48 protein-coding genes (2 of these 48 only partly in view) are annotated in these 57361 nt (G+C 68.6%); 22 read left to right on the top strand and 26 right to left on the bottom strand.

Features of this window, described 5'->3' with window-relative positions; genetic code table 11:
- A protein-coding gene (locus tag ACIHFB_RS08530) for an FG-GAP-like repeat-containing protein (protein WP_400126003.1) crosses the window boundary here: on the bottom strand, positions 1-855 show its beginning. 3846 nt of this gene lie to the left of the window's left edge; the window shows 855 of its 4701 coding nt (coding positions 1-855); the start codon lies at positions 853-855; its stop codon lies beyond the left edge, outside the window.
- A gap of 813 nt (positions 856-1668) precedes the next feature.
- Here ACIHFB_RS08530 and ACIHFB_RS08535 point away from each other — a divergent pair.
- From ACIHFB_RS08535 to ACIHFB_RS08545, 3 genes are all read left to right on the top strand, one after another.
- Entirely contained in the window at positions 1669-8577 is a 6909-nt protein-coding gene (locus tag ACIHFB_RS08535) for a polymorphic toxin-type HINT domain-containing protein (protein WP_400126005.1), read from the top strand.
- A gap of 37 nt (positions 8578-8614) precedes the next feature.
- A complete protein-coding gene (locus ACIHFB_RS08540) occupies positions 8615-9202 on the top strand; it encodes a DUF6000 family protein (RefSeq protein WP_365278640.1) in 588 nt (195 codons plus the stop codon).
- Positions 9203-9624: 422 nt separating this feature from the next.
- Positions 9625-9960, top strand: a complete 336-nt coding sequence (locus ACIHFB_RS08545) for a hypothetical protein (RefSeq protein WP_365278637.1) — start codon at positions 9625-9627, stop codon at positions 9958-9960.
- 287 nt (positions 9961-10247) lie between these two features.
- Here the strand turns inward: ACIHFB_RS08545 and ACIHFB_RS08550 are convergent, their stop codons facing one another.
- Positions 10248-10493: a hypothetical protein gene (locus ACIHFB_RS08550; RefSeq protein WP_365278634.1), complete on the bottom strand. Its 246-nt coding sequence runs from the start codon at positions 10491-10493 to the stop codon at positions 10248-10250.
- The gene (locus ACIHFB_RS08555; RefSeq protein ID WP_365278631.1) at positions 10481-10723 is read right to left on the bottom strand and encodes a hypothetical protein; all 243 of its coding nucleotides are present in this window, start codon (positions 10721-10723) and stop codon (positions 10481-10483) included. The genes ACIHFB_RS08550 and ACIHFB_RS08555 overlap by 13 nt, the downstream gene beginning before the upstream one ends.
- 281 nt (positions 10724-11004) lie before the next feature.
- On the opposite strand from ACIHFB_RS08555, the gene ACIHFB_RS08560 reads away from it, so the two are divergent.
- From ACIHFB_RS08560 to ACIHFB_RS08570, 3 genes are all read left to right on the top strand, one after another.
- Positions 11005-11724 (top strand): XRE family transcriptional regulator, encoded by a 720-nt coding sequence (locus ACIHFB_RS08560; protein WP_400126755.1) that lies wholly within the window; start codon positions 11005-11007, stop codon positions 11722-11724.
- Positions 11725-11726: 2 nt separating this feature from the next.
- Positions 11727-12197: an NUDIX domain-containing protein gene (locus ACIHFB_RS08565; protein ID WP_365278628.1), complete on the top strand. Its 471-nt coding sequence runs from the start codon at positions 11727-11729 to the stop codon at positions 12195-12197.
- A 619-nt stretch (positions 12198-12816) separates the two neighbouring features.
- The gene (locus ACIHFB_RS08570; RefSeq protein ID WP_400126756.1) at positions 12817-13413 is read left to right on the top strand and encodes a suppressor of fused domain protein; all 597 of its coding nucleotides are present in this window, start codon (positions 12817-12819) and stop codon (positions 13411-13413) included.
- A 110-nt stretch (positions 13414-13523) separates the two neighbouring features.
- Here ACIHFB_RS08570 and ACIHFB_RS08575 read toward each other — a convergent pair whose 3' ends face one another.
- The 10 genes from ACIHFB_RS08575 to ACIHFB_RS08620 all read right to left on the bottom strand — a co-directional run bounded on the left by ACIHFB_RS08575 (position 13524) and on the right by ACIHFB_RS08620 (position 25681).
- Positions 13524-14117 carry a hypothetical protein gene (locus tag ACIHFB_RS08575; RefSeq protein ID WP_400126008.1) on the bottom strand — a complete coding sequence of 198 codons (594 nt, stop codon included), beginning with the start codon at positions 14115-14117 and terminating at the stop codon, positions 13524-13526.
- The gene (locus tag ACIHFB_RS08580) at positions 14005-14940 is read right to left on the bottom strand and encodes an FkbM family methyltransferase (RefSeq protein ID WP_365278622.1); all 936 of its coding nucleotides are present in this window, start codon (positions 14938-14940) and stop codon (positions 14005-14007) included. The genes ACIHFB_RS08575 and ACIHFB_RS08580 overlap by 113 nt, the downstream gene beginning before the upstream one ends.
- Complete coding sequence (locus ACIHFB_RS08585) at positions 14937-15161, bottom strand: Trm112 family protein (protein ID WP_365278618.1); 225 nt, start codon at positions 15159-15161, stop codon at positions 14937-14939. The genes ACIHFB_RS08580 and ACIHFB_RS08585 overlap by 4 nt, the downstream gene beginning before the upstream one ends.
- Entirely contained in the window at positions 15082-16071 is a 990-nt protein-coding gene (locus ACIHFB_RS08590; RefSeq protein ID WP_365279543.1) for a hypothetical protein, read from the bottom strand. Before ACIHFB_RS08590 ends, ACIHFB_RS08585 begins: the two co-directional genes overlap by 80 nt.
- Positions 16072-16086: 15 nt before the next feature.
- Positions 16087-16821 carry a class I SAM-dependent methyltransferase gene (locus ACIHFB_RS08595; RefSeq protein WP_400126757.1) on the bottom strand — a complete coding sequence of 245 codons (735 nt, stop codon included), beginning with the start codon at positions 16819-16821 and terminating at the stop codon, positions 16087-16089.
- 5 nt (positions 16822-16826) lie between these two features.
- Complete coding sequence (locus ACIHFB_RS08600; protein WP_400126011.1) at positions 16827-18287, bottom strand: condensation protein; 1461 nt, start codon at positions 18285-18287, stop codon at positions 16827-16829.
- A complete protein-coding gene (locus ACIHFB_RS08605; protein WP_400126013.1) occupies positions 18284-22444 on the bottom strand; it encodes an alpha-(1->3)-arabinofuranosyltransferase family protein in 4161 nt (1386 codons plus the stop codon). The genes ACIHFB_RS08600 and ACIHFB_RS08605 overlap by 4 nt, the downstream gene beginning before the upstream one ends.
- A complete protein-coding gene (locus ACIHFB_RS08610; RefSeq protein WP_365278609.1) occupies positions 22441-23181 on the bottom strand; it encodes a class I SAM-dependent methyltransferase in 741 nt (246 codons plus the stop codon). The genes ACIHFB_RS08605 and ACIHFB_RS08610 overlap by 4 nt, the downstream gene beginning before the upstream one ends.
- Positions 23182-23270: 89 nt before the next feature.
- The gene (locus tag ACIHFB_RS08615) at positions 23271-24425 is read right to left on the bottom strand and encodes a glycosyltransferase family 4 protein (RefSeq protein WP_365278606.1); all 1155 of its coding nucleotides are present in this window, start codon (positions 24423-24425) and stop codon (positions 23271-23273) included.
- A 266-nt stretch (positions 24426-24691) separates the two neighbouring features.
- Positions 24692-25681 carry a DUF3068 domain-containing protein gene (locus ACIHFB_RS08620; protein ID WP_400126015.1) on the bottom strand — a complete coding sequence of 330 codons (990 nt, stop codon included), beginning with the start codon at positions 25679-25681 and terminating at the stop codon, positions 24692-24694.
- Between the two features lie 192 nt (positions 25682-25873).
- Here ACIHFB_RS08620 and ACIHFB_RS08625 point away from each other — a divergent pair, with 192 nt between their 5' ends.
- From ACIHFB_RS08625 to ACIHFB_RS08640, 4 genes are all read left to right on the top strand, one after another.
- On the top strand, positions 25874-26026 hold the full coding sequence (locus ACIHFB_RS08625) for a hypothetical protein (RefSeq protein WP_210574061.1): 153 nt from the start codon (positions 25874-25876) through the stop codon (positions 26024-26026).
- Positions 26027-26082: 56 nt separating this feature from the next.
- A complete protein-coding gene (locus ACIHFB_RS08630; protein WP_365278599.1) occupies positions 26083-27324 on the top strand; it encodes a helix-turn-helix domain-containing protein in 1242 nt (413 codons plus the stop codon).
- 135 nt (positions 27325-27459) lie between these two features.
- Positions 27460-28233, top strand: a complete 774-nt coding sequence (locus ACIHFB_RS08635) for an IclR family transcriptional regulator (protein ID WP_365278596.1) — start codon at positions 27460-27462, stop codon at positions 28231-28233.
- Positions 28230-29078 (top strand): SMP-30/gluconolactonase/LRE family protein, encoded by an 849-nt coding sequence (locus tag ACIHFB_RS08640; protein ID WP_400126018.1) that lies wholly within the window; start codon positions 28230-28232, stop codon positions 29076-29078. The genes ACIHFB_RS08635 and ACIHFB_RS08640 overlap by 4 nt, the downstream gene beginning before the upstream one ends.
- A gap of 24 nt (positions 29079-29102) precedes the next feature.
- On the opposite strand, the gene ACIHFB_RS08645 is transcribed toward ACIHFB_RS08640, so the two are convergent.
- The 3 genes from ACIHFB_RS08645 to ACIHFB_RS08655 are packed head-to-tail and all read right to left on the bottom strand — an operon-like array spanning position 29103 to position 32339.
- On the bottom strand, positions 29103-30506 hold the full coding sequence (locus tag ACIHFB_RS08645) for an FAD-dependent monooxygenase (RefSeq protein ID WP_400126020.1): 1404 nt from the start codon (positions 30504-30506) through the stop codon (positions 29103-29105).
- Entirely contained in the window at positions 30499-31737 is a 1239-nt protein-coding gene (locus ACIHFB_RS08650; RefSeq protein WP_400126021.1) for an MAB_1171c family putative transporter, read from the bottom strand. The genes ACIHFB_RS08645 and ACIHFB_RS08650 overlap by 8 nt, the downstream gene beginning before the upstream one ends.
- Complete coding sequence (locus ACIHFB_RS08655) at positions 31734-32339, bottom strand: toxin-antitoxin system, toxin component family protein (RefSeq protein ID WP_400126023.1); 606 nt, start codon at positions 32337-32339, stop codon at positions 31734-31736. Before ACIHFB_RS08655 ends, ACIHFB_RS08650 begins: the two co-directional genes overlap by 4 nt.
- 221 nt (positions 32340-32560) lie before the next feature.
- On the opposite strand from ACIHFB_RS08655, the gene ACIHFB_RS08660 reads away from it, so the two are divergent.
- The 8 genes from ACIHFB_RS08660 to ACIHFB_RS08695 all read left to right on the top strand — a co-directional run bounded on the left by ACIHFB_RS08660 (position 32561) and on the right by ACIHFB_RS08695 (position 40978).
- The gene (locus ACIHFB_RS08660) at positions 32561-33916 is read left to right on the top strand and encodes an extracellular solute-binding protein (RefSeq protein ID WP_400126025.1); all 1356 of its coding nucleotides are present in this window, start codon (positions 32561-32563) and stop codon (positions 33914-33916) included.
- Positions 33913-34848: a carbohydrate ABC transporter permease gene (locus ACIHFB_RS08665; protein WP_400126027.1), complete on the top strand. Its 936-nt coding sequence runs from the start codon at positions 33913-33915 to the stop codon at positions 34846-34848. Before ACIHFB_RS08660 ends, ACIHFB_RS08665 begins: the two co-directional genes overlap by 4 nt.
- Complete coding sequence (locus ACIHFB_RS08670) at positions 34845-35699, top strand: carbohydrate ABC transporter permease (protein ID WP_365278575.1); 855 nt, start codon at positions 34845-34847, stop codon at positions 35697-35699. Before ACIHFB_RS08665 ends, ACIHFB_RS08670 begins: the two co-directional genes overlap by 4 nt.
- Before the next feature lie 101 nt (positions 35700-35800).
- Positions 35801-37315 carry an alpha-N-arabinofuranosidase gene (locus tag ACIHFB_RS08675; RefSeq protein WP_400126029.1) on the top strand — a complete coding sequence of 505 codons (1515 nt, stop codon included), beginning with the start codon at positions 35801-35803 and terminating at the stop codon, positions 37313-37315.
- 28 nt (positions 37316-37343) lie between these two features.
- Entirely contained in the window at positions 37344-37802 is a 459-nt protein-coding gene (locus tag ACIHFB_RS08680) for an Rrf2 family transcriptional regulator (RefSeq protein ID WP_365278569.1), read from the top strand.
- Between the two features lie 168 nt (positions 37803-37970).
- Positions 37971-39086, top strand: coding sequence for a hypothetical protein (locus ACIHFB_RS08685; RefSeq protein WP_365278566.1), 1116 nt, complete (start codon positions 37971-37973; stop codon positions 39084-39086).
- Between the two features lie 162 nt (positions 39087-39248).
- Positions 39249-40160, top strand: coding sequence for a sulfite exporter TauE/SafE family protein (locus ACIHFB_RS08690; protein WP_365278564.1), 912 nt, complete (start codon positions 39249-39251; stop codon positions 40158-40160).
- Positions 40161-40321: 161 nt separating this feature from the next.
- The gene (locus tag ACIHFB_RS08695; protein ID WP_365278561.1) at positions 40322-40978 is read left to right on the top strand and encodes a DUF4360 domain-containing protein; all 657 of its coding nucleotides are present in this window, start codon (positions 40322-40324) and stop codon (positions 40976-40978) included.
- A 59-nt stretch (positions 40979-41037) separates the two neighbouring features.
- Here ACIHFB_RS08695 and ACIHFB_RS08700 read toward each other — a convergent pair whose 3' ends face one another.
- Positions 41038-41817 (bottom strand): intradiol ring-cleavage dioxygenase, encoded by a 780-nt coding sequence (locus ACIHFB_RS08700; RefSeq protein WP_365278558.1) that lies wholly within the window; start codon positions 41815-41817, stop codon positions 41038-41040.
- 257 nt (positions 41818-42074) lie between these two features.
- On the opposite strand from ACIHFB_RS08700, the gene ACIHFB_RS08705 reads away from it, so the two are divergent.
- Positions 42075-43049, top strand: a complete 975-nt coding sequence (locus ACIHFB_RS08705) for an arabinan endo-1,5-alpha-L-arabinosidase (protein ID WP_365278555.1) — start codon at positions 42075-42077, stop codon at positions 43047-43049.
- 9 nt (positions 43050-43058) lie between these two features.
- Here ACIHFB_RS08705 and ACIHFB_RS08710 read toward each other — a convergent pair whose 3' ends face one another.
- From ACIHFB_RS08710 to ACIHFB_RS08745, 8 genes are all read right to left on the bottom strand, one after another.
- On the bottom strand, positions 43059-44615 hold the full coding sequence (locus tag ACIHFB_RS08710; RefSeq protein WP_400126032.1) for a pyridoxal phosphate-dependent aminotransferase: 1557 nt from the start codon (positions 44613-44615) through the stop codon (positions 43059-43061).
- 162 nt (positions 44616-44777) lie between these two features.
- Positions 44778-45923: an aldose epimerase family protein gene (locus tag ACIHFB_RS08715; RefSeq protein ID WP_400126034.1), complete on the bottom strand. Its 1146-nt coding sequence runs from the start codon at positions 45921-45923 to the stop codon at positions 44778-44780.
- Positions 45924-46056: 133 nt separating this feature from the next.
- The gene (mmsB, locus tag ACIHFB_RS08720; RefSeq protein ID WP_365278546.1) at positions 46057-47301 is read right to left on the bottom strand and encodes a multiple monosaccharide ABC transporter permease; all 1245 of its coding nucleotides are present in this window, start codon (positions 47299-47301) and stop codon (positions 46057-46059) included.
- Positions 47298-48848 (bottom strand): multiple monosaccharide ABC transporter ATP-binding protein, encoded by a 1551-nt coding sequence (gene mmsA / locus ACIHFB_RS08725; RefSeq protein WP_365278543.1) that lies wholly within the window; start codon positions 48846-48848, stop codon positions 47298-47300. The genes mmsB and mmsA overlap by 4 nt, the downstream gene beginning before the upstream one ends.
- Positions 48849-48884: 36 nt before the next feature.
- Positions 48885-49994 carry a multiple monosaccharide ABC transporter substrate-binding protein gene (gene chvE, locus ACIHFB_RS08730; RefSeq protein WP_400126037.1) on the bottom strand — a complete coding sequence of 370 codons (1110 nt, stop codon included), beginning with the start codon at positions 49992-49994 and terminating at the stop codon, positions 48885-48887.
- 140 nt (positions 49995-50134) lie between these two features.
- Entirely contained in the window at positions 50135-51103 is a 969-nt protein-coding gene (locus ACIHFB_RS08735) for a hypothetical protein (RefSeq protein ID WP_365278537.1), read from the bottom strand.
- Positions 51104-51213: 110 nt separating this feature from the next.
- Positions 51214-52218, bottom strand: coding sequence for a zinc-binding dehydrogenase (locus ACIHFB_RS08740; protein WP_400126039.1), 1005 nt, complete (start codon positions 52216-52218; stop codon positions 51214-51216).
- Positions 52215-53375 carry a mandelate racemase/muconate lactonizing enzyme family protein gene (locus ACIHFB_RS08745; protein WP_400126041.1) on the bottom strand — a complete coding sequence of 387 codons (1161 nt, stop codon included), beginning with the start codon at positions 53373-53375 and terminating at the stop codon, positions 52215-52217. Before ACIHFB_RS08745 ends, ACIHFB_RS08740 begins: the two co-directional genes overlap by 4 nt.
- Before the next feature lie 257 nt (positions 53376-53632).
- Between ACIHFB_RS08745 and ACIHFB_RS08750 the strand changes: the two genes are divergently transcribed.
- Entirely contained in the window at positions 53633-54625 is a 993-nt protein-coding gene (locus tag ACIHFB_RS08750; protein WP_400126043.1) for a hypothetical protein, read from the top strand.
- Positions 54626-54812: 187 nt separating this feature from the next.
- On the opposite strand, the gene ACIHFB_RS08755 is transcribed toward ACIHFB_RS08750, so the two are convergent.
- Complete coding sequence (locus ACIHFB_RS08755; protein WP_365278526.1) at positions 54813-55256, bottom strand: MarR family transcriptional regulator; 444 nt, start codon at positions 55254-55256, stop codon at positions 54813-54815.
- Between the two features lie 101 nt (positions 55257-55357).
- On the opposite strand from ACIHFB_RS08755, the gene ACIHFB_RS08760 reads away from it, so the two are divergent.
- Positions 55358-56356 (top strand): NADP-dependent oxidoreductase, encoded by a 999-nt coding sequence (locus ACIHFB_RS08760; RefSeq protein WP_365278523.1) that lies wholly within the window; start codon positions 55358-55360, stop codon positions 56354-56356.
- 171 nt (positions 56357-56527) lie between these two features.
- On the top strand, positions 56528-57361 hold the 5' end (the start) of the coding sequence (locus tag ACIHFB_RS08765) for an MMPL family transporter (RefSeq protein ID WP_400126045.1). It continues 1428 nt past the right edge of the window; 834 of the gene's 2262 nt are visible here — the first part of the coding sequence; it begins with the start codon at positions 56528-56530; its stop codon lies beyond the right edge, outside the window.

Here is a 57361-nt window from a genome sequence, read left to right on the forward strand (position 1 = left end):
GGCCGTGTGCTTGTATGCGATGGACCAGGCGTTCTTCCAGGAGTCCTTGGCCCAGGCGGGGTCGATGACGACGGGGTAGACGGTCGCGGGGTCGGCGAGCATCTCCAGGTCGGGCTTCAGGGTCAGCGTACGGCCGGTCAGGCTCACGTCCAGATCGGACTGGAGGGAGCTGTCGGCGGCGCCGTCCAGCACATCGCCCAGTGGCCGCAGGCTTCGGCTCTCGGAACCGTCGGCTGTGCGGGAGGCGGCCGTGGACGCACGCGATTCGGTTCCGGCCGAGTCCCACATCCGTGGCTTCGGCGCGGAGAAGATCGGGGTGCCGGTCGGATCGAGGGCGCTGAGTTCTCCGGTCGGTTCCGCCGTGACGTCCAGTCCCTTGCCGGTCAGACCGAAGTCGATCTCGGCGAGCGCCGGGTTCCTGGCTGCCTCGGCGTTCTTGACGACCAGGGCGTGAGAGAACGCGTCCACCGCGGCGGTGACCGTCAGATCGATACCTGGGAGGACCTCGGAGTACGTCGCCGTGTCTCCGGCGAGCGTCGGGCGGGGGAGGCGGCCAGGCCAGGAGAGAACGATCTCGCGGCCGTCCTTGGCCATGGTGGCGAGAGGGCCGTCACCACCGTTGGAGAAGGAGAGCGTGGTTCCTGTCGCCTTGGGAGAGAGCCGGCCGTTGTCGTGTACGGCCAGTGAGGTGTCGACGGGGACGAGTTCGCCCCGCTGCCGGACACGTGTGGGCAGAAGCGAGCGCTCGACGGTGAGAGTGCCGTCCGGGTTGGCGAAGACTTCTTCGGTCTCGGTTCGCTCGGAGATGATTTCGACGCGCTCTCCCGTGGCAGCCGCCTTTCCACGGGCGACCATTCCTTCCTCGTTCTGTCTCTCTTTCAGTGATGGCGCAGAATGGGCTTGTTCGGCTGTTTTTGACGCTGCCGAAGCGTGGGTGAGCGAAAGTGGCGCAAGTCCTGCGTAAATTGCCGCTACGGCAATGAAGGACACCGTTCTCCGCAAGGTTATTCCTGGATATTTCATCCTTGCATTCAAGGTATTCTCCCCGTATCCCGATCAATTTCCTCAGGTGTTTTCCAGAGGGTTTCTGCCTCCTGGACGGCGTAGCTCAGCGGTCTTCAGAGCGTGCCTCAGTCGATTTCTAGCAGGAGTCGCATAGGTCGCGCGAGCGTTCATACGTCTCCAACGACTCGCCCCTGATTGCCACTTGAGGTTGGCTATCCTCCTATTTGCTCCGGCGAGGGCGCGTCGGGTGATTTGTCTGCACTTTGCGCATCCGGGGTGCCCAAAAAGTTATGTGCATGCTGTGTAGATCCGGTGTACGGTCCGAAGTCGACCAAGCTTTTTCTGCTGTGCGGGGGAGTTTTCTGCATGCGCATACGGGGTGGGCGGACTCATGTCCGCAAACAGGTGCGGAGGGCGCTGAGATGGTCGCTTCCTTCGCTTGCCATGACCTTGCTGGTAACGGGACTTCCTGCTCTTCCGGCAGCTGCAGCGGCCGCCGGCGGAAAGCTTCCCGAATCGCAGCAGCTGACGAACGTCCCAGGTGAGCCGGCCAAGCTCTCGGATGGCGGCGGGAGCAGGGAATCCGCCTCACTGAGTTCCATGCGGAAGCATTCCTGGAAGGGGAGCCCGGCCATTTCCTGGCCCAAGGGTGAAACCGCTTCCGTGACACTTCCGCCTGCCCCGGCCGCGCCGAAGAATGCCACCTCGGCCCGCGGCAAGACCGGACCTCGGGTCAAGGCGGGCTCCCTCCCGGTTCGCCTGGCGGCCGGATCGGGCGGCAAGCCCTCGGACATCAAGGTCAGGGCCAAAGTCCAGGTGGAGGATCGTTCCACCGCGACGAAGGCGGGCATCGACGGTCTGCTCCTGAAGGTCGAGCGGACCGACACCGCCGGCCCGGGCACCAGCGTCGCCACCTCCCTCAGCGTCGACCTCGACTACCGCGGCTTCCGCAATGCCTACGGCGGCAACTGGGGCTCCCGGCTGAACTTCGTGGCCCTTCCCGAGTGCGTGCTGACCACCCCCGGGAAGCCGGAGTGCCAGAAGCGGACCCCGGTGCCCACCCGCAACAACGCGGCCACTGGCACCCTGACCGCCACCATCCAGCCGGCACCCCGTACCGCTACCGCCACATCCCAAGCTGTAGTCCTCGCCGCGACCGCCGGCGCTCAGGGCACCAACGGCGACTACCGTGCCACTTCCCTCACCCCGTCCGGCTCCTGGCAGGGCGGCGGAGCCTCCGGTGACTTCTCCTGGTCGTACCCCATGGAGATTCCCGCCTCTCTCGGTGGCCCCGGCCCTTCGCTCGGCCTCAGCTACTCCTCGGCGAGCGTGGACGGCCGGACTTCCGCGACCTCCCAGCAGCCCTCTTGGGTCGGTGACGGCTGGGACCTCAGCTCCAACTTCATCGAGCGCACGTACGTCCCGTGTGCGGAAGATCGCAAAAAAGCCGGCTACAACAACCCGAAGAACCCCACCGGCGACCTCTGCCAGGGCCCGCCCATGGTCACGCTCTCCCTGAACGGCTCCTCCACCCAGCTCGTCCTGGACGACAAGGACAAGAAGACGTGGCGGCCCGCCTCGGACGACGGCTCCCGCGTGGAACTCAAGACCGGCGCCACCGGCAACCTCGACAACGAGAGCGAGTACTGGGTCGTCACCGACACCAAGGGCGTGCAGTACCACTTCGGCCTCAACCGCCTCCCCGGCTGGGATGGCGCCAACGATGCCAAGAAGACGGAGACCAACTCCACCTGGACCGTGCCGGTCTACGGAAACCACGCCGACGAAGACTGCCACAAGGCCGCCTACGCCGACTCCGTCTGCGACCAGGCTTGGCGCTGGAACCTCGACTACGTCGTTGATCCGCGCGGCAACGCGATGACGTACTGGTACGCCAAGGAGCGCAACAAGTACGGCTCCAACGTCAAGGAGGACGGAAAGTCCACCAGCCGCGGCTACGACCGGGGCGGTTGGCTGAAGCAGATCTCCTATGGCCTTCGCTCCGACGACCTCTTCGCCCCCGCTCCCGCCCAGGTCACCTTCACCGTCGCCGAACGCTGCCTCAAGACCACGAGCTTCGACTGCGCGGAGGACAAACTCGCCGACGGAGCCAAGCCGGAAATCGCCCGCAACTGGCCGGACGTACCGGCCGACCAGCTCTGCGCGGCGGCCAATGAGTGCAAGGACCGCTACGCCCCCACCTTCTTCTCCCGCAAGATGCTGGAGTCGGTCAGCACCTGGGTCCTCAAGGCCGGCAAGCCCGAGCCCGTCGACACCTGGACCCTGAAGCAGGACTTCCTCCGCGCCGGTGACGGTGGAGTCAACGGCGAGTACCCGCTCTGGCTCTCCCAGATCCAGCACACCGGAAAGAACGGCAAGGCCATCTCCCTGCCGGCAGTCACCTTCCAGGGCAAGCAGCTGCCCAACCGGGTCGACAACAACACCGACGGCAATCCGCCGTATCTGCGCTGGCGCGTCGAGGCGGTCAAGACGGAGACGGGCGCCCGGATCCTCGTGGAGTACGCCGAGCCCGAGTGCAGCGCCAAGGAACCGAAGAAACTCCCCTCTGCGCCTGAGTCCAACACGCTGCGCTGCTACCCCGTCGTCCTGGAGACCCCGGATCCCACCGATCCGACCGGGATGAAGAAGGTCTACAGCACCGACTATTTCCACAAGCACCGCGTGGATCAGATCCGCGAGGAGGACGCCAAGAACATCTCTCCGACCAAGGAGACGACGTACGAGTACGTCGGTAAGCCCGCCTGGGCGTACGACGACGAGAGCGAGAACGTCAGCGAGAAGGTCCGCACCTGGTCGCAGTGGCGCGGCTACGAGCGCGTCCGCACGCTGGTCGGCGCAGCGCCGGACAAGCGCTCCCTGGTCGAGAACCTCTACTTCCGCGGCCTGGACGGCGACAAGCAGCCCTCCGAGCCCGGCGGCAAGCGGTCCGCGAAGATCAAGGACAGCGAGAACAAGGAGGTCGTCGACCACGAGGAGTTCGCCGGCCAGGTCCGCGAGACCCTCTACTACAACGGCGAAGGCGGTGCCCTGGAGTCCGCCACCCTCTACACCCCGTGGCGGCACGGTCCGACAGCCACCCGAAAGCGTGAAGGCGAAGGGGCCTCGCCCCTGGAAGCCTGGGTGTTCGGGACCACCGAAGTCGCCTCCCGCACCGTGCTGTCGGGTGACCGGGGCCAGCGCCGCACCAAGGTGGAGCACAAGTTCGACGACCGCGGCCGACTGTTGCACACCACCGACCACGGTGACGTAAGCAAGACGGCCGACGACTCGTGCATTCGCTACGAGTACGTGGAGGACACCAAGCAGTGGCTCCTCGCCCTCCAGACCCGGGTCGAGACCACCGCCAAGGCCTGTGACGCCACGACCGTCAAGCGCCCGGACGACGTCATCTCCGACAAGCGGGTGCACTACGACGCCAAGGGCAACGTCGACAAGGCCGAATCCCTCTCCTCGTACGCCGACGGCAAGCCCGTCTACTCCCTGACCGGTACCACGACCGTCGACGCCTACGGCCGTCCCATCTCCACCACCGACATCTACGGCAACACGACGAAGACCAAGTACGACCCGCCCTCCGATTCCGTGGCCACCAAGGTCGTCACGACCAACGCCCTCGGCCACACCAACACCATCGAACTGGACCCCGGCCGCGGCCTGGCGCTCGCCCAGGAGGACGCGAACAAGCGCCGCGAGGTCATGGAGTACGACGCCCTGGGCCGCCTCACCAAGGTCTGGTCGCCGGACCGCAACCCGGCCACCCAGATCCCGGACGCCGAGTTCAGTTACGACGTACGGCCGGGATTCCCCGTCGTCATCACCAACAAGAAGCTGCTGGAGCGCGGCGACTACCGCGTCAGCCACGACATCTACGACGGTCTGCTGCGGCTGCGCCAGACCCAGCAGCAGGCTCTCAACGGAGGCAAGGCCGTCACCGACACCTTCTACGACAGCCGCGGGCTGGTGTGGAAGGAGAACGGCGCCTACTACAACAACGAGGATCCCAAACCCGACCTGTGGGACTCGGCCGACAACAAGGTGTCGTCCTCGACCCGCACCGAGTACGACGGCATGGGCCGCCCGATCGCCACCATCGCCCGCAAGTTCGGCGAGGAGACGTGGCGTACGACGACTTCGTACGGCGGTGACTGGGTGGCCGTCGACCCGCCGAGCGGCGACACCCCGACCAAGTCGCTGATCGACGCCAAGGGCCGCAAGACGCAACTCCAGCAGTTCAAGGGCGCAGGTCCCACCGGCGACTTCGACAAGATCGACTACAAGTACAGCGCCCACGGCCGTCTGCAGTCGGTGACCGACCAGGCCGGGAACGTCTGGTCGTACAAGTACGACCTGCGCGGTCGGCCTTATGAGACGGAGGACCCGGACAAGGGCACGACGACGGTCACCTACGACAAGGGCGACCGCGTCGAAACCGTCACCGACGGCCGCGCCCCGGGACGGACGATCGCCTTCGCCTACGACGCGCTCGGCCGGCAGACGGCCACGTACGAGGGCTCGGTCGCGCCGGACAAGAAGCTCACCGAGCAGACCTATGACACGCTGCCGAACGCCCTCGGCATGCCGGTCACCTCGACGCGGTACGTCAACGGGAACGCGTACACGCAAGCGGTGACCGGGTACGACACCGAGTACCGGCCGCTGGGATCGAAGATCACGATTCCCGCTTCCGAGGGGAAGTTGGCGGGCGCCTACACGTACACCAACACCTACACGAAGACCGTCGGCCTCGCGCAGACGGTCACCCATCCCGCGGCCGGGGGCCTGCCGTCCGAGCGCGTCGCCATGGCTTATCACGGCCTCGACCAGGTAACCGGCATGTCGGTCGCGGGCAAGTCCTTCGTGGCCGATGCCGAGTTCACCGCGCTGGGTGATGTCGTGCGCACTCGCGTCGGCACCTTCGGGCAGCAACTCATCACGAGCTACGAGTTCGACGAGCAGACCCGCAGGCCCACCCGGACGGTCCACGACCAGGAGTCGACGGTCTCCGACACCATCGTCACCACGCGGATCAGCGACACCAGCACCGCGTACGACCAGGTCGGCAACATCACGAAGATCACGGACGCCCAGGGCCCCAACCCGACCACGGCCACGACCGACACCCAGTGCTTCGCCTACGACTATCAGCGCCGGATGACCGACGCCTGGACCGCCACGGACGATTGCGCGGCCCGGCCCTCGCCGGGCGGGACCAGCAAACCGAAGGTGGGCGGGCCGGACCCGTACTGGACGTCGTACACCTTCGACGCGGTCGGCAACCGGCAGACCGAGATTCAGCACGACGCGGGCGGCGACCCGGCGAAGGACACCACCCGCACTTACAGCTACGCCAAGGGCCTGGACACCAGCAGTCGGCTGGAGAGTGTGCTCACCAAGGGCTCGCAGGGCGAGCGCAAGGAAACCTTCCATTACGACGGCGCCGGCAACACCACCGAGCGTGCCGTGGACAACACGGCCGCGCCCGGCAGCGGCGAACCCGAGGTGGACCCGGCGCCGCAGAGCCTGGTCTGGGACCACGAGGGCCATCTGGCGACGGTCAAGAAGGGCAGCGAGACCACCTCGTACGTCTATGACGCGGGCGGCAACCGACTGATCCGCCGCGACCCGGGCGGTACGACGCTCTACCTCCCCGGCACGGAGATCAAGCTCGACAAGGACGGCAACGTAGCCAAGGGCACCCGCTACTACGCCTACCCGGGCGGTCCGACCATGGTCCGCACCGCCGGGGGCGGCAAGATCACCACCTCGTATCTGCTCGGCGACCGCAACGGCACGGCAACGACCTCGGTCGACGCCACGACGAAGACGGTTACGCGGCGGAAGTTCACGCCGTTCGGCGAGGCGCGCGGCGCCAAGCCGTCGGCGTGGCCGGGGGAGAAGGGCTTCGTCGGCGGGACGATGGACGAGTCCACCGGACTCACCCATCTGGGGGCGCGCGAGTACGACCCGGCGCTGGGGCGGTTCATCTCGGTCGACCCGCAGATGAACACGGCCGAGTCGCAGACGATGAACCCGTACGCATACGGCAACAACAGCCCGGTCACCTTCCCGGATCCGACGGGACGCGCGTTCTGCGCAGACGAGGCATGCAACATTCGGGTGCCTGTCGGTGGTGGCGGGGGCGGCTCCAGTGGCGATGGCGGTGACAGTAGCGATGGCGGTGACAGCAGTTATGGCGGCGGTGGTGCCGTGCCTCCTGCGCCGTCGAAGCCCACGCCGTCGGTGAGTCAGGAGGACGTCGAGCGGGCTCGGTTGCTCAAGCAGCAGAGCCGGATGGACGCCATCAGGCGCATCGCGATGGAGGTCCTGAAGGACGCCAGCGGCTACAACGACGTCGTCGCCTGTATTGGGGGCGACCTCGGTACCTGCGCGATGTTGGCGCTGGAGGCCGCCGTGCCGTGGGCCGGCAAGGCGAAGCGGGTGGTCAAGGCCCTGGACCGGGCCTGGAGTGCCTACAACAAGTGGGACGAGGAGGTCCGCTGGGCGGTCGGTGTGATGCGCCGGGCCGACGCGGATGCCGCTGCCATGGCCAAGTACGCGGAGGAAATGGCGGCTTGGCGGAAGCAGGCCGATGCGGCGAAGGCGGCGAAGAAGGCCGACGAGACGGCGGCGGAGGCCGCGCGCAAGGCCGACAGCGGTGGCGGTGGTGGGGGCGGCAGCGGAGGCTCCTGTGTCAGCAACAGCTTCACGCCTGAGACCAAGGTCCTCCTTGCCGACGGCTCCACCAAGGCCATCAAGGACTTGAAACCCGGCGACAAGGTCCTGGCCACCGACCCCGAAACGGGCAAGACGGAGCCCAAGACCGTCGACGCCACCATCAAGGGGCAGGGCGCCAAGCACCTGGTCAAGGTCACCGTCACCGTCGACGTCGACGTCGACGGCGCCAAGGGCACCAAGACCTCCACGGTCACCGCCACCGACGGCCACCCCTTCTGGGTGCCCGAACTCCGCGAATGGATCGACGCCACCGACCTGAAGGCGGGCCAGTGGCTCCAGACCGGCGCCGGCACCCGCGTGCAGGTCACGGCCCTTGAGCGCTGGACGGCGGCGTCGGCCACCGTCCACAACCTCACCGTCGCCGACTACCACACGTACTATGTGCTGGCGGGGGCCACGCCAGTCCTGGTTCACAACTGCGGCCCGTCGGTAGACGATGTGTTTGACCGGGCTGCGGAGCTCGGCGACTCCAGTGGCGAATACCTCTACCGGGGAGTCACCAACAATCACTACAAGCTGGCGGAAGCGAGAGCAGGAATTGCGGAGCCCCGCGGCGGCCACAGCGATCCTGTTGCGCACTCGGGTGATAACACGGAGAGTGTTTTCACTTCGTGGTCACCTGACCTAGAGACAGCGCGAGAATTCTCAGAGGAGTTCGGTAGTGCGGGGGCTTTGGTTCTCAGAATTTCGCGCAGTGCAATAGATCCGAGCCGCATGAGAGTTGCCGGGCAGCGGGGACTCGAAGAGTTGGAAGTCCTCATTGAGGGTCGCGTCACAGGCTGTCAGGTGAGCTGTGAATGGGGGCCTTTTGGGTGACGGAATCGAATAGCCGTGTCCGGGAGAGGAGTTTTGAGTGTCTGAAACCAGTGCGGGTGATCTGTTTGCGCGCTATTGCTTGCCTGGGAACAGGTATAAGAAACTCCTCTCCGTGAGCTTCATGAGGGCTGGTCGTGAGCAGGCCCTTAAGTTCGGTGCGGCCATGAGGGACGACGGTCGGCAGGCTTCGGTGAGCGAGCTGGAACAGCTCCTGGGGGGCGACTGGCGGGAGGCTCTTACCGCGTGTTGGCTCATCGGGTTTGCGCAGAAATCTGAATTTCGAGACGCGCTGCACAGGCTCATCACGGAAGGAGATGCCAGGCGCACGGGAAAAGGTGTCGCCTTCGCGCTGGCTCGGTTCTGTCAACCCTCTGATGCGTATGCGTTGAAGCAGTATCTAGAGCGCAGTCTGAGCGAGCTTCAAAATCGAGGGAACCAGCCGTGGTGCCTTGGTGCACTGCTACATATCGAGAGGCGCCTGGGTGCAACGGCTTCGCAAGATCTACTTGCATCCGAAGGGTTGTGGGATCGATGGTCAGCGGCGGGCTTCCTTGAGACTGATGATCCTTCTCATTGGGAGAGGGAAGTAGCTGACTGGATCGAGCTCGCCGAGAGCCTGGATTGATCGCTAACAGGCTATGTCTCCATCCTTTTCTCAAGGTTTCCTTCGCGGGAAGCTGTTCGCGATAGCGAAATTGAAGCCCCGTCGGGTGCGCTTGAGTTCTAGTGGTTGTCGGAGTGGGGAGGGCGCATGGGACCGGCTTCCACCAGTGAGGGCGTTGCATCACTCCAGGCTCGCCTCAGGGGGCATGTGGAAGGGTAAGTTCTTCAATCCGATGATTGCCGACGACGACGCTTCGGTCTTGCATTCAGCGATACAGGATGGGTTGTCGATCGTTACAAACGACAAGAGATTCCACAAGAACATCGAAAGGCTCGGATATTCGAGTGAGCGATATTAGTTGATCATGTTGTTTGGGGTGCCTCGAGCTTACTAGCTTGCGGGGCACCCCAGACCGGGTAAAAAGGCTGGTAGAAGGTGGCCACATGCGTGAAGATGAACTCGAGGAGATCGAGGAGTTGTGCTCTGCGGCCACTCCGGCGCCTTGGTTCGTTAGAACCTTGGACGATGACTCCGCCATGAATCTTGTGGCGGTGAGCACCGCTCCCGACACTGGCGCTGCTGAGAGGTGGCCGAATTTTGATCACCGAGACATGATTGCAGCAACTTTGGTTCAGCATCCGCGATACGTCGATTCTGGCGACGAACGCTGGGACGAGAACGCGGCCTTCATTGCAATGGCGCGGGAGGCTGTGCCGCGCCTTGTGGAAGAGGTTAGGCGTCTCCGGGCCCTGCTTGCGGGTGAGGGGAGTGATCAATAATGGGCTATTCGGATTTCTTGGTTAATCGCGGAACCGGGGTTTGAATTCCGTCTTCTCGTTGGCTTGAGTTCTACGGACGGCTAACCAAAGAGTGTGCAAGAAAGCAGCCCCGCCGTCGTGGCTGACTTTCTGTGGCTGAGGCCAGAACCCCATGGCCATGGGCCCGGCATGTGAGGGCCCGTCCCTGCCGGGGCTGATGAGGACGGGGGAGCCTCGATCGGTCACGCTCGGCAGGGACGGGAGTCGAATGAGTCGGCGCGGGGTGGCGCTTGGGCGACCGGCGCCGGTCACATCTGCCGCCAGGCCCGCCAGGGCCGAGTGATGATCTCCCGGTAGGTGTGGTGGGACGGGTTTCGGCCGCAGTGCCGCAGCACCCAGTTCTGCGGTTCAGCGAAGTCCTCGCTCGTCGGCGAGGTCTCTCCGTCCACGGCGCACTGCATCGCGTACAGGACCAGCTCCGTGTCCGGCTCGCGGTCGGGCTGGAGCGTCCAGGTCTCGTATCGCAGGACCGAACGAGGGGTCACCGTCCCCACCTCCGGTTGGCCACGGCCACCTTGGCGCTCAACTCCTCCGTCGGAGTCGGCGCACGTACGTCCTCGGGCGGCACGTCCCACTCCCGGCCACCGCGCGGCGGCCGAAGCTGCACGTACGGCCCCACATGCCCCATCACTACGCCCACCTTGCCGTTCCGCCGGTCGACCATTACGGCACCCACACCGAGCGAAGCGTTGTGCTGGATCGCATCAGGTTTGCGGTCAGTCATCGTGACCACCCCGGCGAGGCGGTCCGCGACCGGGCATCAAGTCGCAGGGCGGGAACACATGGGGTGGCGCTCTTTCGCACGTTGACGCTCCTCGGCAGCGTAGACCGTGCCCCCGGGCGTATCGATGCCGCAGGGTCGGCACCGATCCTCACGCCGGTCACCGGGACGAAGGAACCTCCACCAAAGCCCACTTCGGGACGTCCTGCACTGTGTAGAACGTCCCTGGTGCCGTCCTGAGATGGAGGGGGAGACTCGTGCCGAACGAGAGACTGCGAGCCGTCATGTCGGCCGGAGGCTGGACGTACGCGACCCTCGCCCAGGAGGTCGAGGTCGATCCCAAGTCGGTCGAGCGCTGGGTGAACCTCGGTCGCACCCCACGCCGTGCCACAGCCCTCCAGGCGGCCAAGGCCCTGGGAGAAGACGTGCACGCACTCTGGCCGGCACTCCACCAAGCCCGCCCCGCCCGCGCCATCAGCCCCGAACTGGTAGCGCTCTACGAACAGCGGGCCGACATCCCCGTCTCGACGTTCACCGACCTCCTCGCTCAGGCCCGGGAACGGATCGACATCCTCGTCTACGCGGCCGTCTTCCTCCACGAGGCGTACCCGCGGCTGAATGAACTCCTCACCGAACGCGCCGCCGAAGGCTGCACCGTCCGCATCGCGATCGGAGACGCCGACAGCGACAACGTCCAAGCCCGCGGCCAGGAGGAGCGGTTCGGCCACGGCATCGAATCCCGCTGCCGCCTCGCACTCATGCACTACAGGCCGCTCGCCGGCACCCCCGGCATAGAAGTCCGCGCCCACGACACCACGCTCTACAACTCCCTCTACCGTGCCGACGATCAGCAACTCGTCAACGCCCATGTCTGGGGCGTCAACGCCTACGCCGCCCCGGTGTGGCATCTTCGTCGACACGAGACAGGCGGCATGTTCGACACCTACGCCGAGAGCTTCGACGCGGTATGGGCGACGGCGACGCCCGTACGAGAGGAAGGCTGACCGTGGCCCGCACCGAGTACTACGACGACCCGAATGCGCCCAAGCCGAACAGCATGGTCGTCGCCGCATCCGCCGTCGTCACCGACGACCACGGGCGCATCCTCCTCCAGCGCCGCCGGGACAACGATCTATGGGCGCTGCCCGGCGGTGGCATGGACCTCACCGATTCCCTGCCCGGCACGGCCGTCCGCGAGGTCAAGGAAGAGACCGGCCTGGACGTTGAGATCACCGGCCTGGTCGGCACCTACACCGACCCGAAACACATCATCGCCTACACCGACGGCGAGGTCCGGCGACAGTTCAACGTCTGCTTCACCGCCCGCATCACCGGCGGCCGGCTGGAGATTTCCGACGAGTCCACCGAGCTCCGGTTCGTGCCGCCGGAAGAGATCGAGCAGCTGCCGATGCACCACACCCAACGGCTCAGGCTCCAACACTTCCTGGAACAGCGTGAAAGGCCCTACCTGGGCTGAACCGGCTGACGGCAGTAGCGACGGCAACAGCCACGGATTTCCCCGTACAACCACGGACACCAGCGGAACCCGAAACCTGCGCTGACCAGCGAAGGAGCAGGTGAAAGGGGGTCGCGCTGCACACGTACTATGTGCTGGCGGGGCCACGCCGGTCCTGGTGCATAACTGCGGAGAGACGGTTCTCTACCGCTCGCCGGCTGAAGGAAAGCGAGCGAGTGAGGAGCGGGGCCTCAATGCGGATAATCATTCAGGGCCTAATCCCACTGCTTATCTCTCCAATAAACCGGAGGGGCCCCACAGTATGCCGGAAACGGGCATGAAATGGGATTCCATTGGTTTGTGATGAAGTCGGGGTTCCGAGAAGCCTTCGGGGATTTTGAATTCGAGTTGCCGAACTCGAATGGTGTTAACGGTCTAACTGAATGGAGAATACCGGCCGGCAGGATTGAGGAGTTCAACTCGTACATCGATCACAGCAAGACCCAATGGTGGGACGCCGCGCTGGGGCACTTCTATCCGCCATCTGGGTAGGTGAAAGAAAATAGTGGGGTGGGCGCTGCAAGCGTGACGCTGGCAGCACCCACCCGCTTCAGGGAGAGTGCTGACTCAGGGGGGAATGATGTCTGGCCATGGCACGCGTGACCGGTTCGGTCGATACTGCGAGTTGCTGGATTCTCTTACCGGTGCGACGTCTGTCATCAGCGACGTTGAACCGCGGGTGATAGGAGACGGGCCGGTTCGCGCCATCTCATACATCGGAACACCGGAACCTGGATACGTTACGGGTTTCACCTATGGACTCTCCCTGTCTCGTCATGCAGATTGGGGGGAAAGGGGGTGCGAACTGTCCATCACCGTTCGCTCTGGTGACGTCGAATGGGCCCAGGTTCCCGCAAGGGTGGTTGCCGCATTGCGAGGTATCTGCCCCTTTAATCCGGGGCAAGTTCTTGGGTATAAAGAGCCGTATGTTGGAGGTTCTTTCATGAGCAGCATCGTCTTGGCTGAGCCCGCCCTTGAGCTTGGCGCGGGGTCGCTCGATCTAGGCGGCGAGGAGGGCGGCGCGAAAGTTCCAGACGTGGTCGAAATTTTCGGAGCCTATCCGATTCATTCATCAGAGCGGGAGTTCGCTTACTTGCGCGGATTTAATGCGCTTTGGGGCCTGGATTGGGATCGTTTCGACCCCACGCGTGCGCCGGTAGCAGAATCATCCTGGTAGCACCTCAGAGGCCGAGCGAGTGGGCAGCGAGAGCTACCCACCCTTTGAAGGTGCTGACCTGGAGCCCGTCCCCGCCTGAGTAGCCGGGGTGCCCCGTGACCAACCTGCACTCAATCAGAGCCCGTCGCCGTCCGCTGCAACAATCCCCAAGTGAACTCGGCAACGACCTTCCGCGCCCTCCCCTCCGCATCCGGCGCCGTGAACGCCAGCCCCCAGCGGGTCGGGGCCGACCCCTCCAGGGGCCGGGCCGGGGTGAAGGCGTGGGCGGCCTCGTCGACCGTGCAGGACCAGGGGGTGAGGTCGTCCAGGGTTCGCAAGTGCGGGCCCTCGGCGCCGGGGGCGCGGACCAGCCACTCGTTCCAGGCCGCGCCGTTCGGGGCGACGAGGACCTCGAAGCGCAGGTCGGCCCAGAGGGGGACCGGCCACTGCATGGCCTCGCACTTGAGGTCGCCGATGGTGCGCAAGGTCGTCGATTCGGGGGTGCCGAGGATCGAGCGGTAGCGGGACGCGGCCGCACGCGACCGCGGGGAGTGCAGCATCGCCTGCCAGCGTTTGTTGGCCTCGCGCATGTCCGCGATGGAGACGCCCAGTTCAGTCCGTGCGTCCGCCACCAGGTCCGGATTGTGGTCGGCCATGCGGCGCAGCAGGACCAGCTGGAAGTCGAGGGGGGTGAAGGGGCCTTGGGGGCGCGTTGCGGACGGCATGTCCCCCATCGTCGCTCATCTCGTCGCTCACCACGCGACCGCCCGGACGGCGGCCGTCCGGCAGGAACAGGACCGAATTGACGTAGCGGGAGTGGTGGCGGAAGGGGAGGACGCGGGGGAGCAGGCCCTGGGAGACCACGTGGGCGGCCTGCGCCTGGTGGGCCTCCAGCGGGAAGGAGGCCAGCGGGACCCAGGCGTCGCCGGGCAGGACCCAGCCGTCGTAGCGGAGGAGGGAGAGGTAGGTGACGACCCGGGCTATCGGCTGGATGCGGGCTTCCAGTTCGACGAACAGGGCCGGGCGGTCGCGGGAGAGGATGGCCGTCGCCCCGCGCAGGACGGCCAGTTCGCCGCCGTCGACGTCGATCTTGATGAAGTCGACATTGCGTAACCCCAGGTCGTCGAGGGCTATGCAGCCGACGTTCAGCGCACGGCTGTGGATGTCGCGACGGACCAGGGAGGACACGCCCCGGTCGCCGGAGTCGTCCGCCGGGAGCCAGAGACGGGCCATGCCGGGGCGGTCGGAGGCGGCGGCGCGGATCACGCGGACGTTCGGCGGGGCCCCGTCGGCGAGGAGACGGGCCAGGTGGGGGACCGGTTCCACGGTCACCACCTCGCGGGCACGGCTTGCGAGGCGGTGCGTCCAGGGGCCGTACCAGCCGCCGATGTCCACCGCCGTGCCGCAGTCCGGCGGGCACAGCTCGCCGAGCCGGGCCAACTCCGGTTCGAAGCGTGGGTACACGGCCCGGGCGGCGGCCGCGACGAGACGGGCCGGGAGGAGGGGCGCGATGCGGGCGGCGAGGGTTCTGGGGGCCGGGGGCGTCATGGGGCCATCCGTTTGAGGAGTTCCTCGTGTTCGTCGTCGGAGACCTGCTCACCGGACGAGGGCAGCAGCTGCGGAATGCCGTCGACGAACGGGTAACGGCGGCGCAGGCGTGGGTTGTACAGCAATTCCTCGTCCTCGTCGTCAGCGGTCGTGACCAGGTGCAGTCGGCCCTTGTCGAGCGGGCACGCCAGGATCTGGAGCAGGGGGTCGTCGGGTTTCATGGGGTGGTGTCAACTCCTTGGCTCCGATGGAGGGTTGGGCGGCTGCCTGACGGTCGTGCTTGGGCATCGTCAGCAGTACGGCGATCGCCAGCGCCGTACCCGCGAGCCGCAGCGCCAGCCGCAAAGGCTCGTGCGGCAGTGCCTCGCCGAACGACAGCGTGCCCAGCACCGCCGTGTACAGACAGGTCACCGTCGTGCACACCGGCACGATCAGCGAGGCCCGGCAGCGTTGCAGTGCCGCCTGCGACATGACCAGCCCGAACGCGCCGGTGAACAGCAGGAGATACGGATACGGGGAGCGGAGCAGATGGACCAGCGCGTCGCCGATCCCGCTCGTCGTCAGGTAGTTGGAGACACCCTTGATGGCGAGCGAGCTGACGCCGTACAGCACGCCCACCGCCACGCCGTACTCGACGCCGGTCGTCGGCAGCCGGTGCCGGTGGCGGGCGCGGCGCTCGGCGGAGCCGTACAGCCAGACGCCGGCGGCGAGCGAGGGCACGCAGACGAGGAGGATCAGCGGGTACGGCGCCTCGTTGCCCACCTTGTCCGAGTCCTCCCGCAGGGACAGCACCACCATCAGCAGCGCGGCGAGGATCGCGCCGAGCGCGTACCGCTCACGGCCGGTGGTCTCCTCGCCCAGCAGCCGGGCCGACAGCAGCACCAGCAGTACCAGGCCGGACACGAAGATGCCCTGCGCCGCGGCGATCGGGAGCGTGCGGTAGACGACCAGCTGCGCGGCGAAACCGGCGGCGAGGGACAGCGAACCGCCGATCCACAGCGGGCTGCCGAGGACGAGCCGCAGGAGCTTCGCGGGTTCGCGCACGCTGACCTGGGGCAGGGCCGCCAGTGCCCGTTTCTCCAGGACGAAACCGGTGCTGTACAGGACGTTCGCCAACAGGGCCGCGGCCACTCCCCACCACATCGGCTACGTCCTTCGCGCGTGCAGGAGCAGGATCGAGGCGAGCGGTGCTCTGGAGCAGGCGAGCCGGTCGAGCGGCCGCAGGGGACGCGGTACGCCGTGGAAGGGGGCCCCTTTGAGCCGTACGACTTCGAAGCCCGCCGCGGTGACGTACTCGCGGAGCGCGCGGGCCGTGTAGAGCCGCAGATGCCCTACGACTTCCCGCCCCGGCCGGCCGTGGATCGCCCGCAGGCTGACCTCCGAGAAGACCGGCTGGACGCCCGCGAGGAGGAGCGCGCGGTTGTACCAGGCGGCGAGGTTCGGGGTGGACAGCATCAGATGGCCGCCCGGGCGCAGCACCCGGCGGATCTCGTCCAGGGCGGCGTCCGGGTCGACGAGGTGCTCGATCACCTCGCTGAACAGCACGGCGTCCGCCGAACCGTCCCTGAGGGGAAGGCAGTTGAGTTCGCCGCGCAGAGTGTACGGGACTCGGGTGCGGGCTCGTTTCAGGGCGTCCTGGGACCAGTCGACGCCGATGATGCGGTGGCCGGGGACGAAGGGGGCGGTGGTGGCGGCCGCTGTTCCGTCGCCGCAGCCGATGTCGAGGATCGTGCGGGTGCGTCCGGCCGGTGTCGGTGCACCGAGGGCGGCGGCGAGGAGGCGGGCCTGGCGGAGGGTGCGGGGGGTGCCGGAGGCGACGGGGACCGCCGGGTTCTCGTAGAAGTCGCGCAGCTCGGGCCGGGGTGGGGTGGTCGTCGTCATGGGAGTCATGGGGCCACCTCCGTGGTGTGCAGATAGTGCTCGAACAGGTCGCGCAGATGGGCGCCGTCGCCGTGGCTGAGCAGGGCGCGGGACCAGCGCAGGGCCAGGTGCAGGCGGCCGTTCGTGGAGGCGGTCGTGACGGTGAGGCCGCGGGGCATCCTCGCCGGCGCCGAGAACCAGACCGCGTGCGCGCGACCGGCCTCCTCGCCGAAGTCCAGGGCGTACGGGACGCGGCCGATGTTGCTGAGGAGCGTCGTCGAGGTCCAGGGGGCGGCTGTCCTCCGGAGGGTTCTGGTGAGGGCGGCGCGCCAGGACACGGGGGTGACGGGGGCGGTGAGGAGGGCTGCTCCGTGGCCGAGTTGGGGGCGGGGGAGCGACTTGAGGGCCCGGGTCCGGACTGCGGTACGGCTCAGCAGTGCGGGCATGTCCGCCGGGTTCAACTCCTCCGGAGTGAAGGGGACTTCCACCAGGCGGGTGCCGTTGCCTATCGGCATGGTCGTGTCCCGGGGGCGGTCGTCCACGGGCATCGTGATGCGGAGCGGGCGGGGTTGCTCGCCGTGCTCTCTGTTCCAGTGGGTGATCATCAGGGCCGTGGTGACCATGAGCTGGTCGTTCACCGTGTACGGGGAGCCCTTGGGGCGGTGCGGGAGGGGGAGTTCGGTGACGAGCATGCCGTTGCCGGGGGAGGGCTCGGGGGTGCCGGGCGCCACCCGCGCGGGGGGTGACCAGTTGGAGGGGGTCTCTTCGGGCTGCGGTGCGGTTTCCGTCGGCCGGATGGGTGCGCCTGCGGGTGAGTTGTCCTGGCCGCCGTAGAGCTCAGCGGCGGTAGCAAGGACTCGGAGGCAAGCTGGGCCGTCCAGGGCCGTGTGGTTGATGGTGAGGAAGAGAACGGTGCCACTGCGAGCGGGGTTACTTGCGTGACCGGTGTTGCTGTGGGCGGGTGGGGTCGCTCGCCCGCGCTGACGGGGTGCCGCTGCGCCCACCCGTGCCGCCCCAGCGGCACGACTGCCCGCAGCGGCGGCGGGTTCGCCCACGGCGTCGCTCGCCTCGCTCCCCTCCACCGGTCCCGCCCCCTCCACCACCTCCAGGCGTATGGGCGGCGAAGCCGACAGTGGGGGTGCCTCGACGAGTGCGCGGGTGCGGGCGTCACGGAGGGCGTCACGGCCCGGTGGGAGGAAGGTCACCGCGTCCACGTCGGGATCCGCTGTGAGTTCCCACTCGTACCGTCGGCGGTACCACCGTCCCGACGCCTCCCGCATGAGGATGCGGGGGTGGCGGTGCAGGGCCTCGTTGAAGGCGGTGCGGAGGCGGTCGGGGTCGAGGTGGCCCGGGAGGTGGACCTCGATGTGGACGGTTTCCGGCTCCTCCTCCTGGAGGCAGTGGCGGGCGATCTCGTCCACGACTGGGAACGGGATGCGCGCAGGCGGTCGTACGGGATGCTCGGCGCGATGCTCCAGTGCGGTCATGCGACCTCGCCCCCTTCGTCGTCCGCCCGCCGTTCCCGCCGTTCCCGCGGCTCCCGCACACTCACCAGGCCCGCGAACAGGCCGATCAGCGCGAGGAGTTGGGCCGCCGGACCGAAGGCTCCCTCCTCCGCGCCCACCGGCTGCCCGGCGCCCACCGCCGCCGCGATCGCCGCCCCCGCGAGGGCGACGAACGCGATCGGGACGAGGAGCGCGTGCCGTCGGTGGGCCAGTAGCGCCAGCGCGGGCACCAGCAGCGCGAACCACCCGGCGATGACCGCGCCCACCAGGGTCAGCGCCACCGTGCCGAGCCAGAGGCCGGGCGGCGGGGGCACCGGCTGCGGTTCGTCGGGGTTCGGCGCGCGTCGGCGCCACAGCACCAGGCCCACCAGGGCCGCCACCGCGACCCCGCTGCCGATCAGCGCGGCGTCGTAGGTCGTCGCCGGCTCGTACGACAGCTTGACCGTGCCGCCCGCCCCGGCCGGGATCCGCCAGCCCTGCTGCCAGCCGTCGAGGCGGACCGGGGAGAGCTCGTCGCCGTTCAGCGTCGCCTTCCAGCCGTCGTTGTAGTTCTCGTAGGTCGTGAGGTACGTGGCCGCGCCCGCCCCGACCGTCACCTGGCGCCGGTCGCCCAGCCAGTCACGTATCCGGAGGTTGCGGTCCGCCGACGTGGGCTCGGCGAGCGCCCCGCCGCGTGTCAGCGTCACGTCCGTCAACGCCAGCGGCCCGGCGTCCCCGCCCTCGACCCGGTGGGTGCCGGACGTCAGCTGCAACTCGGCGTCAGCACGCCGTTCCTGACAGGGCGTCACCTGCACGGGTCGCCGTTCCGTGAGGTCCCGCACCGTCCCCCGCGCACTCGTCTCGTAGAGCTCCCCGTCGACCGCCAGCACGGGTCCCTGCCCGCACGGGAGTGAGAAGGGCCGGGTGGCCGCCGGCTGCGGGGTGCGGTAGCGGTCGAGGGCCGGGATGTACGCCTCCGTCAGGCCCACCGGAAGCCGTAGGTCCTCGTCGACGACCGGGTTGTGCAGGGTCAGCGGGGCCGTCGCCGTGACCGTGATGTCCAGTCGGTCCGTGGTGATCGGCGGGAAGCGGACCCAGCCGTTCTCGTCGACGCCGGCGAGGGCCGCGCCGTCAGGGGAGCTGATCTGCACCTCGGTGGGGCGGGTGGACAGGCCGCCCGCGGGGGCCAGGACCAGTTCGCCGACGGGCTGGTCGCCGTTCCAGCGGAGGTGGATCGTGGGGCGGTCGCCCGCGATCCAGGCCGTGGTCAGGTCGCCGTCGGTGAGGTTGCGCGCCGACAGGCCGGCGCCGAGCCGTGCCGTGGAGTCGGCGGTGGCGACGATGCGGTTCTGCTGCTCGGGCGCGACGTCGTACAGCAGCCGGTCGAGTTCCTCGCCCGGCACCGGCACCGCGCTCGCCGTCACCTCGTACGTCCCCGCCGTGCCGGTGGAGAAGCGGCGGTGCAGGCCCGCCTCCGTGCCCGTCGCGGAGAGACCCGTGGGGTCGGTCGTGCGGTGCAGCGAGACGATCTCCGTGGCGGCACTCGCGTCCGCCGCGTCCGTCGGCAGCCGCAGCATGCGCGTGACCTGCACGTCCGGCAGGGAGACCTCGGAGAAGCCCGCACCCGTCAGACCCGTGTGCCGGGCCACGGAGTCGACGATCGTCAGCCGCATCCAACTCGTCCCGCCCGCGGGCGCCTTGATGGTCTGCGTCATTCCGTCCGGGCGGAGGTCGCTGGTCCGCACCCCCTTCTCCGTCTCCACCCGCACCCGGGTCGCCGCCGACCGCACACTGTCCTGCGGCAACGGCGTCACCTTGAACGACGACGGCATGTCGTACGACTCCGTGAGCCCGATCCGCAGCCACTGCCCGTCCGGCGAGCCCGCCGCGCCCTCCGCCCAGGCGGTGTCGGGGTTGCCGTCGAAGGCGTTCACCGGGTCGTACTGCGGAAGATGGAAGAGCCAGTTGCCGTAACTGGAAGCCGTGACCGAGCCGGCGCCGCGCAGTTCGGCGACCGTCTGGTGGGCGAGGCCCTCGGTCGGCAGGATCTGGTGGGGTTTCCCGCGCGCGTCCTGGGCTGCGTCCGGCGCGTTGCGTTCGTCGCGGGTGTACGTGTACGAGGTGTTCGCGTTGACGAGACCGAACCGCGTGTCCGCGCGGCGCAGTCCGTCGCCGACCACCTGCACGGACGGCGTGCCGAGCCCGGGGTGGTTGTCACCGGTCAACACCGTTGCCCGGCCCCGGAGTTCGGACGCCAGCGGCAGCAGCGCCTCCGGGCCGCCGGAGACCGCGGCCGTGTCGGCCACCGGCAGCAGGGCCGCCTGTCCGGGGCGCGGCACCCCCTCGTCCGCCGGCGGCTGGTAGATCTCCACCGCCCGCTGCCTCGGGTAGAGGCCCTCGACCGCGAGCGGGGTGTCCTCGGCGATCCGGCCGCCCGTCATGACCGGGCCCAGGCCCTTCACCCGGACGTAGCCGGACTGTTCCAGGGTGCGTTTGACGGTCGTGGTCGGTACATAGCCGATCTGGTCGGGGTCGAGGTCATTGCGGACGACGACGTAGTGGAGGCCGGAGCGGCTCAAGTAGTCGGCGAGGCCCGGGACTTCGGCGCCCGACATCAGCGCCTGCTCCACGGCGTCCATCGCGCGCCGGTTGCCGGGGGTGCCCATCGGGACGTAATCGCGTTGCGCCCAACGGGATTCGGCCACGACGTCGAGGGGCTGGTCGATCGTCGAGCCCCAGGTGTAGATGCCGTGGGCGGTGGCCGGGACGACCAGGGCGCGCGAGTCCGGCGAGTACTCCTTCAGCCAGTCCGCCGTCGCCGACCAGTACTTGGGGATCTCCTGGAAGGAACCCGGGTTCAGGATCGAGCCGTTGAGGTACGGCCACAGCAGCCCCGGCAGCACCAGAACCGCCGCGATCAGCGGAGCGAGGCGGCGGCCGCGGACCGGGCGGGCGCCACGCGGTTCGGCGGCCACGCCCACCAGGTGGGCGAGACCGAGGACGAGCGCGAGGGCGAGGCCCGGCTGGAACTTGTAGATGTTGCGGAAGGGGGCCAGACCGCCGTTCAGCCAGTCCTGCACCACCCCGTGGAAGGGCGCCCCGAACGCCCCGCCGTACCCGGCGAGCATGATCAGCGCCACCGTCACGACGGTCAGCACCAGCCAGCGCCGCTCCGGCAGGTCACGCCGGGCCAGTCCCGCGAGGCCGAGTCCGGCGGCGAGCGCCGAGCAGACGATCACGACGACCGAGGCCACGACGGTCCAGCCGGCGGGCAGCCAGGCCTCGCCGAAGTGCAGATAGGCGACCCAGTTCCCGGCGCCGCGCAGCGCCTCCGTCGCCGCCATCGTGTCCGTCGTGATCTGCGAAGTCTCCACGTACGGAAGGAAGTTCTCGCCGTAGACGCCGAGCAGCAGCAGTGGGATCCACCACCAGGCGGTCGCCAGGATCACGCCGGGCACCCACCAGGCGATCAGCTTGCGCTGCCGTGGTCCGGACGGGCGGGAGAGCAGATACAGCCCGACCGGCAGCAGGGACGCAAGCGTGGCGGCCGCGTTGACGCCGCCCATGAAGGGAACGAGGAGCGCGGAGCGGAGGGCGGCGACCCGGGCGGTGTACCGCTCGTTCGTCAGCGGCAGCAGCACCCAGGGGAGGAAGGCGCCGGGCAGTGCGGCCGCCGAGGTGGAACCGACGACGATGGTGAAGGTCGGCCACAGCGCGTAGGCCACCGCCGCGAGCAGTCGGGAGCCGCCGCTGCCGATCCGCAGCCGCTCGGCCAGCCGTAGCGCGCCCCAGAAGGCGACGGACACGATCAGCGACAGCCACAGCCGTTCCGCCAGCCACACAGGCAGCCGGATGAGATCGCACAGCCAGTAGTACGGCAGCATCGGCCACAGATAGCCGACGTACTGGTCCGAGATCCCGCCGAAGGAACCCCGGTCGTGCCACAACTGGCCCAGATCGGCGAGGAACTGACCGGGATCGACGGTCACACCGAGCTTGGTGTCGAAGGTCTGCCGCCCGGGGTGCACCGCGAGCAGCAGCACGAGAACCACGGCCCAGAACCCCAGCAGCCAGCGCCGCGACCGCGGGCCGTGCGGCGGGCCCGACGCGGTCGTGGTGGGGACGGCTGCCGGAGGGGGAGCCTGGACCGTGGTCGTCATGTGGGACACCGCCGGAGGACGAGGAGAAGGTTCCAGGTGGCGACCTCACGGATGCCCGGCACTCTGACGACGGTTTCCGCGAGGAACGGCCAGTAGCGGGAGCGCGCCGAGACGACCGTGACGTCGTCCCGGGCGCGCACCTGCCGCAGGGTGGAGCCGATGTGCACGGCGAACAGGTTCTCGCCGAGGGTGTGCTTGGCGGGCTTCCCGGTACGGCGCCGGTAGCGGGCGCGGGCCCGTTCCGCCCCGAAGTAGTGCCAGGGTGCCCACTCGTGACCGCCCCACGGGGACAGCCAGTTGGTGAACGACACATAGATCAGCCCACCGGGCCGCGTCACCCGCACCAGCTCACTCAGGAACGTCTGCGGATCGGCCACGTGCTCAAGAACGTTGGACGAGAACGCGACGTCCGCGATCCCGTCGTACAGCGGCAGCAGATAACCGTCCGCGATCACGGCCGAGTCGGGAGGCTTCCCGCCCAACTCCCGCACATCGGGCTCGAAGAGATGGGCCCGTGCACCACGCCGCCGGAACTCCTCGGTGAAGTACCCACTGCCCCCACCGACATCCACGACGGTACGCCCGGCAACGGACCCGTCGTAGGCCTCGACCTGATCGACGGCATCACGAGCGAGCAGCGAATAACAGGCGTCGGGATCGTCCTGCTCGCGAAGGAAGGCAAGAAAGAGGGCAAGCGACCGCCGAAAAGAGGGATCCTTCCAACGAGGGTGCGGCAAGGCGCCCCGATAGGGGCGCGGAGAACTGCGCGACCAGCCACGACGAACCCGCAGTCGCGAACCACCCGCACCGCCACGGCGAATGGGCGTCACGACGGCCAGCCCCTCACCGCCTCGGACGCAACGACCCGGAACTGTCTCACCGTCCGATCCCAGCGATAGCGCGCCGCATGCTCACGAGCAACCTTGCCCATCACCTCACGCCGATGCGCGGACAGCGCCAGCGCACACCACGCCGCCGCGAACGACGACTCACCGTGGGCCAGCACACCCGTCTCCCCGTCCACGACGGAGTCACGAAGCCCGGGCACATCGAACGCAACCGACGGAGTCTCCCGCGCCGCGGCCTCGGTGACGACGAGCCCCCACCCCTCCACCGCGGAGGGATGCAGCAACAGCCAGGCCGCGCACAGCAGCCGGTGCTTCTCGGCTTCACTGACGTGCCCCTTGAACTCCACGCCGGGACCGGCGAGTTGCTCCAGCCGCCCCCGCTCGGGCCCGTCGCCGACGATGACCAGCCGCCCACCCGTCACCGGCCGCACCCGCTCCCACAGCCGCAGCAGCAGATCGATCCGCTTGTACTCGACGAGCCGCCCCACCGCCACGAACAGCGGCTCGGACGAGCGGTCGGCGCGCGGGCCGGGGTCCTCGACCCCGTTGTGGACGACGCGGATCCGGTCCCGTTCGACGCCGATGCCACGCAGTGCGTGGGCCGTCGAGGGGGAGACGGCGACCAGCAGGCTCCGGTGCTGCGCACCGGTCAGGGCCCAGTGTTCGAGTCTTCGGCCGATCCGGGCGGCCGGGGCCAGTGGCCCGCCGCCGAACCGCATCTTCCACAGATCGGTGTGGACGTGGTTGACCAGGCGCAGGGTGGGACCGCGGTGCCACATCGGCGCGAAGTACGGCATGCCGTTGCACACCTCGACCAGCAGATCGCAGTCGCCGACCTGCCGGGCGAACGCCGAACGGGCGCGCAGAAAATGGCCGTACTCACCGCCCGCGGACACGACCCGGTAGTCGCGGAAGGCGGCCGGGCCGCCGCACAGCAGGGTCACCTGGTGGCCGAGCCGGGTCAGTCCGTCGGCGAGCCGGTCGACGAGCAGCTCGGAACCGCCGGCGGCGGGGTTGCCCAGGTCCCGATGGGCGAGAAAAACGATTCGGCGCGGAGGTGGGGGGAGCGCCGGGGGATGCTGCGGCGCCCGGGGGAACGCGGCGCGCAGAGGGACGGGCACGTGCTGGGGCATCGGTGCTCCAACTCGTCTCAGGGTGCGGAACTCAAGTGGGGGAAGAACGCGGTGGGACGGGAGTGGTGCGTGTGGGGGTGGGGTGGATTTCGTCTGTGAAGGGGTGGAGTCGGGGTTGGGCCCTTCTGTGAACGAGGGGATTTCTCCTGTGAACGGGGTGTGGGCGCACTGTGTTCAGATGTGGGAGTGGACAGTTTTCGCCCAGCGGTTCGAAGCTGCTACTCACCGGCGTGACAATTTCCGGGCTTTGTGGAGCTGACGGAACATCACATCGTGAGCGTCGGTGGGTATTGTTCGGATTCCTCGCCGGTTTCCGGATGTTTCCGCCCACGTATCACCAGAACGCCACCCACCACCGCGAGTACGAATCCGGCCACCGCCGCACCCACCGGCAGGGTCCGCCCCACCAGGCGCAACTGCCCGCTGTCCTCCTTGGCCCGGTCGACCGCGAACTCCTGCGTGTCGTCCGTGAACGAGATCTTCCGGCTGTCCAGGAGCACCGCCGCATCCGTGTCGCCGCCCGGCGCGCGCAGCGTGCGGCGCGGGCCGGTCCGGGCGTAGAGCACCCGGCCGGTGGCCTGGTCGACGACCAGCTCGATGCCGTGGTTGGAGTACCACTCCTCGGCGAAGACCTGTGAGCGCTCGGGCTGGTCGACGATGGCGCCGGGCACGAGTCGCGTTCCGGTCCGCGTGGCCGGAACGGTCGCGGTGAACCGGTAACCCTCGTATCCCTGGATCTTCTTCTCGCCCCGGTACCGCAAAGTGACCGTGCGTTCCCCGGTGTTGTCCCACCACTGATAGGAGCGTTTCTGCACGTCGAAGGGGAATTTCAGATAGGCCTCGCCCTCGATGTAGGGCGTCTCGCCACAGCAGTGCACGGGCCGGTTGGTCCGCCGGTCGCTGACCCAGCGGTGCGGTACGAAGTCCAGCGCGTCGTGCGGATCGGCCGCCGGCAGCGACTTGTCGGTGTCGACGGTGGTCGTCACGTCCCAGACCGCGGCCTTCCCGCTGCGCTCGCTTGCGGCGACATCGCCGCGGACGCGCTGGGTGATGGTGATGTCCTGATCGGGGACGGTCTCGACCTTCTCCACGTCGAAGACGGAACCCGTGCCTTTGTAAACGGCGGTCTGGTCGATGTCGATCGGATTCACGGCGGCACGCGGCTCGACGTACCAGGCCAGCAGGGGCGCCAGTACCAGCAGGAACGTGCCGAGGCCGAGCAGGATCAGGGAGAGGGGTGAGGCTGTGCGGCGCATCCGGGCACTCCAGGGGCTCGGTTCGGAAAGTGCGCGTGCGGTATGGGCCGGGAACCGTAGGCGCACCCTTGACGGAGTGTCAATGGATTGTCGAGACTGAACCTCTGCCGGACGGGACCGGCATCGGGGTGAGGGCGACCTTTCGAGTACGTCTAGATCTGTCTAGATATGTCCGGAAAGGCTGACCCAGAGATGTCCAGACTGCTTGCCGCCGCGCTCACCGTGGCGGCCGCCGCCGCACTGGCCGTAGGAGCCGCTCTCGGAATCGTCGCGCTGCTGGAGGCGACGCCCGACCAACCGAACACCCCGCTGATCACGTACGAGCAAGCCGGCCAGGGGAGTTGACCGGTGCGGAGCCGCATGGGCGCGACACCGGCCGTAGCGCCCCGGAGGCGAAGTACATGACACAGCCCGCCCGTTCACCGGTCGCCCCGACGCGTTCGGCCTGGCTCGACGTCCCCCGTCTCCAGGTCCGCCGCTTCGCCGCGATCGCCATGTCCGAGGCCCCAGACCTGGCCGAGGAGATCCTGCGCGAGATCCGCCGCGAGTATCCCCACCTCCCCGTCGTCCTCGACGAGTCCGGCGAGCCGATGGCCCTGGTCGGCATCCGCCGTGCCATCGAGGTCTTCGTCCAGCACCTGGAGACGGCGGAGGGCCGGTTGTCGGTACCGCCGGGCGTCTTCCAGGACTTCGGCCGCGGCGAGGGCCTCAACGGCCGCAGCCTGGATTCGCTCCAGGCGATCTACCGCATGGGCGTACGACTGGCCTGGCGCCGTTTCGCCGAGATCGGCCAGCGCGTGGAGATCCCGCCCCCGGCGATGTACGAGCTGGTCGACGCGGGCTACGAGTACCTCGACGGCCTGGTCGACCAGTCGGTACGGGGCTACGCGGAGGCGGCGGCGCGGCAGGCCGGCGAACGGCTGCGCCTCCAGCGCCGGCTGATGGAGCTGCTGCTGGCCGAGCACCACCGCGGCGACCCGGCCGACGCGCTCGGCGAACGGGCCGCCCGGATCGGCTGGCCGCTGCCCGAGAAGGTCGCGGTGGGCGTACTGCTGCGCCCGGCCCGGGAGGCGGTGGCCCCCGCCGTCGGCCAGGGCGTGCTGCTCGACATGGAGTACGAGCAGCCCCGCATGGTCGTCCCCGACCCGGACGCCGCCGGCCGTCCCGAGCTGCTGCACCGCGCGCTGACCGGCTGGTCGGGCGCGATCGGCCCGCCCGTGCCGCTGGCGGACGCCGCGAAGTCGCTGCGCTGGGCCGAGGCGGCGGTACGTCTGATGGAACGCCGGCTGCTGCCCGGCGGCGACGTCCTCTACTGCACCGAGCACACCGAGGCGCTGGTCCTGCTCCAGCCCGAGGAACTGATCGACGACCTGGCCCTGCGCTGCCTGGCCCCGCTGGCCCACTGCGGCCCCACCCACGGCCGCCGACTCGCCGAGACCCTGCTCGCCTGGCTGGAGACCCGCGGCGGAGCACCGGAGGTGGCGGCCCGGCTCGGCGTCCATCCCCAGACCGTCCGCTATCGCCTCCGTCAGATCAGAGAACTGTGGGGCGACGAGATCGACAACCCGGACCGGCGCTTCGAGCTGGAGCTCGTACTGCGGGCGCAGCGACTGAGGGGACGGGTCGGGGAAGTGCAGGGCTGACGTCCGCTCCCGTGCGGATCGGGTCGTGCCGCCCCATTGCCCGGGGAAACGCACTTTGAGTAGCCTGTGTTCGCCATTCCGATCGGCTGTTGAAATTTCGAACACAGCCAGCGATACAAGGGAGGGGGCCGGAAGATGGGACGCCTCGTACCTGCCGTGACCCGGGCTCTCGACATTCTCGAGCTCTTCCTCGACGGGGACGGCACGCTCTCCGCCCCCGACATAGTGCGCAAGCTACAACTGCCGCGTACCACCGTGCACGAGCTGGTCACCACGCTCGCCGCCCGGTCGTACATCGTCCAGGTTCCGGGCCAGCCCGGACGCTATCGGCTCGGTGTACGTCCGTACCAGCTCGGCAGCCGGTACGCCGAGCAGCTGGACCTCGCGGCCGAGGGCCAGCAGGTCGCCCGGTCCGTCGCCGAGACCTGTGACGAGACCGTACACGTGGCGATCCTGGAGGGCACCGACGTCATCTACATCGCCAAGGTCGACTCCACGCACGCCGTCCGCATGGTCTCCGCGGCCGGCCGGCGGCTGCCCGCGCACTGCACCTCGGTCGGCAAGATGCTGCTCGCCTCCCTCCCCGAGCCGGAGCTCACCTCCCGCGTCCCGGACGACGCCCAGCTGGTCGCCATGACGCCCAACAGCATCACCGACCCCGGCGCCCTGCGCGAGGCCCTGGACGAGATCCGGCAGCGCGGCATCGCCGTGGAGAGCCGCGAGTCCAACCCGGACGTCTCCTGTGTCGCCGCCCCGGTCCGCGACCGCACCGGTCAGGTCGTCGCCGCGCTGTCCATCTCCGTGCCCATGATCCGCTGGAGCGACGAGCGCCGCGTCGAACTGGAACAGCTCGCCGCCAAGGGAGCCGTCGAACTCTCCGAGCGCCTCGGTCACCGGAGCGTGGGATGACCTACGCCTGCGACGTGGCGGTCCGCGCCGAGGCGACGCTCGGCGAGGGCCCGACCTGGGACGCCGACACCCAGCGGCTCCTCTGGATCGACATCCTCGGCGCCCGGCTGCACACCTACGAGCCCGTCTCCGGCCGCCGTACGATCCGCACCCTCAACCAGCACATAGGTGCCGTCAAGCCGCGCACCGGCGGCGGCCTCGTCCTCAACCTCCGGGACGGAGTCGCCCTCCTCGACCCCGACGACACCTTCCGCTGGCTCCACCACGAGCCCGTCCCGGGCCGCCGCGCCAACGACGCCGCCGTCGCCCCCGACGGCTCCCTCTGGGCCGGCACCATGCGCTACGACGAGGCACCCGGCGGCGGCACCCTCTCCCGCCTCACCGGCGCCGGCTCCGTCGAGACCGTCCTCGACGACGTGGCGGTCAGCAACGGCACGGGGTGGAGCCCCGACGGCCGGCTGATGTACTACATCGACTCACCGACCCGTCGCATCGACGTCTTCGACCACGAGAACGGCCGCGTCACGAACCGCCGTCCCTTCATCTCCACGGAGGACGGCGCCGGCTTCCCCGACGGCCTCACCGTCGACGCCGACGGCTGCGTTTGGGTGGCGCTGTGGGACGGCGCAGCGGTACGCCGCTACACACCCACCGGCGACCTGGACCGCGTGCTCACCCTGCCCACGCCGAGGATCACGGCCTGCACCTTCGGCGGCCCCGACCTGACCGACCTCTACATCACAACAGCCCGCGTCGGCCTCAACACCCCACACCCCACGGCAGGTTCACTCCTGGTGCTCCCAGCCGCAGGCAAGGGCCTCCCCCACCCATCATTCGCCGGCTGACTGCCCGCACCCGCACCCGAACACCTACTGCATCCCCACCCGCTTCAATTCCTCCGCAGTCAAAGGCGGCGCAGCCAACGGTGGCTTCAACGGCCCCACCACAGCCCCCAGCAAAACCGACGGAGTCAACAGCACCTCCGCCCGCCGCTCCAACGACGTCACGTCGGTCACACGGCGGGCGATCCGCCCGTTGCCGGTGGCCGTGTACATCAGCCGGTCCACGTACGCGGCCACGATCCGGTCGCGCAGCGTGGGCCCGTTCTCCGTGGCCCCCGGGTAGAAGACGTCCTGCCCGGTCGCCAGATCCCACGCCGCACCGACCGGCCGGGCCACCGCTTTCTGGATACGACGGGACAGACCGGGCGCGCCCCAGCCGCGACGCCGTACGACATCCCGCAGGATCAGGGCGCTCTGGGCGCCGACGGCCAGGCCATGACCGTAGACCGGGTTGTACGCGGCGAGCGCGTCGCCGAGGACCGTGAAGTTCTCGGGCCAGGCACGCATTCGCTCGTAGAAGTAGCGGCGGTTGGCGGTGGTGCGGGTGAAGGAGACGTCCGACAGCGGCTCGGCCTGCGCGAGGAGGTCGGCGATCACCGGATGCCGCAGCTCCTCGCGGGCGAAGCGGAGGAAGTCGTCGTCGGCGGGGGAGGGTTCGCCGCCGCGCGTGCCGCTGAGGGTGACGAGCCAGCGGCCGTTCTCGACGGGCAGCAGGACACCCGCCCGTCCGGGACCGCCCTCCCTCGGGTCCATCTGCACGTTGACCACCGGGAAGCCGCCGCGAGCCTGCTCGGGGGCGAGATGGAGCCGACTGGCGTACGCCAGGCCGGAGTCGACTTCGCGCCGAGCGGGTGCGGGCAGCCCGAGCTCGGTCAGCCAGCGGGGTGCTCCGGAGCCCCGGCCGGTGGCGTCAACGACGAGGCCGGCGTCGAGGGTGCGTTCACCGCCGTCGTGTTCGCGCAGCCGGACCCCGGTGACCGCCGACGAACTGCCCCGCAGTGCCAGCACCTCCGTGCCGCCGAGCACCTCGATGCGCTCGTCCGCGAGGACCCGTGCGCGGACGGTTGCGTCGATCAGGTCCCGTCCGGCGAGGATCATGTGGTGCGACTCGGGCCAGCGGCGGAACCAGCCGCGCGGGGAGAGGGCGACCATGTCCGTGGTGATCGGAGCCCTCCTCGCCCCGGCGGCCCGGAGCGCCTCGCCGATGCCGGGCAGCACTTCCTCCATGGCCAGGACCCCGCCGGACCACAGCACATGGACGTGGCGCGCCTGCGGCAGGCCCTTGCGGGGCGAGGGCTCCGCGGGCAGTTCGTCGCGTTCCACCACGACCACGCGGTCGGCGAGTCCGGCCAGGGCGCGTGCGGCGAGCATGCCGGTGTGGGATCCCCCGAGGACCACGGCGACTCTGGCGGGGGAGGGGCGTTCACTCATGTGCGGACATGCTCTCTGCCGGGACGGCCGCGCGGGCGCGTACCGCCGTGATCTCGTCGGGGCTGCGCAGCGCCTCGGAAACGGCGTGGATCTCCTGCAACAGGTATGCGGGGTCGGAGGTGGCGGTCTCGTCGCTGTCCGGGGTGCTGCCGCCGCGTCCGGCCTCCACGGCGTTCAGGATCGTCACGGCGGCGGCGAGGGCATGTGCCCGGCCGGGCTCGGAGCCGAGGGCGAGGGCGGCGTCGTAGGACCGCCGTCGCAGGTCCTCGTCGAGGTGGCGGGAGAGCTGGAGGAGCGCGTCGCGGATATAGGTCTCGCGGCGGATCAGCCGGATCTCGGGGGTCGCGCGCAGGGCGAGGGGCTCGCGGCGGCCCGTGACCGTCCGCAGCAGCCGGGCCAGCGGCTTGAGGCTCTGGCGCTGGCGGCTGACCAGCCAGCGCTCCTGTAGGTACTGCCCGGCGTGCGGGACGAAGACACCGGTCGCGACCATGGTGGCGCCGATGCAGGCGGCGGACGGCGCGATGTTGGTGTTGAGCCAGTCCAGGTCGTGGCCGGTCCACCGGGCCACGATGGCGGTGAACTTGGCGGCGCTGAAGAGGAGGTTGGTGACGTAGCCGACGCTGAGGAACCTCAGGCCCCAGCGCAGCCAGCCGTCGAGACCGTCGGTGCGGATCCAGGTCCAGATGAGCCGGGCGGTGATCAGACAGGCCACCGTGTGCACGATCAGGTAGAGGAGGATCTCCTCGCGCATGAACGGTGTGGTGGCGTAGTACGTGTCCAGGTCCTGGACCTGTTCGACCGGTACGTCGGCGAAGGCGAACAGCACCCACAGCGCGACCACCACGGCCGCGTAGACGGAGACAACCCACCGGGTCGCGCGCCGTGTCTGTGCCTGCCGCTCGGTACCGCCGTTGCGCCAGTGGATGACGAGCAGCAGCCAGGACGCGGACAGCGCGGTGATCAGGGAGTACACCCAGGGCGCCGCGATGTTCGGGACGCCGGTGACCCGGTTGGTCCAGGCGATGGTGCCCGGCGCCGCAAAGACGAACACCGCGCAGGCGAGCAGCAGCAGGCCGCCGACAGCGCGCAGCAGCGGGTCCCGCCACATCTTGACGATGCTGGGCAGTTTGATCGCCAGGGCGGCGCCGAGGACCAGGCCCGGGAGCCAGAACGAGACGTACAGCCCGGTGAGGAACTCCCCCGGGCCCTCGGCCAGTCGCAGGTGCGTCACCCCGCTCCGCCTCCGCCTCCGCCTCCGCGCCCGCGGTAGCCCAGGGACCTCTGCACCGGGTCGGACGGAGCCTCGCCGCGTCCGGTCACGAAGGGCCGGAAGGCCGCCGCGAGCCGGTGCCCGAAGTCGTCCGCCTCGGCCTCGTCCGCCTCGCGGGAGCCGTTGCGGGCGGCCACCGTCAGGGCGACGGAGTCCCAGCCGGGCCGTCCAGCGAGGGCGTGCGCCGCGGCCGCGTGATGGTGGGTGTGCCCGGCGTGCATGTGCCACAACTCATGGCCGAGGATGACCAGTTGCTGCATGTCCTCGGCGCGTTCCTCGACGATGACGAGGTCGAAGTCCTGGAACTCGACCCACAGGCCGGTCACTTCGATCTCGTCGGGGAAGCGCTCGAAGCGCAGCTCGACGGGGCGCCCGCCGCGGCGCGTGCTCATCTCCGCGCACAGCGCCGAGCACAGCGTACGGATGTCGGTCGGGGGTCTGGAGTCCGCGGAGATCGCGGCTGCGAGGTCGGCCGCCAGGGCACGCATGGCGAAGCCGCGTCGCGAGCTCCGCAGCGCCGTGGCGATCCGGGACGCCGTCCTGCGCGCGCCCGCGATGTCCATCGCACCCCCTTCGTCCCGCCGTTCGGCGGCTCGTCCGAGATTACGCGCCCGGAAGTGTGCACGTCATGCGATCCGGCGACCGTCGTTCAATCGGTAACGACCGCCGATGGTCGAAATTCGTGCACGACCCATTGACGTCGAAGCGCTTCAACTTTACGGTCCCGTTCGAAGTTACGAGCGCATGTCGATATCTCGAACAACCCGAGCAGATGGGGCAGGGAATGGGACAACCTGGCCTGAATCGCAGGCAACTTCTGGCCGCAGCGGGCGGACTGGCGGTCGCGGGCAGCTTCGGCTTCGCGGCACTCGGGACCGGGGCCGACGCGCTCGCCTCCGGTGCGGACACCCGGGTGCGCTACTGGAACCTCTTCAGCGGCGGCGACGGCTCCAACATGATCGCGATGCTGGACGCCTTCCGTGAATCCAACCCCGGCATCGACGTGAAGGACTCCACCCTCCAGTGGGGCAACCCCTTCTACACCAAGCTCGCCATGGCGGCCGCCGGCAACCGCGCACCCGACCTCGGCGTCATGCACCTCGGCCGCGTCACCGGCTTCTCGCCCGGCCGGCTCCTGGACCCCTGGGACGTCGGCCTGCTCGCCAAGTACGGCGTACGGGAAGCGGACTTCAACCCCGAACTCTGGAAGCGCGCCGTCGTCGACGGCAAGCTCTACGCCCTGCCCCTCGACATCCACGTCCAGCTCTGCTTCTACCGCAAGGACGTGCTCAAGAAGGCGGGCCTGCTCGGCGACGACGGCCGGATCGTGCCCGTGACGTCGACCGACGAGTGGTTCGACGTACTCAAGGAGGCCAAGAAGGCCACCAAGAAGGGGTTGCAGACCGTCGGGTTGTGGGTCAACGACCAGAACTTCCAGTGGTGGTTCTTCGTCGCCTTCTACACCCAGCTCGGCGGCACCTGGTTCGACGCCGACGATTCCGAGGTCACCTTCGACACGGACAAGGCCGTCCAGGTCCTGGAGTTCCTGCGCCGCCACATCACCGACGGGTACGCCGACCCGGGCATGGGCTCCGTCGGCGCCGAACAGTTCATCAACGGCGCGCCCTTCGCCTGGGAGGGCAACTGGTCGGTGCCGGTCTACTCCGGCGCGAAGCTCGACTACGGCGCCATTCCGCTGCCGCCCGTCTTCGGCGAGCAGGCCACCCACGCCGAGTCGCACGGCTTCGTCCTGCCGCACCAGTCCGGCCGAGGCGGCGCCACCAACGAGGCCGCGCACCGGCTCGCCGCCTACGTCGTCACCCACGCCCAGCAGTGGGCGGCCGGCGGCCATATCCCCGCGTACACACCGACCCTGTCCACGACCGCGTACAAGAAGCTCGACCCGCAGAGCGAGTACGTCTCCGCGATGGACCACCAGGCCACCGAGCCGAAGGTGTGGTTCGCGGGCTCCACCGGCATCCTCGCCCAGCGCATCGGCCCGATCGTCGTCTCCTCGACGCTGGGCTCCGCCAAGCCGGAGGCCGTCGCCGACCGGATGAAGAGCGCGCTCACCGAACTGCTCGCCATGAAGAACCCCATGGACGGCAGGACCGCGGCACAGGGAGGTACGGCCGCATGACCATTGCCGAGAGTGTCTTCGCACCGGCACGCGCCAAAACCGCCGCCGACAGCGCCACCGTCCGTCGCAAGCAGGGCTTCCAGCACGGCGGCTGGTTCGTCGCCCCCTTCCTCACCCTCTTCGCGCTCTTCGTGATCTGGCCACTCCTGCGGGGCGTCTACCTCAGCTTCACGGACGCCAACATCTCCGGCGACAGCACGAGTTTCATCGGCCTCGACAACTACCGCGAGGCCCTGAAGGACCCCCTGATGTGGGACGCCCTCGGCCACAGCGCCTACTTCACGCTGCTGGTCGTCCCCTGCATCACGGTCCTCGCCTTCCTCCTCGCGATGCTCGCCCACCACATCGAACGCGGCACATGGCTGTGGCGGCTGTGCTTCTTCGCGCCCTTCCTCCTCCCCTCCACCGTCGCGGGCAACCTGTGGCAGTGGCTGTTCAACCCCGGCACCGGCATGATCAACCACGTCTTCGGCATCGAGACGCCCTGGCTGACCGACAAGTCGTACGCGATGCTCGCCATCGTCATCACCACCCTGTGGTGGACCGTCGGCTTCAGCTTCCTGCTCTATCTCGCCGCGCTCCAGGGCATCCCCGAGCAGCTCTACGAGGCCGCCAAGCTGGACGGCGCGAACGCCTGGCACCGCATGGTCCGCATCACCCTGCCGCTGCTGCGCAACATCACCGGCCTCGTCATCGCCCTTCAGATCCTGGCCTCGCTCCAGGTCTTCGACCAGGCGGTGGTGATGATGGACTTCAGCCCCGGCCCGGAGGACTCGACCCGCACGTTCGTCCAGTACACGCTCGAAGAGGGCTTCACCAGCTACCGCGTGGGCTACGCCTCCGCCATCTCCATCATCTTCTTCGTGATCATCGCGGCCGTCGCCCTCGCCCGGGTGTGGCTGCTGCGCAACCGTGAGGAGGGCGCCCGATGACCACCGCCGTACCGATGAAGCCGCGCAAGGCGTGGACACCCAGCCAGATCATCCTCACCCTCCTCGGAGCGGCCGTCTCCGCGGTCTTCCTCGCCCCCTTCGCCTGGGGCCTGTTCACCTCCCTCAAGTCGGAGACCGAGGCGGTCGAGGTGCCCCCGCACTGGCTGCCGAAGGACTGGACGGGCCAGGCGTGGACGGCCCTCTTCGAGACCGGCAACATCACCAACTGGTTCGTCAACTCCCTCGTCGTCTCCGTCTGCGTCACGTCCGTCGTCCTGCTGGTGAGCGCACTCGCCGGATACGGTTTCGCGCGCACCGAGTTCCGCGGCAAGGGCGTCCTGATGGGCGTGGTCATGGCGGGCCTGATGATCTCCCCGGCGGTGCTGGGCGTACCGCTCTTCACGACGGTCCAGCAGATGGGGATGGTGGACACGTACTGGGGCATGATCCTGCCGCAGTGCGCGCCCGCCGCGATGGTCTACATCCTCTACAAGTTCTTCCAGGGCATCCCGCGAGAGCTGGAGGAGGCGGCATTCATAGACGGCGCGGGCCGCTGGCGGGTCTTCTTCACCATCGTCGTCCCACTCGCCCGCCCCTCGCTCGCGGCGGTCGGCATCTTCACCTTCATCGCGTCATGGAACAACTTCCTCTGGCCGTACATGGTCACCAACAACCCCGACCTGATGACCATGCCCAACGGCATCGCGACCGTCATGAACTCCTACGGCATCCAGTGGGCCCAGCTCATGGCCGGCGGTCTGATGGCGGGCCTGCCGCTTATCGTCGTCTTCGTCTTCTTCCAGCGGCAGATAGTGGCGGGAGTGGCGCACACGGGCCTAGCCGGTCAATAGGGGCAAGCCCAACGCCGCCAGGGGCGCGGGGAACTGCGCGACCGGCCCCCACGTACCCGCAGTCGCCACTGAATACGAACCACCCACCCCGAAAGGCGAACATGCACACCGCCCGCTTCACCCTCGACCCCGCCTTCACCGTCGGTGAGGTCAACCCCCGCCTCTTCGGCAGCTTCGTCGAACACCTCGGCCGCTGCGTCTACACCGGCATCCACGAACCCGACCACCCCACCGCAGATGCCGAAGGCCTCCGCACGGACGTCCTCGACCTGGTCCGCGAACTCGGTGTGACCGCCATCCGCTACCCCGGCGGCAACTTCGTCTCGGGTTACAAATGGGAGGACGGTGTCGGCCCCGCCGAGGACCGTCCCCGCCGCCTGGACCTCGCCTGGCACTCGACGGAGTCGAACCGCTTCGGCCTCTCCGAGTACATCGGCTTCCTCCGCAAGATCGGCCCCCAGGCCGAACCCATGATGGCCGTCAACCTCGGCACAAGGGGCGTCGCAGAAGCCCTCGAACTCCAGGAATACGCCAACCACACGTCAGGTACGGCCCTCGCGGACCTCCGCGTCACCCACGGCGACAAGGACCCCTTCGGCATCAAGCTCTGGTGCCTCGGCAACGAGATGGACGGCCCGTGGCAGACGGGCCACAAGACGGCCGAGGAGTACGGCCGAGTCGCCGCCGAAACGGCCCGTGCCATGCGTCAGATGGACCCCACCGTGGAACTCGTCGCCTGCGGTTCCTCCAGCCAGTCCATGCCGACTTTCGCGGAGTGGGAGGCGACGGTCCTCAAGGAGACGTACGACCTCGTCGACTACGTCTCGCTGCACGCCTATTACTGGCCCGAGAACGGCGACATCGACTCCTTCCTCGCCTCCGCCGTCGACATGGAGTCCTTCATCGACAACGTCGTCGCGACCGCCGACCACGTGGGGGCACAGCTCAAGTCGAAGAAGCGGATCAACCTCTCCTTCGACGAGTGGAACGTCTGGTACCTCCCCGAGTGGGAGGCGCACGCGAAGACCTTCGAGCAGGACGACTGGCCCGATGCCCCCCGCCTCCTGGAGGACAACTACAGCGTCACCGACGCCGTGGTCTTCGGCTCCCTCCTCATCGCCCTGCTCCGCCACGCCGACCGCGTGACCGTCGCCTGTCTCGCCCAGCTCGTCAACGTCATCGCGCCGATCATGACGGAGCCGGGCGGTCCGGCGTGGCGGCAGACGACGTTCTTCCCGTTCGCGCAGGCCTCGCAGTACGGCCGCGGGAAGGTCCTGGACGTACGGGTGGACTCACCGACGTACGAGACGGACAAGTACGGCGAGGCCGATCTGCTGCACGCCACCGCCGTACGCGCCGAGGACGGTTCGGTGACCGTCTTCGCGGTGAACCGAGGCCGCACCGCGCCGCTGCCGCTCGAAGTCGCCCTGAACGGCCTGGACCTGACGTCGGTCGTCGAGCACAGCACGCTCGCGGACGCCGATCCGGACGCCCGCAACACGCTCGACGACCCCGAGCGGGTCGCCCCGCACCCGGTCGAGGGCACGGCACTGAGGGACGGCACCCTCACCGCCGTACTGGAACCGCTGTCCTGGAACGTGATCCGGCTGCGCTGAGACCGGCGCGACCGGCGACAATGGGTGCATGAGGATCTCGGCACGGGCGGACTACGCGGTACGGGCTGTACTGGAGCTCGCCGTACGCCATGACGACGGCCCGGTGAAGGCGGAGACCATCGCCACCGTCCAGGACATCCCGCACAAGTTCCTGGAGGGCATCCTCGGCGACCTCCGCCGCGCCGGGCTGGTGGACAGCCGGCGCGGCGGCAACGGCGGCTATCGGCTGGCCGGGGACGCGGCGGAGATCACGGTCGCCGACGTGATCCGGGCCGTCGACGGCCCCATCGTGTCCGTCCGGGGGGTCCGTCCGACCGGCCTGGCCTACGCCGGGTCGGCCGAGCCGCTGCTGCCGCTGTGGATCGCGTTGCGCGCCAATGTCCGCCGGATCCTGGAGGGCGTCACCATCGCGGACCTCGCGGGGAACGCCCTGCCGGCCTCGGTGAAGGAGCTGGCCGCGGAACCGGCGGCCTGGGAGAACCCGTAGCGCCGTTTCTGAAATCGGCCGGTATCGGACCGACAGCCCCGACGTGCGACTGCTCCCTCTCCTGGCACAACCGTCCGGTGGGGCGAGCTGTCTCATGAGTGAGCAGGTGACCACGGGGGCGCGGTCGCGGGATCCATGCGGCACCCCCGTAAACAACGGGGAGCAGTCATGAAGACAGGTACGTATCTCAAGGTCGCGATGGTCACGGCGTTAACGGCGGCCACCGTGGCCGTGGCCCCGGCCGCGGTCTCGGCGGTGGACGGTCCGGCTCCCGCCGCTCCCGCCTGGCGCACCTCGCTGGCGGGGACGCTCTCGGACAACTCCGCGCTCTCCGACGTCGCGTCGGTCGGTCCGAACAGCGCCTGGGCGGTGGGATCCCAGTACGCCGACGGCCTCCGCCAGGGCGTCATCCTGCGCTGGGACGGCAGGACCTGGCAGCCGCAGTCCGCCCCCGGTCTGCCGGGGACCGGCGTGTGGCATGCCGTGGAGGCGGTGTCGGCGCACGACGTCTGGGCGTACGGCTGGGGCCAGGACGGGGAGGTCCTGGCCCACTACGACGGCAAGCGGTGGACGCAGATGCCGCTGCCGGCGGAGAAGGGCTACGGCTTCGCGAAGCTCGCCGCCGTCCCCGGCAAGGTCTGGCTGGTGAGCGACACCGCGATCAACTCCTACGCCGACGGTGTCTGGCAGTCCACGCCCCTCGACGCCGGCGTCTTCATCAACGCCGTCGAGGCGCGCAACTCCCGCGATGCCTGGGCGGTCGGGCAGTTCGCGCACGTCGGGCAGCCGGGCCGATCCGTGCTCATGCACTGGGACGGCGGTTCCTGGACCGAGGCCGCGCCGCCCGGCAGCGATCTCCGCATAACGGCCGTCCACCAGGAGTCCGCCCGCAGCGTCTGGGTCACCGCCCTCACCCCGTACGTCGACGGCGAACGGCAGCAGACCAAGGTGCTGCACTGGAACGGCGTCAACTGGCGCGACGTCACCGGGCCGGTCGACGGGCTGTGGGCCAACGCCATCACCGGCGACGGCAAGGGCACCGTCTGGGTCTCGGGCGACCCCTACGGCTACGAGGGCACCGCCCTCTACTGGCGCCTGCGCGGCGGCGTCTGGACCTCCGTCGAGGGCGACGCCGTCCCCGGCGGCAAAACCCAGTCCTACGACATCGAGGCCCTCGCCCCCACCGGCCGCACCGGCCAGTTCTGGTCCGTCGGCGGCTACGGCCTGATCACCGGAGAATCCACCTCCGCCCAGTACGAACTGATCCAACGCTCGACCCGCTGAACCCGGCGCCGGCCCGATCAGTCCCAGGCCACCCGTCCGTCCTGGACGGACGGGTGGCGTCCACGACTGCTCTCAGGGTCTCCTCAGCTTGATGCCCTAGCATCCCTTCCTGTTCATCCCTACCAACCCGGTAGGGATCCTCGGGAAGACGGGACCGACCGTATGCGCACGCTGATTCTGCTCGCCCTCGCGGGACTTGGTGCCCAGCTTGTGGACGGCAGCCTCGGTATGGCCTACGGCGTGACCTCGACCACGCTGCTGCTTGCGATGGGGACCAACCCGGCGGCGGCCTCGGCGACCGTGCACCTTGCTGAGATCGGTACGACGCTGATGTCGGGGGCCTCGCACTGGCGGTTCGGGAATGTGGACTGGAAGGTCGTGGCGAAGATCGGTGTGCCGGGGGCGGTGGGTGCCTTTCTGGGCGCGACCGTTCTTTCCACGCTGTCGACCGAGGTCGCCGAGCCGGTGATGTCGCTGATCCTTCTCGGGCTCGGTCTTTATGTGATGTCCCGGTTCACCTTCCGGGGGCTGCCGAAGGGGCAGCTGGGCAAGCCGCTGCGGAGGCGGTTCCTGACGCCGCTCGGTCTGGTCGCCGGGTTCCTGGACGCGACCGGCGGGGGCGGCTGGGGTCCGGTCGGTACGCCCGCGCTGCTGGCCAGCGGGCGAATGGAGCCCCGTAAGGTCATCGGTTCGATCGACACCAGCGAGTTCCTGGTCGCGGTCGCCGCGAGCCTCGGCTTCCTGTTCTCGCTCGGCTCGCAGGGCGTCGACTTCCTGTGGGTGGCGGCCTTCCTGATCGGCGGCCTGATCGCCGCGCCGATCGCCGCGTGGCTGGTGCGCCTGGTCCCGCCGCGGGTCCTGGGTTCGGCGGTCGGCGGCGTGATCATCGTGACCAACGTCCGTACGTTGCTGAAGAGCGACTGGATCGGTGCGTCGGGCCCGCTGAGCACGGTTGTGTACGTCGTCCTGTACGCGGTGTGGGCCGCGGCCCTGGCCTACTCGATCCGCGCCTACCGCAAGGAAAAGGCGGCGGAGACCGACCAGACCGCGGAGCCGCAGCCGGTCAGCGCCTGAGGTCGCGCTCAACTGGGTTGTGAATGGCTGGAGTTCACCCTTACGGCCGCGCCTACGGCTCGTACGATGCGAACGCCTCCCGTCTTCACAGAAACCTCACAGGTTCTTCAAAAGTCAACGAAGGTCGGAGGCACAGCCACCCCCCAACCCTTAGGAGAGACATGTCTCGTGGACTCCTGCTGAGCGGCGGCGCACTGGCCGCTCTGCTCATGGCCACGCTGCCCGCGCACGCGGCTCCGACCTCCTCGTTCGACGACCCGCCCACGGACAAGGTCGTCATCAAGATCGCCACCGTGAACGGCTCGGGCTGTCCGCTGGGCACGGCCGCGGTGGCCGTTTCCGCGGACAACACCGCCTTCACCGTCACCTACAGCGACTACCTCGCCCAGGTCGGCGCCAACAGCGACCCCACGGCGTTCCGCAAGAACTGCCAGCTCAACCTGATCGTCCACGTCCCCGGCGGCTTCACGTACGGCATCGCCAGCGCGGACTACCGGGGCTTCGCCTCGCTCCAGCGCGGAGCGACCGGCGTGCAGAAGGCCTCGTACTACTTCCAGGGCTCGTCGAACACATCGTCCAAGACCCACACGTTCAGCGGCCTGTACAACGACAACTGGCAGGCCACGGACGAGACGGAGTACGCCCAGATCGTCTGGTCGCCCTGTGGGGTCGAGCGCAACTTCAACATCAACACGGAGTTGCGGGTGAGTGCGGGGACGTCGACGGCGGGGAGCACCAGCTTCATGACGATGGACTCGATCGACGGGGACATCAGCACGACCTATCACTTGGCGTGGCAGGAGTGCCCCGCCAAGTAACCCGCACGTGCGAGGCCGCGCCCGCTGGGGAGCCGGGCGCGGCCTTCCTGCCGGTCGGGTCAGCTGCTCTCCACTCCCAGGGTCAGCGTCCCCGCGTACCCGGCGGAGGGGGAACTGCCCAGAGCGGTGAGGGTGAGGAGGCCGGACGCGGCGCCTCCGTCGTCGTAGATCCCGTCCTGGGCGAGGGTGGTGCGGGGCACCGTGTTGGCCGCGTACGTGGCGAGCGCGCCGACTCCTGCCGTGATCGTCTCGTCGAAGAAGAGCTGGCCGGTGTGGAGTTCCTGGCCGCCGGTGAACGAGCCGTCGGCGGTGAGCGTGACATCGGTGTGGACCTTCACATGGATGTGTACACACCGGCCCCGGTACCAGCCGGGGTACACGGACGTGATGGCCGCGACGCCGTTCGTCCCGGTGAGCACGCCGCCGCGCAGGAACTTGCCGTTGTCCGGCTCGTCGTGGCCGTTGTTGCCGACGAAGCCGGAGTACTCGCCGAGGGCGTCGCAGTGCCAGAGCTCAACGAGAGCGTTGTTGAGCGGCGCGCAGGTGTCGTCGTCGACGACGGTCAGGGTGAGCTCCAGCGGGATACCGGTCTTGTCCTCGCTGATGTCGGCCCGGACGAGCTGTCCGTCGAGGTAGTAGGGGCCTTCGGTCATCTCCTTCGTGAGCGTGCAGACGGCCGCGGCGGCCACGGGGGCCGTCTGGGCTGTGGGGGCTTCAGGCGCGGCGGCGGCGCCCACGGCCAGCGTTGCGGCCGTGGCGCCGGTGGCGATCAGTACGGTGCGGCGCCCGATCGGGGTGGGGGTTGCCTCTGCTGTGCCTCTTGAAGATACGTCTGTCATGAGCACGGCAGATTAGGGGTGGACTCTGTCGGTGAGCTGTCAGTTGGGCAAAGTGAGTGCCCGTCAAGTTACTTGCCGGACATGCCGCTTCGATTCGGCTTCGATTCGACGGAGGTCGACGCCGGTTGTGTGCGGACCGTTGACGCGCAAAGGGTTCGATTCTACGGTCCCGTTCGAACTTGCGAGCAAGGTTCGAAATACCGGACATCGAGGGCTCCGCGCCGCGGTGAGCCCCCCCACCCGCAAGGAGGACCCGCATGAGCCGCACCTCCAGAAGAACCGCACTTCTCGCCGTCCCCGCCGCCGTCCTGCTGGCCCTCATCCCGTCCAGCGCCTCGGCCTACCCCAACCCCGGCACCGTCACCGGCTCCGTCGTCACGCACGACCCGACGATGATCCGCACCTCGTCCGGCCAGTACCTGCTGTACGCCACCGGCGGCGGCATCGCGAACAAGACATCCGGCAACCGCATCGCCTTCAGTGCGGGCGCCGACGCCTTCTCCTCACGCCCGAGTTGGTGGTCGACGTACTCCTCCGTCCCGGAGGCCTGGGCGCCGGACATCTCGTACCACGGCGGCAAGTACCTGCTGTACTACTCCGTCTCGAAGTTCGGCTCGAACACCTCGGCCATCGGGCTGGCCACCTCCACCACCGGGCAGCCGGGCAGCTGGACCGACCAGGGGACCGTCTACACGTCCGGCTCGTCCAGCGACTACAACGCCATCGACCCGAACCTCTTCGTCGACGGTGACGGCAAGTGGTGGCTGTCGTTCGGCAGTTGGTGGACGGGGATCAAGATGATCCAGATCAACCCGTCCACCGGGAAGCAGCTCTCCTCCAACACCACCCGCTACTCGCTCGCCTCCCGCCCGACCGGCACCAAGGCCGTCGAAGCGCCGTACATCGTCAAGCGGGGCGGCTACTACTACCTCTTCGCCTCGTACGACACCTGCTGCGCCGGCACCGGTTCGACGTACAAGGTCAAGGTCGGCCGGGCCACCTCCGTCACCGGGCCGTACCACGACCGGAGCGGCGTCGCGATGATGAACAACGGCGGGACGCCCGTGCTGGAGTCCCACGGCCGGTACATCGGCCCCGGCGGCCAGTCGATCATGAACGACGTCGACGGGGACCTGATCGTCTACCACTACTACGACGGCCAGGACAACGGCACACCCAAACTCGGGATCAACCTTCTGAACTGGAGCAGCGGATGGCCCGTCGCCTACTGAGCGGTGCCGCTACCCGACCTGTCCCATCCCCGCCGCGTTCGGCCAGCTCTGGGCGTTGGGCCAGCCCGAGGCCGGCGCGGGGGTGAGGCCGTTGGTGCCCCGGACCTGGGCGGCGGTGAGACCGCCCCGGGCCGGGACACCGGGCGGGGTGGGGCCCGCCGGCTGGGGTTGGGCGGCCGAAGCCGCCGCGGGTGCGGGGTACTGAGCCGGGATCGGGGCCGGGGCCGGGGCCGGAATGGGCGCCGGAGCCGGGTAGTGAGCGGGCGGCGCGGGAGTCGGCTGCGGGTACGCCGCGGCGGCAGCAGGCATCGGCTGCGGCATATGGCCGGTGGCCGCCGCGGCGAGGCCCTGCATACCGGCCCCGTTCGTCGCGCCGACCAGTCGGTCCACGGCCGCCGTACCCGAGCTGTAGTTGGTCCCTGTACCCAGCTCGGGCACGGCGGCTCCCCTCCTGGTCCCGTAGAGCACCTGTTCCAGGCCGGACACCAGGCGACGCACGTCGACCTGAGGGCGCACCACGAGTCGCAGGAAGCGGCTGGACGAACCGATCTTGTTGCCGCACTCGCGGACCAGGATCCGGTGCTCGGTGAGGAGCCGGTCCCGGACCACGGTGCCTTCGGCGCCCACGGGAAGGCGTACGAAGAGGAAGTTGCCCTGGGAGGGGTAGACGGTGAGGCCGGGCAGCGAGGAGAGCTGGCTGGCCATGTCCAGGCGGTCGCGGCGCACCTGGTGCAGGCTCTGCATGTACTCCTGGCCGTGGTTCTTCAGCATGAACACCACGTGCTCGGCAAAGGCGTTGAGGTTCCACTTCGGCAGCATCGAGCGGACCCGGCCCGCGAGCGACGGGTTGGCGACCAGATAGCCGAACCGTATGCCGTGCAGACCGAAGTTCTTGCCGAGGCTGCGCAGCACGATCACGTTGGGCCGCAGCATCGCCTCCTGGACGACGCTGGGCTCGGCCTCGGCGTCGGCGAACTCCAGGAACGACTCGTCGATGACGACCAGATCGAGGTCGGCCATCGCGTCCATGAACTGGGTGATGGCGTGCCGGTGCAGGAAGCCGCCGTCGGGGTTGTTGGGGTTGCAGATGACGGCGACGCGGGTGCCGCGGGCCCGGATGAACTCGGCGTACTGCGCGAGGTCGAGGGCGAAACCGCTGGACTCCTGGAGCGGGAACATGTCGACCCGCTTGCCCGTCTCCATCGGCTGGTCCGTCCAGCGGCCGAAGGTGGGGACGGGGATCGCGAGGGACTCGCGGACCATCAGATGGTCGATCCAGGTGATGAGTTCGGTCGAACCGTTGCCCATCGCGACGGCCTGCGGCGGGAGTTGCAGGAGGTTGCACAGCTCGGACGTGATTGTGTCGGCACTGCTGGGGTAGTAGGTGATGATGTCGCGCAACCGGCCCGCCATGTCGTCGAACATGGCGGGCGTCGGGAAGTACGGGTTGCACGGGATGCAGAAGTCGATCGGACCGGCCCCTTCGCCGCCCTCGCGGGTCAGCGCCGCCATCGACGGGCTGTGCGCCGCCGTGCTGCGGAACAGCGAGGTGACGTTCTCGGCCATGGAACCTCCGTATGGGGCGGGCCCGGTGGGGACGACCGGGCCCGTCGTCTTTGGGTGGCCCGCGCGGGGGAGCGCGGGCCACCTTTAGATACGGATGCCTGTGTGGCGCTGTTCAACCGCTGTGGATTCGATGAAAACTTGTGAAGCTACTGTGAAGCAGGGTCACGAGCCGAACGAGTGAACCGTCGTCGATCGGTACGTCTGCCCAGGTCGGAGCGTTGTCGACGGGAACGACGGCTGGTTCGGCGAGTCCGGGAAGTGCTGTGTCTCCAGGCACAGCGCATCGCCCTGCCGATAGACGCTGCCGCCGGTGCCGGCGAAGCTGCCGTCGAGGAAGTTACCCGAGTAGAACTGCAGCCCCGGCTCGGTCGTGGCGATCTTCAGGGTGCGGCCCGAGGACGGGTCGCGGAGCGTGGCGACGTGCTCGGGCTTCGCCGTGATGCCCTTGTCGAGCGCCCAGTTGTGGTCGATGCCCTTGCCGTACAGCAGCTGCTGGTGGGCGACGCGGATGTCCTCGCCGACCGTCTTGGTGGAGCGGAAGTCGAAGGGGGTGCCCGCGACCTTCGCCAGCTCGCCCGTGGGGATCAGCCCCGAGTCGACCGGCGTGTAGCGGGAGGCGGCGATGGACAGCTCGTGGTCGTAGATCGTGCCGCTCGACTCACCCGCGAGGTTCCAGTAGACGTGGCTGGTGAGGTTGGCGACGGTGGCCTTGTCGGTGGTGGCCTCGTAGTCGATGCGCCAGTCACCGTGCCGGGTGAGGGTGTAGGTGACCTTCGACTTCAGCGTGCCGGGGTAGCCCATCTCGCCGTCGACGCTCGTGTAGTGCAGGTACAGACCGACGTCCGAGCCCTTGGTGAACGGCTCGATGTCCCACACCCGCTTGTCGAAGCCCTGGGCACCGCCGTGCAGGCTGTTCTCGCCGTCGTTGACGGAGAGTTGGTGGTTCTTGCCGTCCAGCGTGAACTTGCCCTTGGCGATGCGGTTGCCGTAACGGCCGATCAGCGCGCCGAAGTACGGGCTCTTGGCGACGTAGTCCTCGATGTTGTCGAAGCCCAGCGAGACGTTGGTGTACCGGCCGCGCCGGTCGGGGATCTCCAGGGACTGGACGATGCCGCCGTAGGAGAGGACCTTGAGCCGCGTCCCCCCGTTCTCCAGCGACCAGCTGTAGACCTTCGTGCCGTCGGCGAGCTTGCCGAAGAGCGACTTCACCGGCTTCCTGCCTCCCGTGGCGTGTGCGGTGCCGATGGTCGTGGCGGTGATACCGGCGGCCGCGGCCCCGGCTATGAGCGTGCGTCTGTTCAGCTCCATGCAGCGGCTCCAAGAATGGGAGTTGGGCAATGCCGCCAGGGGCGCGGGGCGGTATCCATATGCGGCTCCGCCGCGCGGGCGCGGCCGGCCACAACCGTCCGGCAGCCGCCCCACGACCCCGGCGACCCCTTGCCTACGAACCGACCTTGCGCTTGTTCCACACGTCGAACCCGACCGCCGCCAGCAGAACCAGGCCCTTGATGACCTGCTGCCAGTCCGTGCCGATGCCGACGAGGTTCATACCGTTGTTCAGCACACCCAGGACCAGACCGCCGATGATCGCGCCGAGGACGGTCCCGACACCGCCGCTCATCGACGCGCCGCCGATGAACGAGGCGGCGATCGCCTCCAGCTCGAAGTTCAGACCGGCCTTGGGCGAGGCCGCGTTGAAGCGGGCGGCGAAGACCAGACCCGCCAGGGCCGCGAGCATGCCCATGTTCACGAAGACAAGGAAGGTGACCTTCTTGTCCCTGACCCCCGACAGCTTGGCCGCCGGAAGGTTGCCGCCGATCGCGTAGATGTGGCGGCCGATGATGGCGTTGCGCATGACGTAGCCGAAGCCGACGAGCAGCACACCGAGGATGAGCAGCACGATCGGGGCGCCCTTGTAGCTGGCGAGCAGCATCGTGAGCGTGAGGATGGCCGCGCCGATCGCGACCAGCTTCAGCAGGAAGAGGTTGGTGGGCGGAACCTCCAGGGCGAACTCCTGCTGGCGCCGGCGGTCACGGAACTCCTGGAAGACCACGAACGCGATCAGGCCGATGCCCAACAACAGCGTGATGTTGTGGTAGTTGGTGTTCGGGCCGACCTCGGGCATAAAGCCGTTGGCGACCTTCTGGAGCCCCTCCGGGAACGGGCCCAGCGTCTGGCCCTCAAGGAAGATCTCGGTCAGACCGCGGAAGATCAGCATGCCCGCGAGGGTCACGATGAACGACGGTATGCCGCCGTACGCGATGAAGAACCCCTGTGCCGCGCCCGCGACCGCGCCCATGGCCAGGCACAGGATGACGGCGACCGGCCATGGCAGGTCGTTCTTGACCATGAACACGGCTGCCATCGAGCCGATGAACGCCGTCAACGAGCCGACCGACAGGTCGATATGGCCCGCGATGATGACGAGCATCATGCCGATCGCCAGGATCAGGATGTAGCTGTTCTGGAGTACCAGGTTGGAGACGTTGCGCGGCAGCAGCAGGTCGCCGTCCGTCCACACGGCGAACAGCACCACGATCAGGCCGAGGGCCATCAGCATGCCGTACTGCCGCATGTTGCGGCGCATGCCGTCCAGGATCAGCTGCAACAGGCCGTCGCCCGTGGTCGAACCGCCCTTGCCGGGCGGCGCGGGGGCCGGCGTCTTGGCGGTCACATCCGTGCTCATCGGGTTACCTCTTTGTCCTTGGTCATCTGACGCATCAGCGATTCCTGTGAGGCCTCGGCCCGCGAGAACTCACCGGTCAGCCGGCCCGCGGCCATCGTGTAGATGCGGTCGCACATACCGAGCAGTTCCGGCAGCTCGGAGGAGATGAAGACCACCGCCTTGCCCTGCGCGGCCAGTTGGTCGATGACGGTGTAGATCTCGTACTTGGCGCCGACGTCGATACCGCGCGTCGGCTCGTCCAGGATCAGCACATCCGGACCCGCGAAGATCCACTTGCTGAGGACGACCTTCTGCTGGTTGCCGCCGGACAGCTTGCCCACCGGCTCGAAGACGGTCGGCGCCTTGATGTTCATGGACTTGCGGAAGCCCTCGGCGACCTGCCGCTCCTCGTGCTCGTCGACGACCCCGCGCTTGGAGACCTTGCTCAGGGCGCTGAGCGAGATGTTCCGGCCGATCGTGTCGATGAGATTGAGGCCGTAGTGCTTACGGTCCTCGGTGACATACGCGATGCCGTGCTTCACGGCCTCCGCCACCGTCTTCGTACGGATCTCACGACCGTCCTTGAAGACCGAGCCGCCCGCGTACCGGCCGTAGGTGCGCCCGAAGACGCTCATCGCGAGTTCGGTGCGCCCGGCGCCCATCAGGCCCGCGATACCGACGATCTCCCCGCGCCGCACGGACAGCGACACCTCGTCCACGACCTTGCGCTGCTGGTCGATCGGGTGGTGCACGGTCCAGTTGCGGATCTCCAGAGCTGCCGCGGCGCCCACCTCGGTGTCGTGCTTCGTCCGCTCCGGGAAGCGGTGCTCCAGGTCGCGGCCGACCATGCCGCTGATGATCCGGTCCTCTGTGGTCTCCGCGGCCTTCACGTTCAGTGTCTCGATGGTGTGGCCGTCGCGGAGGATCGTCACCGAGTCGGCGACCTTGCGGATCTCGTTGAGCTTGTGGGAGATGATGATCGAGGTGATGCCCTGCTTCTTCAACTCCAGGATGAGATCGAGGAGTTTGCCGCTGTCCTCGTCGTTCAGGGCGGCGGTCGGCTCATCCAGGATGAGCAGCTTCACCCTCTTCGACAGCGCCTTGGCGATCTCCACGAGCTGCTGCTTGCCCACACCGATGTCGGCGACGCGGGTGTCGGGGTGATCGCCGAGACCGACCCGCCGCAGCAACTCGGTGGCGTGCCTCAGCGTCTCGGTCCAGCTGATGATCCCGCGCGTGGCGTGCTCGTTGCCGAGGAAGATGTTCTCCGCGATGGAGAGGTAGGGGATCAGGGCCAGCTCCTGATGGATGATCACGATGCCGTGATGCTCACTGGCCCTGATGTCCTTGAACTTGCAGACCTCTCCCTCGAAGAGGACTTCACCGTCGTACGTTCCGTGCGGATGAAGGCCGGAGAGGACCTTCATCAGGGTCGACTTGCCGGCGCCGTTCTCCCCGCAGATGGCATGGACCTCGCCCTGCTGGACGGTCAGAGTGACGTCCGACAGCGCCTTGACGCCGGGAAAGGTCTTGACGATCGAGCGCATTTCCAGGACGGGTCCCGCCATGGTCGTGCCTTCCAATCCCTAGGTGCGGCGGTTGTCTTAGAGGTCGCTTTCCTTGAGGAAGCCGGAGTCGATGAGTTCCTTCTGGTAGTTGGCCTTGTCGACGGCAACCGGCTCCAGCAGGTAGGCGGGGACGACCTTCGAGCCGTTGTCGTACGTCTTGGTGTCGTTGACCTCGGGCTTCTTGTCGTTGAGCGCCGCGTCGACCATGTTCGAGGCCACCTTGGCGAGTTCGCGGAGGTCCTTGAAGACGGTCATCGACTGCTGGTCCGCGATGATCGACTTCACCGAGGCAAGCTCGGCGTCCTGGCCCGTGACGATCGGCAGCGGCTTGCTCTTGGAGCCGTAGTCGTCGGACTTCAGCGCCGAGAGGATGCCGATGGAGATGCCGTCGTACGGCGAGAGGACCGCGTCGACCCGCTCGGACTTGTACGCCGAGGTCAGGATGTCGTCCATGCGCTTCTGTGCGGTGCCGCCGTCCCAGCGCAGCGTGGTGACCTGGGTCAGCGCGGTCTGGCCGGAGCGGACGACGAGCTGCTTCTTGTCGATGTAGGGCTGTAGCACCTTCATCGCGCCGCCGAAGAAGTAGCGGGTGTTGTTGTCGTCGTTGGAGCCGGCGAACAGCTCGATGTTGAACGGGCCCTTCTCCGAGCCGTCCTTCAGGCCGAGCTTCTCGACGATGTAGTTGCCCTGGAGCTCGCCGACCTTCTCGTTGTCGAACGAGGCGTAGTAGTCGACGTTCTCGGTGCCGAGGATCAGACGGTCGTAGGAGATCACCGGGATGTTGGCATCGGCGGCCTGCTGGAGCACGTTGTTCATCGACTTGTTGTCGATGGCCGCGACGATCAGCGCCTTCACGTCCTGCGTGATCAGGTTCTCGATCTGCGAGACCTGCTGGTCGGGGTCGTCCTCGCCGTAGACCAGCTTGGTCTTGTACCCCTTGGACTCCAGTTCCTTCTTGACGTTGTCTCCGTCGGCGATCCAGCGCTCCGACGACTTGGTCGGCATCGCGATGCCGATGGTGGCTCCCTCGGAGCCGCCGGAGTCCTCCTCGCTGCCGCCCTCGCCGCTCTGGCCGCAGGCAGAGAGGGTGAGGGCGAGGGAGGCGGCCGTGGCTATCGCTGCGAGTGCGGCTCGGTGAGTACGCATGATCATCATCCTTGATGTCGGTACGGGCTCGGTCTGGTGCTGCGGAACCCTCTGGGGTGATACGCCGTACGACCGAGAAGAGGGTGTGTGGGATTGTGTTCGGCTGCGTCTGCTTTTGTGAAGAGGTGACGCCCGGAACGTTATGAGGGTGTTTCGAAACGACGGAGTGCGCCCGGCAGTCGGGAGCCGAGCGGCGCCATGTCACCGTCCGCTCCGTGTCGTTGGAGCAGGTCCAGGGCGAGCCGTCCCCGCCGCACCCGTTCCCGGGCGGTGGTGAGGGTGACATCGCGCAGGTGATGGCCGTACGGGTAGATCCCAGGGGCCTTCGACAGACCGAACTTGAGGTAGATGGGTGCGCCGCGCCGGATCAACTCGGCGACCTCGTACATCCGTACATAACCGCCGAGATCGTCGGGGGCCTCGATGTACATGTCCATGGGAGCCGCCGACACCCGCCGGATCTCAGTGAGGTGATCGAGCGTCAGATCGCTGGGCACATTGATCGAGTCGGCGCCCAGGTTCTCGAACACCGCGTACGCGGCCGGGTTGACCGGTCCGATGAGCGCGGAGACCTTGAGGGTGGTGTCGGCCGGGATGATGCCCGCCGTGCGCGCCCGGTGCAGGGTCCACAGCACACCCTCGTCGGCGACGAGCAGACACTTGACGCCCAACTCCGTTGCCCGGACGGCGTCTTCGACGCAGCCGGCGACGCCGTCATGGCCACGGGCGCGCGCACCGCCCCCGCGTGAGTCGGTCCGGGTGGACCCACCGATGTCCCAGGTCCCGCGCGGACCGGTGAACAGGCAGAGCTCGATGTCGCGTTCTTCGGTGGCCTCGACCATCTCGGTGATCTCGGCATCGGTCAGCATCCACACCCCGCTGCCCTGGCTGATCCGGTGGATCGGCACATCGAGCCGCGAGGACTCCTTCAGGACCACGGCCAGCGCTTCGGGACCCTCGCACGAGGGGATCTCGGTGCGCCAGCGGCCGCCGCCGGGGAAGGAGTGCGGCGAGGCGTCGGCGGGGTCGGGGGCGGGCGCACCCAGGCCGAGCGCGGTGAGGGCCTGCTCACCGGGTCGACGGGCTGCCGGTTCGGAAGCGTCGGTCACAAGCTGTCCTTCGTGTTCGATATATCGGACGGAGTTCGCGGCTCTGGGTGGGAAAAGCTGGGGGTACGCCGGTACGGGGACCGTCAGGTCGCCCCCGTACCGGCGTACGACTAGGGGCGAAGGAGTACCTTGCCGACCTTCGGATCACCGGACCCGACCAGCTCGACGGCCTGCGGGAACTCGGCCAGTGGCAGTTCGTGCGTGACGAGGGGCAGCGGATCGAGCAGCCCGGCGGCGAACACCCGCACCGTGTGCGCCCAGGCGTCCGGCGGCGCCCCGAAGACGGTGTGCACCTCCAGCTGCCGTACGACCAGATCCGTCGGGTCGAGACCCTCGGCGCCGGGTGCCGGGATGCCCGTCAGGACCAGGCGTCCGCCGCGCCTGAGCAGGGAGGCGGCGGTGCGCGCGGCGGACGCGGACCCGGCGGTCTCGATGACCACGTCGAAGTCGCCGGGGAGTTGCTGGTCCTTGGTGCGGAAGTCGGTGGCGCCGTACTGGCGTGACAGCGCCTCGCGGTCGCCGCGGGTGCCGACGACCAGCAGCTCGGCCGGCGAGCCCGCCTTGAGGAACTGCACGGCGAACATGCCGAGGGTGCCGGTGCCGACGACCGCGACTCGCTCCCCGGGCCGGGAGTCGGCCTTCAGCGCGGCGGCCGCGATACAGGCGGCGGGTTCCAGGAGGGCCGCCGCCGTGAGGTCGGCCGCGTCCGGCAGGACGTGCAGGAGCCGGGCCGGGAGCGTGAGCGTGTCCGCCATCGCGCCCGGCTCGGTGAACCCGGTCTCCTCGTAGCCGGCCGAGCACAGGGTCGTCTCGCCCGCGTGGCAGCGGTCGCACACCTGGCAGTTCCGGAAGCCCTCACCGACGACCTTGCGGCCGACGAGGGAGCCGGGGACTCCGGCGCCGACCCCCTCGACCGTGCCGGACCACTCGTGACCGGGGGTCAGCGGGTAACGCACGTACCCCTCGGGCCGGTTGCCCTGATAGACCTCGCGGTCGCTGCCGCAGATCCCCACGGCGTGCACCTTGACGAGCGCCTCGCCGGGACCCGGCTCGCGCGGGGTGTGCTCGACGAGCCGGTGCTCGCCGGGCGCCTCGATGACGACGGCCGTGCTCACTCCTGCGAACCCTTCGGCTTGCGCTGCTCCCAGCCCTCGGCCCACAGGTCGAACCGGGCCTGCTGCTGCGGGAATTCGGCGGCGGCGTCGGTGTCGAGCTCGACACCGAGACCGGGCGCGTCGGAGATCTCGAAGTACCCGTCCACGACCTGGGGCGCCCCCTTCACGACCTTCTTGATCTCCGCGTCGGCGAAGTCGTTGAAGTGCTCCAGGATCTTGAAGTTCGGGGTGGAGAAGCCGACTTGGAGGGAGGCGGCGGTGAGCACGGAGCCGCCGACGTTGTGCGGGGCGACCAGCATGTAGTGGGTCTCGGCGGTGGCGGCGAGCTTCCGGGTCTCCCAAATGCCGCCGATATGGCCGACGTCGGGCTGGAGGATGTCGACGGCCTGGCTCTCGAAGAGCTCGCGGAACTCGATGCGGTCATGGATGCGCTCACCGGTGGCGACGGGCATGTCGACCTTCGCCGAAACCTTTTCGAGCGCCTTCAGGTTCTCCGGCGGCACGGGCTCCTCCAGCCAGGCCGGCTTGAAGGGCGCGAGCTCGTGCGCGAGCCGGACGGCGGTGGCGGGCGAGAACCGGCCGTGCATCTCCAGCATCAGCTCGGAGTCCGGCCCGATCGCGTCCCGTACGGCCTCGATCAGCGAGACGGCGTACAGGGTCTGCTGGTGGTCCAGCTCGAAGTGACCGGTCCCGAAGGGGTCGATCTTCAGCGCCTTGTACCCGCGGGCCATGACCTCCAGGGCGGCCTTGTGATAGGCCTCCGGCGTCCGCTCCGTGGTGTACCAGCCGTTGGCGTAGGCCTTGACCCTGTCGGTGACCTTGCCGCCGAGCAGCTGCCAGACGGGCACGCCGAGCGCCTTGCCCTTGATGTCCCAGCAGGCCATCTCGATGACGGCGATCCCGGACATGACGATCTCGCCGGCCCGGCCGTAGTCCCCGTACTTCATCCGGCGTACGAGGTCTTCCGTGGCGAACGGGTCGGAACCGAGAATGTGATTGGCCTCGGCCTCCCGCAGATAGCCGGTCAGCGCGTCGGTGTGGCCCAGCATCCGGGTCTCGCCGACTCCGGTGATGCCCTCGTCGGTGTGCACCTGGACGTACGTCAGGTTGCGCCAGGGCGTCCCGACCACGTGAGTGCTGATTCCGGTGATGCGCACGGCAGTTGCCCCTTGCTGCGTCGTCGGCTCGGTTCTGATGTGTTCGATATTTCGGCACACGTTCGAAATGCTGGCGTGACAGTAAGGATGGGGTGGTCGGAGTGTCAATGGGTCGAACACATAACGGTTTCGACAGTTTCGACATGAGCTTTCGCTCCGTCACGTCAACGTGCCATACCGGAAGCGGAAGTTCCCTACACAACTTTCACAGCTGTGACTATGAACGTTACCTGTGAGGAACTTAGTCTTCCCGCGTCATGGACTACTGCCACCCGTGCCGACGGCACCTGAACGGCGCCCTGGCCTGCCCGGGGTGCGGCGCACCGGCCGACTCACTCCAAGGGTCGCGCGCGTACGCGCAGGACAATGGCGCGCGCCCTCAGGCGGTCGGCGACGGTGGTGCCTACACGGGGTCGTACGAGGCTCCGAGCGGCGCGTACGGGGCCCCGCGGGGGGCGTACGAGACTCCGGCCCAGGGCGGTTCGTACGACGCTCCGCGCGCGGCTGAGGGCGATGCCTGCGGCGATGGTCGCGACGCGGCCCACGGCGCCGAGCGCGCCGACGACGACCGCACCGACGGCGAGCACGCCGACGAGTACGACGACGAGCCCCGCGGCCGGGCAGCCCGGCGTCGTGGTCGAGGCCGCGGCAGGGGCCGTGGGAGGGATGTCACCGTCGCGATGGGTGCGGTCGCCCTCGACGAGGGAGATGGCGACGACGAGGAAGAGGAAGAGCCTGCCTCCGCGGGCGCGAGCCGACGCGACCGCAAAGCCGCGGCACACCGGCGCCGCCGTCGCCGGACCCTGTTGATATCCGCGGGATTCATCCTCGCGGCCGCCGGACTGAGCCTCGCCGAACTCGGCATGGACGCCCCGGGTTCGTCGCCGAAGACGGCGGTTGCCGGCGGCGACGCGTCCGCCGAGGGCGGCACGTCGCAGGAGGCGGGCGAGACGGCCGAGCCGATAGGCGACAAGACGGGAACGGCCGGAGCGGATTCTTCCAGCCCGTCCGACTCCGCATCCCCGTCGGCCTCCAAGTCCCCGAAGGACAAGAAGCCGAAGGACGACGAGACCGGGACCGACCAGGACCCCCAGTCCTCCACGGCGGCCCCGGGCCCGACCGGCACCGCCCCCGCACCGCCTCCTCCGGCCGAGACGCCGGCGCCCAGCGCAGACCCGACCACCTCGGAACCGACGGCCGACCCTTCACCTTCGGAGACGTGCGAGCGGTTCTTGTGGTGGTGCGCCTAAGCGCTCCGCTGGAAGTGCGGTGATGCGCCGTCGGTCGACTGCGGCGCCATCGTGGCTGGTCGCGCCCGCGCGGCGGAGCCGCACATTGATACAGCCCCGCGCCCCTTCGGGGCACTGCCGAACCGCAGCCGACTTCCCCGCCCGGCTTAGCCCGGCAGGAGGCCTCCCGGTGAGCCCGCTGCCTGCGTCACGCGCCTGATTCCAGCATCCGCCGCAGCAAATCCCGCAACGCCAGTCGCTCGTCGTCCGAGAGTCCTGCCAGTGGCTCGCGGGCGAAGCGCAGCGACTCGCGCAGGCCTCGTGCGACGCGCAGCCCCTCGTCCGTCGCCGCGGCGAGCTTCACCCGCCGGTCCTTCGGGTCCGGTCGGCGCTCCACCAGGCCACGGGACTCCAGCCGGTCCACGATCCCGGTCACGTTCGACGGCTCGCACTTCAGCTTCTGGGCCAGCTTGCGCATCGGCAGCGGCTCCAGTGACAGCAGGCTGAGCAGCCGCGCCTGCGCGCCGGTCAGGGCGTGGTCGGCGGCGGCGACGTCGAAGTCCTCGTGGTAGCGGGCCACGACGTCACCGATCAACTCGACCACTTCCATGGTCAGGGCGTCCGGGCGGCGGGTCTTCTGGTCAGTGGACATGCGCTCCAGAGTACCCCGTTACTTGACATCATGAAATATTCAGGCGCATGGTTGTTTCAGGTTCTTAAGTATTAGCTCGCTCGCAAGGAAAGGCGCTTGTCATGATCAACCGCGAATGGCACCTGCTCAGCCGTCCCGTCGGCTGGCCCAAGCCCGAGGACTTCGCCCTGGTCGAGACGGAGACCCGGACGCCGGGCGAGGGGCAGGTGCTCGTCCGGAACAAGTACCTCTCCGTCGACCCGTACATGCGCGGACGCATGTCGGCCGCCAAGTCCTACACCGCCCCCTTCGAGCTCGGCAAGGTCATGCAGGGCGGTGCCGTCGGTGAGGTCGTCGCCTCGAACGCCGAGGGCATCGCCGTCGGCGACCACGTCCTGCACTTCTTCGGCTGGCGCGAGTACGCCGTCCTGGACGCGAAGAACGCCGTCAAGGTCGACCCGGAGGCCGCGCCGCTGTCGACGTATCTCGGCGTCCTCGGCATGACCGGCCTGACCGCCTACGCCGGTCTGCTGCGCACCGCCTCCTTCAAGGAGGGCGACTCGGTCTTCGTCTCCGGCGCGGCAGGTGCCGTCGGCAGCCAGGTCGGCCAGATCGCCAAGCTGAAGGGCGCCTCCCGGGTCATCGGCTCCGCCGGGTCCGACGAGAAGGTCAAGCTGCTCGTGGAGGAGTACGGCTTCGACGCCGCCTTCAACTACAAGAACGGACCAGTGAGCGAGCAGCTGCGCGAGGCCGCGCCGGACGGTGTCGACGTGTACTTCGACAACGTCGGCGGTGACCACCTGGAAGCCGCCATCGGGCAGCTCAACCGGGACGGCCGTATCGCCGTCTGCGGAATGATCTCGGTCTACAACAGCACCGAGCCCGTCCCCGGCCCGAAGAACCTCGCCCGTCTCATCGCCACCCGCGGCCGCATCGAGGGCTTCCTGGTCGGCGACCACTACGACCTCCAGCCGCAGTTCGTCCAGGAGGTCGGCCCCTGGGTCGCCTCGGGCGCGCTCAAGTACCGCGAGACGGTCGTCGAGGGCATCGAGAACAACCTGGAGGCCTTCCTGGGCGTCCTGCGCGGCGACAACACCGGGAAGATGATCGTCAAGCTCTGAGGACGGTCGCAGCCGGTGCGCAGGCACCAGGACACGTGAGTTCCTGGTCCGAATGCACCAGGGGAAGACGGCGGCGGAGGACGATGCCACGCCGGGCGCCGGAGGCAAGGGTTGGAAGCGCGTGAATCCCGCGCATTCCCCTTGCCTAGCGGTGTCTGGAGTGATCAGCAGGTGGCTACGTTTCTCTACCGGATCGGACGGTGGGCCTTCCGGCGGCGCCGGCTTGTAACCCGTCTGTGGCTGGGCGCCCTGCTGCTGGCCGGGGTCGCCGCCGCCGTGGCGCCGGCCGGGCAGGAGGAGGACCTCTCCATGCCCGGCACCGAGTCGCAGCAGGCGTTCGACCTGCTGGACGAGCGCTTCCCCGAGAGCAACTCCCAAGGTGCCGAGGCCCGTCTGGTGTTCCGGGCCCCGGACGGACAGCGGGTGACGGCCAGGGAGAACAGGGCGGCCGTCGAGGACACGCTCGGCTCGCTGGACGGGGGCGATCAGGTCGCGTCGACCACCGACCCCTACGAGACCGGCGCGGTCAGCGAGGACGGCACCATCGCCTACTCCACGATCACCTACACCGCGGACGCCGTCGACCTGACCGAGCCGACGAAGAGCGCCCTCGAAGACGCAGCGAGCAAGGCCCGGGACACGGGACTGACCGTGGAGATCGGCGGCTCGGCCCTGGACGCGGAAGAGGAACCGGGCGGCACGACGGAGATCATCGGCGTGGCGGTGGCGGCCGTCGTGCTGGTCCTCGCCCTCGGGTCGCTGGTCGCGGCCGGACTGTCGCTGATGACCGCCTTCCTGGGCGTGGCCATCGCCTTCGGCCTGGTCTCCGCGCTGGCCGTTCCGCTGGGCCTGACGTCCACCGTCGCCATCCTGGCGCTGATGCTGGGGCTGGCGGTCGGCATCGACTACGCCCTCTTCATCACCTCCCGCTTCCGCGACGAGCTCGCCCGGGGCAGCGAGCCCGAGGAGGCCGCCGGCCGGGCGGTGGGCACGGCCGGATCCGCT

It is taken from the genome of Streptomyces sp. NPDC051963 (assembly GCF_044593495.1).
Classification (GTDB): Bacteria; Actinomycetota; Actinomycetes; order Streptomycetales; family Streptomycetaceae; genus Streptomyces.

What these genes read in the sequence shown, in the direction of transcription:
- ACIHFB_RS08700 (WP_365278558.1), bottom strand. Translation starts at nt 41,817, where the DNA reads ATGACAGACGTATCTTCAAGAGGCACAGCAGAGGCAACCCCCACCCCG.
- ACIHFB_RS08545 (WP_365278637.1), top strand. Translation starts at nt 9,625, where the DNA reads ATGCGTGAAGATGAACTCGAGGAGATCGAGGAGTTGTGCTCTGCGGCC.
- mmsA (WP_365278543.1), bottom strand. Translation starts at nt 48,848, where the DNA reads ATGGCGGGACCCGTCCTGGAAATGCGCTCGATCGTCAAGACCTTTCCC.
- ACIHFB_RS08555 (WP_365278631.1), bottom strand. Translation starts at nt 10,723, where the DNA reads ATGACTGACCGCAAACCTGATGCGATCCAGCACAACGCTTCGCTCGGT.
- ACIHFB_RS08570 (WP_400126756.1), top strand. Translation starts at nt 12,817, where the DNA reads ATGTCTGGCCATGGCACGCGTGACCGGTTCGGTCGATACTGCGAGTTG.
- ACIHFB_RS08670 (WP_365278575.1), top strand. Translation starts at nt 34,845, where the DNA reads ATGACCACCGCCGTACCGATGAAGCCGCGCAAGGCGTGGACACCCAGC.
- ACIHFB_RS08580 (WP_365278622.1), bottom strand. Translation starts at nt 14,940, where the DNA reads ATGACGCCCCCGGCCCCCAGAACCCTCGCCGCCCGCATCGCGCCCCTC.
- ACIHFB_RS08640 (WP_400126018.1), top strand. Translation starts at nt 28,230, where the DNA reads ATGACCTACGCCTGCGACGTGGCGGTCCGCGCCGAGGCGACGCTCGGC.
- ACIHFB_RS08685 (WP_365278566.1), top strand. Translation starts at nt 37,971, where the DNA reads ATGAAGACAGGTACGTATCTCAAGGTCGCGATGGTCACGGCGTTAACG.
- ACIHFB_RS08710 (WP_400126032.1), bottom strand. Translation starts at nt 44,615, where the DNA reads ATGGCCGAGAACGTCACCTCGCTGTTCCGCAGCACGGCGGCGCACAGC.
- ACIHFB_RS08575 (WP_400126008.1), bottom strand. Translation starts at nt 14,117, where the DNA reads ATGCCGTCCGCAACGCGCCCCCAAGGCCCCTTCACCCCCCTCGACTTC.
- ACIHFB_RS08755 (WP_365278526.1), bottom strand. Translation starts at nt 55,256, where the DNA reads ATGTCCACTGACCAGAAGACCCGCCGCCCGGACGCCCTGACCATGGAA.
- ACIHFB_RS08625 (WP_210574061.1), top strand. Translation starts at nt 25,874, where the DNA reads ATGTCCAGACTGCTTGCCGCCGCGCTCACCGTGGCGGCCGCCGCCGCA.
- ACIHFB_RS08615 (WP_365278606.1), bottom strand. Translation starts at nt 24,425, where the DNA reads ATGCCCCAGCACGTGCCCGTCCCTCTGCGCGCCGCGTTCCCCCGGGCG.
- ACIHFB_RS08605 (WP_400126013.1), bottom strand. Translation starts at nt 22,444, where the DNA reads ATGACGACCACGGTCCAGGCTCCCCCTCCGGCAGCCGTCCCCACCACG.
- ACIHFB_RS08750 (WP_400126043.1), top strand. Translation starts at nt 53,633, where the DNA reads ATGGACTACTGCCACCCGTGCCGACGGCACCTGAACGGCGCCCTGGCC.
- ACIHFB_RS08600 (WP_400126011.1), bottom strand. Translation starts at nt 18,287, where the DNA reads ATGACCGCACTGGAGCATCGCGCCGAGCATCCCGTACGACCGCCTGCG.
- ACIHFB_RS08690 (WP_365278564.1), top strand. Translation starts at nt 39,249, where the DNA reads ATGCGCACGCTGATTCTGCTCGCCCTCGCGGGACTTGGTGCCCAGCTT.
- ACIHFB_RS08760 (WP_365278523.1), top strand. Translation starts at nt 55,358, where the DNA reads ATGATCAACCGCGAATGGCACCTGCTCAGCCGTCCCGTCGGCTGGCCC.
- ACIHFB_RS08620 (WP_400126015.1), bottom strand. Translation starts at nt 25,681, where the DNA reads ATGCGCCGCACAGCCTCACCCCTCTCCCTGATCCTGCTCGGCCTCGGC.
- ACIHFB_RS08695 (WP_365278561.1), top strand. Translation starts at nt 40,322, where the DNA reads ATGTCTCGTGGACTCCTGCTGAGCGGCGGCGCACTGGCCGCTCTGCTC.
- ACIHFB_RS08585 (WP_365278618.1), bottom strand. Translation starts at nt 15,161, where the DNA reads ATGAAACCCGACGACCCCCTGCTCCAGATCCTGGCGTGCCCGCTCGAC.
- mmsB (WP_365278546.1), bottom strand. Translation starts at nt 47,301, where the DNA reads ATGAGCACGGATGTGACCGCCAAGACGCCGGCCCCCGCGCCGCCCGGC.
- ACIHFB_RS08675 (WP_400126029.1), top strand. Translation starts at nt 35,801, where the DNA reads ATGCACACCGCCCGCTTCACCCTCGACCCCGCCTTCACCGTCGGTGAG.
- ACIHFB_RS08680 (WP_365278569.1), top strand. Translation starts at nt 37,344, where the DNA reads ATGAGGATCTCGGCACGGGCGGACTACGCGGTACGGGCTGTACTGGAG.
- ACIHFB_RS08665 (WP_400126027.1), top strand. Translation starts at nt 33,913, where the DNA reads ATGACCATTGCCGAGAGTGTCTTCGCACCGGCACGCGCCAAAACCGCC.
- ACIHFB_RS08660 (WP_400126025.1), top strand. Translation starts at nt 32,561, where the DNA reads ATGGGACAACCTGGCCTGAATCGCAGGCAACTTCTGGCCGCAGCGGGC.
- ACIHFB_RS08560 (WP_400126755.1), top strand. Translation starts at nt 11,005, where the DNA reads ATGTCGGCCGGAGGCTGGACGTACGCGACCCTCGCCCAGGAGGTCGAG.
- chvE (WP_400126037.1), bottom strand. Translation starts at nt 49,994, where the DNA reads ATGCGTACTCACCGAGCCGCACTCGCAGCGATAGCCACGGCCGCCTCC.
- ACIHFB_RS08645 (WP_400126020.1), bottom strand. Translation starts at nt 30,506, where the DNA reads ATGAGTGAACGCCCCTCCCCCGCCAGAGTCGCCGTGGTCCTCGGGGGA.
- ACIHFB_RS08655 (WP_400126023.1), bottom strand. Translation starts at nt 32,339, where the DNA reads ATGGACATCGCGGGCGCGCGCAGGACGGCGTCCCGGATCGCCACGGCG.
- ACIHFB_RS08715 (WP_400126034.1), bottom strand. Translation starts at nt 45,923, where the DNA reads ATGGAGCTGAACAGACGCACGCTCATAGCCGGGGCCGCGGCCGCCGGT.
- ACIHFB_RS08630 (WP_365278599.1), top strand. Translation starts at nt 26,083, where the DNA reads ATGACACAGCCCGCCCGTTCACCGGTCGCCCCGACGCGTTCGGCCTGG.
- ACIHFB_RS08705 (WP_365278555.1), top strand. Translation starts at nt 42,075, where the DNA reads ATGAGCCGCACCTCCAGAAGAACCGCACTTCTCGCCGTCCCCGCCGCC.
- ACIHFB_RS08595 (WP_400126757.1), bottom strand. Translation starts at nt 16,821, where the DNA reads ATGACGACGACCACCCCACCCCGGCCCGAGCTGCGCGACTTCTACGAG.
- ACIHFB_RS08635 (WP_365278596.1), top strand. Translation starts at nt 27,460, where the DNA reads ATGGGACGCCTCGTACCTGCCGTGACCCGGGCTCTCGACATTCTCGAG.